Source organism: Embleya sp. NBC_00888, from assembly GCF_045207655.1.
In the GTDB taxonomy this organism is placed as follows: Bacteria; Actinomycetota; Actinomycetes; order Streptomycetales; family Streptomycetaceae; genus Embleya.
On record NZ_CP108784.1, the window covers coordinates 6838380 to 6896050 of the forward strand.

Genomic DNA, 57671 nt, shown 5'->3' on the forward strand with positions numbered 1-57671 from the left:
CGTCGCCCCTGGCCGCCGCCCTGAGCACTACCCGAGCCGCTGCCCGAGCCGCCGCCGCCCTGGCGCGCACCGCCCTGCCGCCCGTCGCCCTGTCGGCCACCGCTTTGTCGCCCGTCACCCTGAGGCCGACCCTCGCGAGCCCCGCGCTCCGGCCGAGGGCCGCGAGGGCCGCGCTCACCGCGGTCGGCCCGGTCGCCACGCGCCCCGCGTTGCTCCGGTTCGTCCTCCAGCCGCAGGGTCAGCGAGATCCGCTTGCGCGGGATGTCCACGTCGAGCACCTTGACCCGGACCACGTCGCCCGACTTGACCACGTCGTGCGGATCGCTCACGAACGTCTTCGACATCGCCGAGACGTGTACGAGGCCGTCCTGGTGCACGCCGACGTCCACGAACGCGCCGAACGCGGCCACGTTGGTGACCACACCCTCCAGGAGCATGCCGGGTTGCAGGTCGGACAGCTTCTCGACGCCTTCCTTGAAGGTCGCCGTCTTGAACGCCGGCCGCGGGTCACGCCCCGGCTTCTCCAACTCGCGCAGGATGTCGGTCACCGTCGGCAGGCCGAACTTCTCGTCCGTGAACGCCTTCGGGTCCAGCGCGCGCAGCCTCGGCGCCGCGCCGATCAGGGTCCGGACGTCGCCACCCGCCGCCGCGGCGATCTTGCGGACGACCGGGTACGCCTCCGGGTGTACCGAGGACGCGTCCAGCGGGTCGTCCCCGGCCGGGATCCGCAGGAAGCCCGCCGCCTGCTCGAACGCCTTCGGGCCCAGTCGCGCGACGTCCTTCAGGTCGCGCCGGGTCTTGAACGGGCCGTTCGCGTCCCGGTGTTGCACGATGTTGTCGGCCAGCGTCGCGCCGATCCCGGACACCCGGGTGAGCAGCGGCGCGGACGCGGTGTTGACGTCCACGCCGACCGCGTTCACGCAGTCCTCGACCACCGCGTCCAGCGAGCGGGACAACTTCAGCTCGGACAGGTCGTGCTGGTACTGGCCGACGCCGATCGACTTCGGGTCGATCTTGACCAACTCGGCCAGCGGGTCCTGGAGTCGGCGGGCGATGGAGACCGCGCCGCGCAACGACACGTCCAGGTCCGGGAGTTCCTGCGAGGCGAAGGCCGAGGCGCTGTACACCGACGCGCCCGCCTCGGAGACCATCACCTTAGTCAGGCCCAACTCGGGGTGCTTGGTGATCAGTTCGGCTGCCAGCTTGTCCGTCTCGCGGGAGGCGGTGCCGTTGCCGATCGCGATCAGGTCCACCCGGTGCGCGGCGGCCAGTGCGGCGAGGGTGGCGATCGACTCGTCCCAGCGGCGGCGCGGCTCGTGCGGGTAGATCGTCTCGGTGGCGACCACCTTGCCGGTGTCGTCGGTCACCGCGACCTTGACCCCGGTGCGCAGGCCCGGGTCGAGGCCCATCGTGGCGCGGGTGCCGGCCGGCGCGGCGAGCAGCAGGTCGCGCAGGTTGGCCGCGAACACCCGGACCGCCTCGTCCTCGGCCTCCTGCCGCAGCCGACCGCGCAGGTCGATGCCCAGGTGCACCAGGATTCGGGTACGCCAGGCCCAGCGCACGGTGTCCGCGAGCCACTTGTCGGCCGGGCGGTCGCGGTTGACGATGCCGAACGTGTGCGCGATCGAGCGCTCGTAGTCGGTCGGGCCGTCGACCTCCTCGTCCGTCGAGGGCGCCAGGGTCAGGTCGAGTACGTCCTCCTTCTCGCCCCGGAACATGGCCAGGATCCGGTGCGAGGGCAGCCGGGTGAACGGCTCGGCGAAGTCGAAGTAGTCGGCGAACTTGGCGCCGGCCTCCTCCTTGCCCTCGCGCACCTTGGCCACCACGCGCCCGCGCGTCCACATCCGCTCGCGCAGCGCGCCGATCAGGTCGGCGTCCTCGGCGAACCGCTCGACCAGGATCGAGCGCGCGCCGTCCAACGCCGCCTGCGCGTCCGCGACACCCTTGTCCGCGTCGACGAACGCCTCCGCCGCGGCGGCGGGGTCGCGCGAGGGGTCGGCCAGCAGGCCGAGCGCGAGCGGTTCCAGGCCGGCCTCGCGGGCGATCTGCGCCTTGGTCCGCCGCTTCGTCTTGTACGGGAGGTAGATGTCCTCCAGCCGGGCCTTGGAGTCCGCCGCCAGGATCTGCGCCCGCAGCGGGTCGTCCAACTTGCCCTGTGCCTCGATCGCGGCGAGCACGGCGGTACGGCGCTCATCCAGCTCCCGCAGGTAGCGCAGCCGTTCCTCCAGGTTGCGCAACTGCGTGTCGTCCAGGGTCCCGGTCACCTCCTTGCGGTACCGGGCGATGAACGGCACGGTTGCGCCGCCGTCGAGCAACTCGACCGCCGCTCTGACCTGCCCCTCCCGAACCCCGAGCTCCTCGGCGATCCGCCGATGCACATCCTGCTGCGCGCCCTGCTCCGAACCCTGCTGCCCCGACACCGACATCGTCACGTCCCGATCCACCTCATCACCAAGCCTGCCCCCGGCATTCTCTCGGGCCACACCCCCGGTTGTCGCCCTGCCCCACCGAGGGCGCCTCGCTTTCCCGCCCCGGGCCGCTCGCGCGCGGAGCGACAGGACGGGGTGGGGGACGGTGCGTCGGGCTGGGGGAGATGGCGGAGGGAATGATGGCGCCTGCCCGCTCGGGTTCCCGGCCACAGGCTGCTCGGGCGCCGGTTCGGGTCGCGGTGTCGTGCCGTGACCGCCGCGCTCTCACCACCGCGCCGTGCCGGCCCGCCCGCGCCGGCCCCGCCCGTGCCGCGCCGGCCCGACCGCCCCATTCGGTCAATCGGTCGGCGCCAGCCCCGGGCCGGTGTCCCGCAGGGACGGGACGCGGCTCGGGCGGCGGCGTTCCTGGGCTTCGAGGAGGGGGAGGGTGCGCATCGGGACTACCTCGGACAAGACGATGACGCTGGTGGAGCGGACCACCTCGGGGATGCGGTTGATGTCGATCAGGATCTGTTGCAGGTCCTGATTCGAGGTGGCGGCGATCCGGCAGTGCACGTCGCCGATGCCGGTCGTCCCGTACGCCTCCAGCACCTGCGGGACCGCGCTCAGCGCGGTGGCCACGCCGGACAGGCCGCCCTGGGCGATCTCCAGTGTGACGAAGGCCAGAACCGGGTACCCGGCGGCGACCAGATCGACCTCGGGGCCGTAGCCGGTGATCACCCCCGCCGCCTCCATCCGCTCCAGGCGGGCCTGGACCGTGGCGCGGGAGACACCGATCACCCGGGACAGTTCCAACATGCCCGCCCGCGGGTGTTGTCGGCCGGCCCGGATGAGACGCACGTCCAATTCGTCGAGCGTGCTGCGCGAATCCTGTAGATCATCCCGCATATGAGCCACCCATCTAGGCAAATTGCATAGCTCGCAGATCGAACCTTGTCAGATGTTGCATTCGGAAGTGTACTTCCGGCATCCGTTCCTTTCCGAGGGGATCGCGCGTCATGAGCACCTTCACCACCCTTGAAGACACCGACGCCCTCGTCGGCGCCGTCGAGCACGACCCGGCGGGGGACCCCTTCCCGGTCGTCGCGATGGACCACGTTCGTTTCTTCGTCGGCAACGCCAAGCAGGCCGCGCACTACTACTCGACGGCGTTCGGGATGACCTGCGTCGCCTATCGCGGTCCCGAGACCGGGAGCCGCGACGTCGCCGAGTACGTGCTCGTGTCCGGCAAGGCACGTTTCCGCATCACCGGCGAGGTTCACGCCGGCACCGAGGTCGGCGTCGCGACCGCCGCCCACGGTGACGGCGTGTCCGACATCGCCATCGAGGTTCCCGACGTCGACAAGGCCATCGCCTTCGCCCGGGAGAACGGCGCGACCGTGCTGGTCGAGCCGCACGACGACACCGACGAGCACGGCACGGTGCGTACCGCGGTGCTGGCCACGTACGGCGAGACGCGGCACACGCTGGTGGACCGGTCCGGTTACAAGGGCCCGTTCCTGCCCGGCTTCGTCGCCGCCGAGCCGCTGTTCCGCGGCAAGCCCGCCGCTCACCCCAAGCGCTACTTCCAGGCCATCGACCACTGCGTGGGCAATGTCGAGCTCGGCCGGATGGACGAGTGGGTCGCCTTCTACAACCGCGTCATGGGCTTCACCAACATGAAGGAGTTCATCGGCGACGACATCGCCACCGAGTACTCCGCGCTGATGTCCAAGGTGGTCACCAGCGGCAACCACCGGGTGAAGTTCCCGCTCAACGAGCCCGCCGTCAGCCGCAAGAAGTCGCAGATCGACGAGTACCTCGAGTTCTACGGCGGCCCCGGCGTCCAGCACATCGCGCTGGCCACCGGCGACATCGTGGCCTCGGTGCGCGCGATGGCCGAGATGGGCGTCGAGTTCCTGTCCACCCCGGACAGCTACTACGACACGCTCGGGGAATGGGCCGGCGAGACCCGGGTACCGGTCGAGACGTTGCGCGAACTGAAGATCCTGGTCGACCGCGACGAGGACGGCTACCTGCTCCAGATCTTCACCAAGCCCGTGCAGGACCGGCCGACGGTGTTCTTCGAGCTGATCGAGCGGCACGGTTCGCTCGGTTTCGGCAAGGGGAACTTCAAGGCGCTGTTCGAGGCGATCGAGCGCGAGCAGGAGCGCCGCGGCAACCTCTAGGCCGCGGGGCCGGCCGTCGCGTACGGCGGCGGCCGGCAGGACACGGGCCGACAGGGCAGCGGGAGCGGACGGAGGAGTCGGGCAGTCATGGCGTACTACCGCAGCGTGGGCGAGGTGCCGCCGAAGCGGCACACCCAGCACCGCCGCCCGGACGGCGGCCTGTACTACGAGGAGCTGATGGGCGAGGAGGGCTTCACCTCCGACTCCTCGCTGCTCTACCACCGCGCGATCCCGTCGGCGATCGCCGACGCGAGCGTGTGGGAGGTCCCCGACCAGAGCGTCACCGCCAACCACCCGCTCAAGCCGCGCCATCTCAAGCTGCACGAGCTGTTCGCGGACAACGAGTGGAAGGCCGTCGACGCGGTCACCGGTCGGCGACTGGTGCTGGGCAACGGCGACGTACGGATCTCCTACGTGGTCGCGGGCAGCCCCTCCCCGCTTTACCGCAACGCGCTCGGCGACGAGTGCGTGTACATCGAGTCCGGCTCCGGGACGGTGGAGACCGTGTTCGGCGCGCTCACCGTCGGCCCCGGCGACTACGTGATCCTGCCGCGTGCCACCACCCACCGGTGGGTGCCCGGCACCGAGGAGCCGCTGCGCGCGTACTGCATCGAGGCCAACTCGCACATCACGCCCGCCAAGCGCTACCTCTCCCGGTTCGGCCAACTGCTCGAGCACGCGCCGTTCTGCGAGCGCGACCTGTGCGGGCCGGTCCAACCGCTGCTCGCCGAGGGCACGGACGTCGAGGTGCTGGTCAAGCACCGCGGCCTGGGCGGCGAGATCACCGGCACCCGCTACGTCTACCCCACCCACCCGTTCGACGTGGTCGGCTGGGACGGGTGCCTGTACCCGTACGTGTTCAACATCTCCGACTTCGAGCCGATCACCGGCCGGATCCACCAACCACCGCCCGCGCACCAGGTGTTCGAGGGGCAGGGGTTCGTGATCTGCAACTTCGTGCCGCGCAAGGTGGACTACCACCCGCTGTCGATCCCGGTGCCGTACTACCACTCCAACGTGGACTCGGACGAGGTCATGTTCTACTGCGGCGGCAACTACGAGGCCCGCAAGGGGTCCGGGATCGGCCAGGGCTCGATCTCGCTGCACCCGGGCGGGCACGCGCACGGGCCGCAGCCCGGCGCCTACGAGCGCAGCATCGGCATCGAGTTCTTCGACGAGCTCGCGGTCATGGTGGACACCTTCAGCCCGCTGGGTCTCGGCGAGGGCGGCATCGCGAGCGAGGATCCGGGTTACGCGTGGACCTGGGCCGGGAAGGCGCCCGGAACATGAGCGCATCCACCGACGCCCCCGAGACCCTGCACCACGCGTTGTTCACCGGACTGTGGGACGACGCCGCGTTGTTCCCACCGGGCAACGCCCCGATGGCCGAGGCGGTGCCCGCGCACCGGGTGTACCGCGTCGAGTGGTTCGCGCCGTTCGTGCGCAACTTCCTGGTCGGTGCGGCACACGTGTCCGACCTGCTCGCGCTCGCCGATCCCGGCGAGCCGCTGCGCGTGGTGCTCGTGGCTCCCGGTGGCCCCGCCTCGGTGGGCCCCGCCGTACGCACCATCCTGAACACCCCCGGGTTGTTCCTGGAGGGCATCGAGGTCGCCGGCGACGGTGAGATCGGCAAGGCGGTCGCGGCGCTGCACGAACACCTGCCGGAGATGACGGCGGGCTACGTCGAGGTCCTCAAAGGCGCGGGCCTCGACGCAGACCTGGACAATCTCGCCGGCACGTACGGGCGGCCCAAGTTCCGCACCGGCGGTACCGCCGCGCACGCGTTCCCGGACGAGGCCGAGTTGGCCGCGTTCGTGTACGCGTGCCGGATCCGCGAACTGCCGTTCAAGGTCACGGCCGGGCTGCACAACGCCGTGCGGCACACCGACCCGACCACGGGTTTCGAGCACCACGGGTACCTCAACCTGATGCTCGCCACCCACCACGCCGTCGCCGGCGCCGAACCGGACGCGCTCGCCGACCTGCTCGCGATCCGCGACAGTGCCGAACTCACCCGGATGGCGCACGACCTGACCCTGACCGAGCGCACCCGCCTGCGCGGCTACCTGACCTCGTACGGCACCTGTAGCGTCGCCGAGCCGCTCCAGGACGCACTCACCCTGGGGCTGCTCGGCGAACCCCCGCACCAGCGCGACTGATCCGATCGAGGAGCCCGACGCTCATGCCCACCACCTGGGTCCCGCTGCCGACCGACACGGTGTACGGCATCGACAACCTGCCCTACGGCGTGTTCGCCACCGACCGCGAGCCGGACCGGCCGCGGGTCGGGGTGGCGATCGGCGACTTCGTGCTGGACGCCGGCGCGGCGGCGCACGCGGTCGGGGCGCCGGCCGACGTGCTGGACGCGCCGAGCCTGACCGAGTTGATGGCGGCCGGCCGGGCGACCTGGACCGCGGTACGCGCCTCGCTGACCACCTGGCTGACCGACCCCGAGCTGCGGGCGAGCATCGAACCGCACCTGATCCCGCGTCGGGAGGTGGTGCTGCGGCTGCCGTTCGAGGTCGCGGACTACGTCGACTTCTACGCCTCCGAGCACCACGCGAGCAACCTCGGTCGGATCTTCCGGCCCGGCTCCGAGCCGTTGACCCCGAACTGGAAGCACCTGCCCATCGGGTACCACGGCCGCGCGGGCACCGTGGTGGTCTCGCACACGCCGATCGTGCGCCCCAGCGGGCAACGCAAGGCGCCCACCGACGCGGTGCCCTCGTTCGGGCCCACCCGCCGGCTGGACATCGAGGCCGAGGTCGGCTTCGTGGTCGGTGCCGGCTCCGAACTCGGCACGCCGGTCGGGCTCGCCGACTTCGCCGACCACGTGTTCGGCGTGTGCCTGGTCAACGACTGGTCCGCCCGGGACATCCAGGCCTGGGAGTACGTCCCGCTCGGCCCGTTCCTGGGCAAGTCGTTCGCCACCTCGGTGTCGCCGTGGATCGTCCCCCTCGAAGCACTCGGCGTCGCACGCGTGGCACCCCCCGCGCGCGACGTCGAGCCACTGCCCTACCTGGACGACCGCACCGGCGAGCCGTGGGGCCTGGACCTGGCCCTGGAGGTCCGGCTCAACGGCCACCTGATCTCCCGGCCGCCGTTCGCGGCGATGTACTGGACGGCCGCGCAACAGCTCGCGCACATGACCGTCAACGGCGCGGCGCTGCGCCCGGGCGACCTGTTCGCCTCCGGCACGGTCAGCGGCCCCGAGGCCGACCAGCGCGGCGCGCTGATCGAGATCACCTGGAACGGCGAGAACCCCCTCAAACTCCCGGACGGGTCCACCCGGACCTATCTGGAGGACGGCGACGAGGTCACGATCACCGCTACCGCCCCCGGTCCGAACGGCACTCGTATCGGATTCGGCGAGGTAAGCGGGCGAATCCTGGCAGCGCGCTGACCTGATGCCGGCTCCCGCAGCTTGCGGGAGCCGGCATATCGCCGGGGGCGGACGGTCCGGGGCCGACGGTCTGCGGCGGACGCTTCGAGGCGATCGGTTCGAGGCGGACGGTTCGAGGCGCAGACCGGGGCGGACCCCAGGGGCGCCCGCGAGAGGCCGCCTTCCGACGCCCACGCCGACGGCATCGTGCCGCGCGTCGGCGAAGCCCTGCCGCTCGGTGATCGAGCGTGCCCCCCACATCCGCACGGCCGACGGACGGTACATCCGCGCCCACCGCGATCGCGGCGGGATACGCGTTGCACGGCGACCGGATCACCGGGCCGGCCGACCGTCCGAAATCGATCGCTCGCGGACTCGCGGACACTCGCGGACTCGGGTATTCCCAGGCACTCGGACTCCCGGGCACTCGCGCCTCCGGGACTCCCGGACGTCCACCGTCGCCGCGTGAGCGGTCTCCGGGCCATCCCCGCCGCGCAGGTCGCGCGTCCCGACGGCTCGCACGGCCCGCCACACGAGGCCGTGGCGGCCTCCTGGGCCTCGATCGCGACGCAAACCCCCGGCCGACCCTCCGGCCCGCACCCGACGCCGCGTCCGGCCCGCCGGCGAGGCGCCGAGCGATGGAATCCGGCCGGCCGTTCGACCCGTCGACGACGTCGTGGACCTCGCCGAGCCGAGCATGCCCTCGGCGGCGATCCACGACTGTCGGTCGTCGTCGACGTGCCACGACGCGGTCTCGCGTACCGAGACACCGGCCCCCGCCTCGACCCGGTCGCGATCCCTCCGGATTCCACCCGCTCGGCGAATGCCTCGTCGGACGAGCGGATCAGGTCACACACCCGGGCGGCCGGGCCGCCCGGTTCGGTTCATGGGGTACCGGTCATCCGATGTGGATCGCCCGGTGTTGCCCGCTTTTGTCGTAGTAGCCGGGACTGGCCACCAGAGCGGTGCGGAAGTACAGGCCCTCGCCCACGACGCCGTTGTTGTTGCCGTGTCCGGGCACGAACGGCTGCCACAGGGCCACCAGCAGGTCGGGGGCCACCAACGAGGCCCCCTCGGTCTCCACCCGGACGGGTGTCAGTTCACCGAGCAGTCGGGTGACGTCGACGGCCGGCGTGCCGAAGACGTCGACGCCCAGACACAACACCGTGTCCGCGAAGTCGTCCTCGGACCGGTGCACCTCGATCGCCTCGACCAGTCCGTCCTTGTCGCTCACCACATGAATCGAGAGGTCCGCACCGAAGTGGGCGAACCCACGAGTGCGTCCCGACAGATCTCCTCCGAGTTCGCGCAGAGCCGCCTCTGCCTCGTCCATGGACATGCCGATCTTGATCGGCCCTACGCCGTAAGGCGGATCCAACTCAAGCTGCACGTGATCTCCCTCGCCTCGAACAACCGAGTATGGCGCACCGTCATCGGGCGCCCTCGCACCCGGTTGCCGGTTCGGCGGGGGAGGGCGGCCGGGCGCCCGTACCCGGACGGCAACGCTCCCGTCGGGGCCGGCGTCGGCTTCGGCTTTGTACCCGTTCGGGCCAATCCGGGACGTGCCGACACCGGCTCCGGGAGCGCTATCGCGGGGTGCCGAAGACCTGGGTCCACGAGGTGCCGTAGGTGCCGCCGGTGACATACCCGACACCGATCTCGGTGAACTCCGGAGTGAGGATGTTCTTGCGATGGCCGGGACTGTCCATCCAGCCCTGCACCACCTCGGCCGGCGTGCGCTGCCCACACGCGATGTTCTCCCCTATCCGGCTGTAGAGGTAGCCCGCCGCGATCGCCCGGTCCCACGGCTCGCGGCCGTCCGGATCGGTGTGCGAGAAGAACGCGCGGCTGATCATGTCCGCGCTGAACGCCTGCGCGCACGCGGTCAGTTGTGGCTGAGGCGCGAGCGCGCGCAGGCCGTGCCGGGACCGCTCGAGATTGGTCAGCTCGACCACCCCGCGCTGGAACTCGGAGAGCCCCGAAGGGGTTTGGGTCTGCTCCTCGACCTCCACCCCGAAGTCCCGAGCGATCCCGGCCAGCCCGTCCGCGTAGCCCTGGCCCAGCGCACGCACCTTCCAGACCGCACCGCGCCGGTAGATCTCGGCCAGCAACAACACCGTCTCGGCGCGCGGCCGGGGCGGGGTGAACCGCGCCAGCAGCGTGCCGCTCGCACCGGTGAGCGTCATCGCAGGCGGCGGCAACTCGCCCAGCGTGTGCGTGGTGTCGGCGGGACTGATCACCACCGTCACGTGCGTGGCGCCCGCCCGCAGGCCGGTCGGGTCCACCGTGACGGTGTCCCCGCCCAGCCGTACCCCCGGCGCGGAGACCTGGTTGAAGAAGACGAAGTCCGCGTCGCCGGACACCCGTCGGTCCTCACCCGTGATCAGCGCGGAGATGTCGAAGGGGCCGGGCACGCGTACGCGCACGACGCCGCCCGGCAAGGATTGGTTCGCACCCGGCGGCAGTTCGTTCATGACCTCGGATTCTAACGACGGATCACAGCTCGGTGACCCGGCCGTCCGCGACTTCGATCCGCCGGGTGGTGCGCACCGCCTCCAGCATCCGCCGGTCGTGGGTGACCAGGAGCAGCGTGCCCTCGTAGGACTCCAACGCGGACTCCAACTGCTCGATCGCGGGCAGGTCCAGGTGGTTCGTCGGCTCGTCCAGTACCAGCAGGTTGACCCCCTCGGCCTGGAGCAGGGCCAGGGCGGCGCGGGTGCGCTCACCCGGGGACAGGGTCGCCGCCGGGCGCAGCACGTGCGCCGCCTTGAGCCCGAACTTGGCCAGCAGCGTACGCACATCGGCCGGGAGCAGGTCCGGGACCACCGCGCAGAACGCCTCCAGGAGCGGCAGATCGCCCAGGAACAACCCGCGCGCCTGATCCACCTCGCCGACCACGACACCCGAACCCAGTGAACCCCGACCGCCGGTCAACTCGGCCCGTCCGAGCAGCGCCGCCAGCAGCGTCGACTTGCCCGCGCCGTTCGCGCCGGTGATCGCGACCCGATCCGCCCAGTCGATCTGCAACGTCACCGGACCCAGCGTGAAGCCGCCGCGCTCGACCACCGCGCCGTGCAGCGCGGCCACCACCGCGCCCGCGCGCGGCGCCGCGGCGATCTCCATCCGCAGCTCCCACTCCTTGCGGGGCTCCTCGACCACCTCCAGGCGCTCGATCATCCGCTCGGTCTGGCGGGCCTTGGACGCCTGCTTCTCACTCGCCTCGGACCGGGTCTTGCGGCTGATCTTGTCGTTGTCGGTGGACTTGCGGCGCGCGTTGCGGGTGCCCTTGTCCATCCACCCGCGCTGCATCCGGGCCCGGGCCTCCAGATCGCCGCGCTTGTCCGCGTACTCGTCGAACTCCTCGCGCGCGTGCCGGCGGGCCACCTCGCGCTCGGCCAGGTACGCGTCGTAGCCGCCGCCGTAGCTGCGGATCTGCTGCTGGGCCAGATCCAGTTCGACCACCCGGTCCACCGTCCGGGCCAGGAACTCGCGGTCGTGGCTGATCACCACGGTGCCCGCGCGCAGCCCGGAGACGAACCGCTCCAACCGGTCCAGCCCGTCCAGGTCCAGATCGTTGGTCGGCTCGTCGAGCAGGAACACGTCGTACCGGCTCAGCAGCAGCGACATCAGCCCCGCGCGCGCGGCCTGGCCGCCGGACAGCGCGGTCATCTCGCGATCCAGGTCCACCGCCAGGCCCAGGTCCGCCGCGACCTCCTCGGCCCGCTCCTCCAGGTCCGCGCCGCCCAGGTCCAGCCAGCGATCCAGCGCGATGCCGTACTCGTCGTCGGCGCCCGCGCGGCCCTCGACCAGGCCCTCGGTCGCGGTGTCGAGCGCGGCCTGCGCGGCGGCGACCCCGGTGCGCCGGGCCAGGAACGCGCGCACGGTCTCGCCCGGGCGCCGCTCCGGCTCCTGCGGCAGATGGCCCACCGACGCGGTCGGCGGGCTCAGCTGGATCGCTCCCGCCTCCGGCTCGGCCAGCCCGGCGAGGAGCTTCAACAAGGTGGACTTGCCCGCGCCGTTCACCCCGACCAGACCCACGACGTCGCCGGGGGCGATCACCAGGTCCAATCCGGAGAACAGGACACGGTCACCGTGTCCGGCGGCAAGGTCTTTGACGACGATCGTGGCGCTCATGAGGATACGAATCCTATCGGCCGCTGAAAGGATGACGACGTCCGTGTAGCACCGGCCCGTGCGGCCACCTGGGAAGGACCACGCATGACCACCGAATCCCGGCCCGAACCGTACGAGGCGCTGCCCGAGGACTGGGAGCGCGCCGTCGCCATCGTCGCGCACCCCGACGACCTCGAATACGGTGCCGCCGCCGCGATCGCCCGCTGGACCCGGCAGGGCAAGCACATCACCTACGTCATGGTCACCAGCGGCGAAGCCGGCATCGACGGACTCGACCCGGACGAGTGTCGCCCGCTGCGCGAGGCCGAGCAGATCGAGTCGGCGCGCATCGTCGGCGTCGACACGGTCGAGTTCCTCGGCTACCCGGACGGCGTGATCGAGTACGGCCTGCCGCTGCGCCGCGACCTGTCCCGGGTGGTCCGCCGGCACAAGCCGGAGATCGTGATCACCGGCAACTTCCGCGATACGTGGGGCGGGGTCATGCTCAACCAGGCGGACCACATCGCGGTCGGCCGGGCGGTCGTGGACGCGGTGCGCGACGCGGGCAACCGGTGGGTGTTCCGCGAGCTGCTCGCCGAGGGCCACGAGCCGTGGGGCGGGGTGCGCGCGGTGTGGGCGAGCGGCTCGCCGCAGTCGGGGCACGCGGTGGACACCACCGAGGACTTCGCGCTCGGCGTCGCGTCGCTGGAGGCGCACGCGGCCTATCTGGCCGGGCTGGGCCAGGGGCAGATGGCGGACGCGGGGGAGTTCCTGGAGGGCATGGGCCGGGCGGCCGGCTCGCGGCTGGGCACCCGCTTCGCGGCCGCATTCGAAGTCTTTCCCATGGCATGACGATCACCTGACGAACGCTCAGTACGCTGCCCGAATGAGTCGTAGGCAGCATTCTCGTGGCCGGGTCCTCGCCGCATGCGCGGCGGGGGCGCTGGCCGTCACCGCGATCGGCGCGTGCAGCAGCGACGGGGACGACGTCCCGTCCCCGTCCTCGAAGCGGTTGAACATCGAGAAGTTCCGCCAGACGGTCCGGCCGATCGGCGAGAGGGGCCCGCGGTGCCCGCTGCCGTTCGACGTCGCCGCGGCCACCGCGCGGATCCACCTCGACGGAGCGGTCACCCCGGGCGATCCGGCCGCGGTGGACGTCGGCGAGGGCTGGTCCGACGACGAAGCCGCGGCACGCGACCTGTACTCGAATCTCACGCCGGTCCAGCGGGCCAACGGCGTCACGGCGACCTGTTCCTACCGGGTCGGCGCGGCCGAGCTGGACGTGGCCACGTTCGCCTCGCGGCGTGGACACCCGCTCGTCATGGGCCTGCCGGTGATCGCGCGCGACGCCGACGCGGCGTCGCCGGTCCTGGGCGCGTTCGCCGACAAGATGGCCACGATCGCGCCGCAGCAGGTGGTCCCGGTCGGCAACGGACACGTGGCCGCCGTCCGGCTGAACGTGAACGGCCCGGGCGAGGCCGCGCTGTATGTCTCCTCGGAGACGCTGACGCCCGCTCAGATAGCGGACCTGGCCGGCGAGTTCGCCCACCAACTCGACTGAACGACCGCGGGCGGCGCCGCCGGCCCTCGCGCGAACGAGGTCGGCGGCCACCACCACGACTCCCGCGACCACGCGCGGGGCGATCGGCCATTCGGCCTGCCGGCATCTCCCGACGGCGGCCCCGACGGGTGGCCTCGGCGCCGGCCGGGTCGAATGCGCACCGGCCGACGCTTCGGGCGAGGCCGCTCAGACGGAGGCGATCCGTACGTCGGCGGCGTGTTCGTGCAGCCGGATCACCGTGTCCGCGACCCGGCGTACCGTCGGCTCGTCCATGTGCGACCACAGCGGCAGGGTCAACACCCGGGAGGACACGTCGTCGGTGATCGGCAACGGCCGCGCGGGCAGGTGGGCGTACGCCTTCTGCCGGTTCACCGGCGGGTGGAAGTAGCGGCGCGAGTCGATCCCGTCCGCCTTCAGCGCCCGGGCCAGGGTCGGCGTGTCCAGGCCGAACGTGTCCGGGTCGACGATCAGGGTCAGGTCCTTCCAGGTGGACACGTCGCCGTCGGCGAGCATCGGCAGCCGCAGCCCCGGCACGTCGGCGATCGCGTCCGCGAACACACCCACCAGGTGCGAGCGGGTGGCCACCCGCTCCGGCAGGCCGCGCAGCGACACCAGCGCCAGCGCGGCGTGCAACTCGGACATCCGCGCGTTCAGTCCCGGGAACAGGCAGTCGTAGTCGCCCGGGTTGCCGTACCCCCGACCCAGTCGGCAGGCCTGCGCCAAGCCCTCGTCCCGGGTCGCGATCAACCCGCCCTCGCCCGCGGTCACCACCTTCGTCGGGCTCAGCGAGAACACCTCCGCCGCGCCGAAGCCGCCGATCGGCGTGCCCGCCCGCCGGCTGCCCAGCGCGTGCGCCGCGTCGTAGACGATCGGCACCCCCGCGTCGTCCGCGACCTTCGCCAACTCCTCGACCCGACACGGCGTCCCGTACACGTGCGTGGCCATCAACGCGGACGCGCCCGACTCGGCCAGCAGCGCGGCCGCGTCGGTCGCGTCCAGGGTCAGGCTGTCCGGGTCCACCTCGGCGAACACCGGGGTGGCCCCCGCCCAGTGCGCCGCGTGCGCGGTGGCCGCGAAGGTGAAGCCGGGCATCGCCACCGACCCGCTCACCCCCAGCGCCTGCAGCGCGAGCATCAGCCCGCTCGTGCAGTTCGACACCGCCACCACATACGGCACCTCCAGCCGCGCGGCCGCGTCCTCCTCCAACTCGCGCACCGTGGCACCGTCGGTCAACTGACCGCTGGTCAAAATCGTGTCCAGCCGCCGCGCCAACTCCTCCCGCTCGGGCACATGCACGCGCGTCAGCGGCAGGCCCTCCGCGAACGTCGCGTCCCCACCGAGCACCGCCGGCTTGCCGGTCACCGCCATATCGCATCCCCCCTGGACTCACCGGGATTCCCCGGACTGATCGAACTCGTCTCCCCACCACCGGAATCGGCCGCGAGGGGCGTCGCGTGCCGCCCCATCGTCCGCCGCCGCTTCCGCTCCGAACTACCGCCCTTCTCGGTCTCGGTGCGATCCGGCTTCGACACCGCGAGCAACACCAGGACGAACGGGAACACCTGGACCCGCTCGCGGGTGAGGATGCCGAAGTTGCGGATGTTCGCGAACGCGAGCGCGAACACCAGCGTGTAGACGATCACGAAGGCCACGTAGGGTCTTCGGATCAGCAGCCCCGGGATGCGTTTCAACCGGGGGAGCGCGACCACGAACAGGCCCATCAGCACGACGCCTTCCAGCGACGCGACCAGAGCCTGGATGTTGTGCGCCTCGAACGGGAACGGCCGAAAGAGCACGGTCACCAGCGACTGCGGCAACGCGGCCGGTGAGATGGACAGCGCCGCCGAATCGTCCACCGCCTGGGCCGAACCGCCCTGCGCGGTCTGGGTCTGGGTCTTGGCGATCACCTGATTGGCCTGCGCGGCGCCGATGCCCGGCGTGCCGAAGAAGGTGCCGACCTGCTGGAGCGCGAGCACACAACCCACCCCGAGCACCAGGATCCCGAAGCCGGCCCGCAACGGGCCCAGCGCGGAGGCCTGTTGCGGGCGATTGCGGAGCAGATAGCCGACACACAGCCCGCACAGCAGCAGCACCGTCACGTGCGGGCGCACCATCGTGGTGCCCACCGCCCCCAGGATCAGGAACACGAACGCACCGCGCCGGCGCACCAGGAGCAGCGCCACGCCGTAGGCCGCCAGGCCCAGCGTGAACATCATCCACGTGTCCTTGCCGATCCCGGACGGCCAGAACAGCAACGACGGCAGGAAGAACAGCAACTTGCCGTAGCGGCGCCGATCGCCGTCCGGATAGGCCACGTTGAACGCGCGCCAGAACAGGTACAGACCCCAGAACCCCAGCCACGAGTAGACCAGGTAGCCGGCCAGCAACGACTGCCCGACGATCGCGTACACGATCCCGGTGACGATCATGATGAAGCCGGTGCCGATCACCTTGCGGCCGATGTCCACGGTGAAGTCGCCGTCCCGGAAGTGCGGCGCGATGGCCCGCCCGACCAGGTCGTAGGTGGCCGCGTCCGCGCGCCCCTCGTAGAGCACGAAGGACATCCAGTACCGGGCGAAGCACGCGAGCAACTTGGCGACCAGCGCGCCGATCACCAACCGCCGTACCCACGGCGGCTCGTCGCGGGAGAACCGGGACAGCAGCGGCACGCTGATGGTGAGCAGCAGCGGGAAGACGATCAGCGCGCCCCACGTGTCGTACGGGCGATACTCCATCGCCCACGCGAACGCCGAGACGTAGAAGCCGACCGCGGTGAGCGCGAGCAGGGAACCCCATGGCAGCCGCGACGGAGGCACCCACCGGGCGTACGGCGCAAGACGGGACGACAACGGAGCTCCTTGCAGGGACGGCGAACCGGTGCGGCGTCGGGCGGCGGTGGCGCGGGGACCGGCTCGGACCGGTCCGGCGGCGGCCCGCCGGCTGGCTAGAAGACCTCCAAGTCCCCCAGGGAGAGCTGCCACGAGCGCAGGTCGTGGACGTCGATCGGGTGCGGGTGCACGGTGCGCGCGACCAGCAGCATGCCGGTGCGCGGCGGCGTGGCGTACCCGGCGTAGCGGGCGGCCCTGGCCGCTTCCGAGCCGCGCGCCAGATGCGTGGCGACGTGGTCGCAGCCGGACATGGCCACCCCGGAGAACAGCTTGCGCGCGGTGTCGCGGTCGCCGGGGCGCACCACCATCTGGGACAGCGTGAACTCGACCAGCGGGCCGCGCAGACGCGGGCGCCCGAACACCACGCCGGTCAACTCGCCGTTCTTGTACGAGGCCACCACCCGGTAGTCCAGTCCGGGCGCGTCGCCGTAGCGCCAGCGCAGGAAGTCGCCGGTGAGCGCGGTGCGCAGCTTGTCGTGGCCGATCGCCGCGTCGCCCGCGTCCGCCTCGGCGACCAACTCGTCGAAGCCCACCGCCGCCTTGGGGTCGGAGAAGAACTGACGAGCGGTCGGGAAGCGGCACCGGGCCGCGGGATCCACCGAGTTCCAGGTCTGCGAGGTGCCGGAGAGGTCCCCGGTGGCGCGCAGTTCCTTGAGCCCGCGCGCGAAGGCGATCGGCCGGATCGGATGGAGCGAGACCGGTACCTTCCCGACCTCGTGCCAGCCCATCCGCAGATAGCCCGGCAGGCTGTTGCCGTTCGGGGTGTTGAACACCAGCGAGGTGTCCACCTCGATCCGCTCCAGCAACTCGGTGGTCAACCGGCGGAACAGACCCCGGCCCTGGACGTCCGGGTGGGTCGCGGTGTCCACCGCGCGCACCGCCCGGACCACCTCGCCGCCGAGCACGAACTCCCAGCGCAGGAAAAGCCGTACCGCGACCACCCGGCCGTCCGCCTCGGCGACCAGACCGGGACTGGCACCGAACGGGTTGTCCCTGTGCTTCCACCGGAAGAACTCCGGAGTGCGCTCCCCGGTCGGCCCGCCGGACAGCGCGTCGCCCAACAGGGCCAACACCCGGGGTTCGTCGTGTTTGCCCAACTCCCGGACGGTGAAAGGCGAACTCCCGACCTCTTGCCCACTCACCGCGATCCCTCCAGCACTCTCGCGTACACGTCCTCGATCCGCCGCTGCGCTCCCGCGACGTCGAACTCGTCCGAGCGTTCGGCCGCGGCCTCGCCGCACGCGCGCCGACGCGCGGGTTCGGTGGCGAAGGCCACCAACGCGTCGGCGAACGCCGCCGGGTCACCGGCCGGCACCACCGCGCCCTCGACCCCGTCGGTGACGATCTCCGGCATCCCGCCCACCGCGGTCACCACCGACGGCAACCCGACCGTCATCGCCTCCATCAACGAGACCGGCAGCCCCTCCTGACGCGAACTCAGCGCGAACACGTCGAAGGCCGGCAACAACGCCGGCACGTCGCCGCGCGACCCGGCGAAGACCACCGAGCCCTTGAGGTCGGGCCGGCTCGCCCGCTCGCGCAGGGTCGCCTCCAACGGGCCGGACCCGATCAGCACCAGGACTGCCTCGGGATGCCGCTCCCGGACCAGCGCGTGCGCCGCGAGCAGGCCCAACTGGTCCTTCTTGGGCGTGAAGTTGGCCACCGAGCCGACCGTGAACGCGTCCTGGTCCAGGTCCAGCGCCTGCCGGGCCCGCTCGCGCGCGCCCGGACCGGCGAACGCGTCGCCCAGGTCCGGGCCGTGATGGATCACCGTCGGCACGGTGCCGCGCCGCAGTCGGGCCGGCTCGATGCTCTCCGCCACGGCCGCGGAGACCGCGATCACGCCGTTGTTGCGCCGGTACGTCCAGGCGTTGGCGATCCGGGTGGGCCGCCGGTAGCGCGGCCACATGTTGTGCTCGGTGTGCACGATCGGCACCTTGCCGGAGAACACCCGAGCGGCGACCGCCGGAACCGGCATGTGCGTGTGGATCAGGCCGTAGTCGCGCGCCCGCAACAGCGCGCGCAGCCGCACCGGCCAGACCCGCCCGCCACCCAGGCAGTGCACCGTGATGCCCAACTCGCGCAGGGCCGGAACCAGCGCGTCCTTCCACGGCAACACGTAGGCGACCTCGACCTCGTAGCGTTCGCCGTCCAGTCGGCGCGCGCAGTTGACCAGCAACTGCTCGGCGCCACCACGCCCCAGACCCTTGGCGAGCCACAGGACGCGAACGCGGTCACCCATCAGCGATCCTCCGAGCCGAGTTCGACGGTGGACCACGTGTCGAAGTGTGGTCCCAGGTGCGCGCCGTCGCCGGAGCCGTTGTGCAGTGCCCGCTCCGCCGCCGACTGGATCCGGAAGCCGGAGTCCGAGTCCTCGGCCGAGTCGATCGGATCGGCGCGATGCGCACCGCGACCACTCGCGGTCGACTCGGGTTCACCCTCGGTCAGTTCACCGCGCTTGGCCCAACTGGGCGCGGGACGCTCGGCGTCCTCGTCCGCGTCGGGGGTCGGCTCGGCCGAGCGGCCGCGCAGCACCAGGCTCGCGCCGGCGCCCATCCGGCCCACCGTGCCGGTGCGCGGACCGCGCTTGAGACCGCCGCCCATCGACCGGGTCGGGTCCACCCCCAGCAGCGTGACACCGGCGATCGGCACCCCGGTACGGGTCAACAGCTCGCCCACCCGGGAGGCCTGATCGGCCGTCAGGTTGCCGCTGCGGGCCACCACCAGCATCGCGTCCACGTGCTGCACCAGGTCGTTGGTGTCGTTCGCGTAGAGCAGCGGCGCGCTGTCCACCAGCACCACGTCCGCATGGTGCCGGGCCCGCTGGACCACCTCGCCCGCGCGCAACAGCAGTGCGGCCGGATAGGCGGCCGGGGCCCCTGCGGTGATCACCCGCACGTTCGGGATGTTCGTGCCGCGCACCACGTCCCCGAGGTCGATCTCCTGCTCGGCGAGCAGCACCTCGGACATGCCCTTGCCCGGCTTGGCGCCGAGATACAGGTGGGTGGCCGGGTTGCGGAAGTCGCAGTCCAGGACCAGCACCGAGCGGCCCGCCTCGGCCAGCGCCGCGGCCAGGTTGGCCACCGTGCTGGTGCGCCCGTCGCCCGGACGCGGCGACACCACCAGGATCACCGGCGCCGGGTCGCTGATCCGGCGCACGGGCATCGAGGTGCCCCGGGTCTGCCGGGGGTCGGTGCCGCCGAGCCGATAGGCGAGCCCGGGCGGGCCGGACAGCAACAACGCCGAGCGCAGTGTGCGATAGGCCTCCGCGACCGGACTGTCCGGTCGACCCGCGACCAGCACCGCGTGTCCCGCCCGCTGACGCCGGGTCGCCCGCGGCACCTCGGCGATCACCGGCAGGCCGAACGCGTCCTCCAACTGGATGCGCCCGCGCAGCCGGACGTCCATCCGGTCCACCATCAGCGCCGCGATCAGCCCGAGCGCGAGTCCGAGCGCCGCGGCGAGGGCGATCCGCAACGGCCGCGAGGTGGGCGCCAGGATGCTCGTGGTGGAGTCCGGCGTGCTCTTGAGGCCGTCCATCACCTCGACCTTGGGGTCGTTCAGCGGGTTCACCAGCTCCTGCTGTTGACCCACCAGCGTGGTGTATTGCCCCCGCTTGGCGTCGAACTCCGCCTGGAGCGTGGCCTTCTTGCCCACCGGCGCGTTGGTGGTGCTCTTCTCCAGACCGTCGATGTCGGTCTTGAGCTTGTCCAACTGGGCGGTCATGCTGTCCGCCTGACCCTGCCGGGTCCTGCGCTGCGAGTCGGCGAACGCGGACACGGTCTCCTGCGCCCATGCGGTGGCCAGGTCCTCGGCCGCCTTGCGGGTGGGCGCCTTGCCGGAGATCTGGACCAGGCCCAGGTCCGGGTTGAGCTGCGAGGTGACCTTGGACGCCAGCACGGCCGGATCGGGGTTGTTCAGCCGCTTCGCCACCCGGCGGGCCACCTCGCCGCCGTCCGTCATCAGTTGTACGGGCGCGAGGTTGAACTCCTTCGCCGAGTTCGGCGCCGGCACCACGTTGACCGAACTGGTCCACTGGTTCCCGGTGCCCTTGGGGTCCGACGGGGTCAGGATGAACCCGGCGAGCAGTCCGATCGCGAGACACGCGAGCACCAGCGGCCAACGGCGCTGGAGAACGGAGAAGTAGCTAGAGGTTTCCACCGGTCCCCCTCCGGTTCGAGTTGCCGCCCCGAGAACAGACCGCGGGGCAGGCCAAACGTAGAGCAAACGGGGTGCCGATCGACCCCAGGACTGTGCCGGAAGTGTGGAGATTCCGTCGAGATCCAACCGGATGTGTTCGCGTGGCCGTCACCGCACCGGACCTGACGACACGTCACGGCCGGCTCGCGGGTCGAGCGCCCGGGCATAGAACGCGACCATCCGGTCGCAAACGCTGTCGATCGTGTACTCCTCGCCGAAACGTCGATACGCCGCCTCCGTGCGTATCGCGGTCTTCTCCCGCTCCGTCAGGGCCGAGACCAGCGCCGCCGCCAGCGCCTCGGGCGAGTCCGGCGGCACCAGCGCCGCACAGTCGCCCGCCCCGGTGATCTCGCGCACCGGAGGCAGATCGCTGGTGACGATCGGCGTCCCCACACCCATCGCCTCGATCAGCACGCTGCCCAACCCCTCCCAGCGCGAGGGCAGCACGAACACATCGGCCGCGGCCATCAGATCGGGCACGTCGTCGCGGTGTCCCAAGAACCGTACGGGCTCCGCCGCGCCGGCGGAATCCCCGATTCCGCCGGTCTCGGCGGCCAGTCGGCGCAACGACTCGGTGCGACCGCCCGCCGGACCGGCCAGCAGCAGGACCGCGTCCGGCACCTCGGCGCGCACCCGGGCGAACGCGTTGATCAGTACGTCCAGGCCCTTCTGGTACTCCTGTCGGGCGGCCGTCACCAGGACCGGGACGTCCGGCCCCAGGCACAGCGCGGCCCGAGTGCGCTCGCGGCGCTCCCGGGCGGCGGCCAGCGGCCGAGGATCACGCCCGCGCGGCACCACGTCGATCCGCGACCGGCGCACCCCCAGCCGGCGGGACATCACGCCGGCCACGTGCTCGGTCAACGCGTGGAATCGCCGAACGCCGCGCGCGCTGGCCGCGTCCAGGCCCTGGGCGGCGCGCAGCTTCCACGGCCGAATCCCGGGCTGATCGCGCATCTCGGCACCGTAGGAGGTGTTCACCAGGCTGGAGACCACCGGAACACCGGTCGCCAGGGCGGCGATTCGCCCCGCGATGTCCGCCTCGTACAAGGTCGTGTGCACCAGGTCCGGTCGGCGATCGCGGATCACCCGCGCCAGCCCCCGCGCGGAACCCGCCCGCGAATTCCGGTGCACGCCGAACAGCGTCACCCCGACCTCGGCCAACTCCGGTTGGAATCCGTCCAGATCCAGGAGATACGCGATGTCCAGCGTGATCCCCCGACGAATCAGCTCCGGGGCCATCGCCACCGCCGCCCGCTCGGCCCCGCCGACCCGATCCACGCTGTCGATCACCTGGAGCACGTGCACTGCATCACCTCTGCCATCCCCCGCCAACTCCCCGAAAAGCGCCGACCACAGGGCGCCCCCACCCCTCACGGCTGAGCATGTCATCGATACGCCCCCGGCGGGGCGGGATTCGTGACAACCTGTCACCTCATGGGGACAACGACGGACCGGCGTGGGGTCCTGCACGTCGTGACCGACCCCCGACGCCGGGGCTCACAGGCGTTCGCCCACGACCTGGACGCGGCGCTGCGCGGCCGCGGCCGCGCGTCGTCGGTCGTCGCGCTCGCGGGCACGGGCGAGATGGCCATCCCGGTGCTCGGACCGGGCCGGCTGCACCCGCGCACGTTGCGCGAACTGCGGCGCCGGGCCGCGGGCGTGGGCTTGGTGATCGCGCACGGCTCGACCACGCTGGACGCCTGCGGGATCGCACTCGCCGGGACCGGGACGCCGTTCGTCTACGTCAACATCGGCGACCCCCGGCACTGGGCCCGGGACCCGCTGCGCCGGGCCCGGGTCGGGCTGATGCTGCGCCGGGCGGTGGCGATCGCCTCGGTGTCGCCGATGGGCCGGGACGTGCTGCTGCGCACCTACCGGTTGCGCCCGGATCGGGTCCGGGCGATCCCCAACGGACGGCGACCGGAACGCTTCCCGCCGCCGGAGGGTGACGACCGAGCCAAGGCCCGCGCCGAGTTGGGGCTGCCGGCGGACGCACTGGTGCTCGCGGTGGTCGGCGCGCTGGCCGCGGAGAAGCGGGTCGCGCTGGCGATCGAGGCGTTCGCGTTGCTCGAGGACGGCGAGCGGGACACCGCGTCGGGTGCCATCGCCGAGCCGGCCGCGACCGGGGCCGCCGAGCGCGAACGGCCTTCGTACCACCTGCTCGTGGCCGGGGAGGGCCCCGAGCGGTCGAGCCTGGAGGCGCTCGCGGAGCGGCGCTCGCCCGGGCGGGTCGCCTTCACCGGCAACCTGGCCGACCTCGGCCCGGTGTACCGGGCCGCCGACGCGCTGGTGCTGTCCAGTACCAGCGAGGGCGTCCCGGGCGTCCTGGTCGAGGCGGGCCTGAGCGCGGTCCCGGCCGCGGCCACCGATGTCGGCTTCGTGCGCGACGTGGTCGTGGACGGGGTCACCGGCGCACTCGCCGACGTCGGCCCGGGTCCCGGGGACCCGCGGGCACTGGTCGCCGCGATCCGCCGGGTGTTGGCCGGCCGGGACGCCATGGGCCGGGCGGTCAGGGAGCGTTGCCTGGAACGGCACGCGATGGACACCGTGGTGGACGCGTGGATCGCGCTGCTGGACGAGCGGAGCCGGTGACCGCCCGCAACCGCATGGTGGGGAAGAGGTAGGGCGGGAGCGCCGGTTCCCGAACGGCCGAATGCGACTCGTGGGGAGATCGCATGTGCCAAGGTTGTTGTCGAACCAGGGAGGGGGAGTCCGTGGGGGAGTATGTGGGGGGTGCCGTCGGCATGCCCGGCGACGGCTTGGGCCGGGTCGACGGTGTCGGCCGGGCGGGCCGGCACGCGCGGCCGGGCGGCAGTGTCGACGAACCCGCCGACCACCGAACACACGTCAACGGAGCGCCCGACGCGGGCCACGGGGGAGCGACCACGCCGACCATCGACAGTCGCACCGGAACCGGACGACACGCCGCCCCGCAAGCGGGCGTGGGCAGCGGCACGGGCCGGATCGCCGCAGCGCAGGCACCCGACCCCGAGATCAAGGGGCCACCACCGGAACTCAAGTTCAAACGCCGCACCAGCCTGATCCGAGGCGTCCGCGAACTGTGGCACTCGCGCGAACTCGTCCGCACCCTGGCCGAACGCGACCTCAAAGCCCGCTACAAACAAGCCGTTCTCGGCTTCGCGTGGGCGATCATCACGCCCGTCCTGCTGATGGTGGTGTTCACCGTCGTCTTCCAGCGGGTGGGCAACCTCAGCGACACCGCGCACAAGTACAACGTGCCCTACCCGCTGTTCAGTTACCTGGGACTCCTGCCGTGGACCTTCTTCATGTCCTCGGTGACCCAGGGTTCGTCGTCGCTGGTGTCCAACGGGCCGCTGCTGAACAAGGTCTACTGCCCGCGCGAGGTCTTCCCGTTCGCCACCGTGATCGTGGCCACCGTGGACATGCTGATCGCCTCCTCGGTGCTGGCCGTGCTCTTCGCGGCGTACACCACACCACCCGCGGCGACCAGTTGGGCGCTGCCGATCCTGCTGCTGATCCAATTCGAGGTCACCCTCGGCGTGGTGCTCGTGTTGTCCGCGGCGGTGGTCTACTTCCGCGACATCAGACACGTGCTGCCCCTGCTCATGCAGATGGGCATGTTCGCCACCCCGGTCGCCTACGGCATGGACCAGATCACCAAGGACTGGCTGCTCCCGTACGTGATCCTCAACCCGCTCGCCGCCGTGATCGACGGCTACCGGCGCGCGATCCTGTACGGACAACAACCCGACTGGGAACTCACCGGAGCCGCCGCCGCGTCGGCCACCGTGCTCCTGTTCGTCGGATACAAGATCTTCAAGAAGCTCGAGGCGGGGATCGCCGATGTCGCCTAGCCGCACCACGACCATGGCCGCGCCGGGCAAGCCGGAAACCCTCCCGCTGGGCACCATCCAGGCCCAGCACCTGTGGAAACGCTTTCGCGCGGACAGCCAGCGCATGCTGCTGCGGGACAACCTGGGCCGGATCGCGCGCAAGCTCTCCGGCCGAGACCAGGCCGACTGGCGCTGGGCGTTGCGCGACATCCACATCCACATCGACCCCGGCGAGGCGGTCGGCCTGATCGGCTCCAACGGTTCGGGCAAGTCCACGCTGCTCAAGATGCTCACCGGCGTGATGTACCCCTACGCCGGCCGACTCCAGGTGCGCGGCCGGGTCGGCGCGCTGATCGAGGTCAGGGCGGGCATCCACCCGGACCTGACCGGGCGTGAGAACGCCTTCCTGTACGGCTCGTTGCTGGGCCTGAAGCGGGCCGAGGTGGCCAAGCGGTTCGACGACATCGTGGACTTCGCCGAGTTGGGCACCGCGATCGACCGACAGGTCAAGTGGTACAGCTCCGGCATGCAGATGCGGCTCGGCTTCGCGGTCGCCGCGTTCCTGGAACCGGACGTGCTCCTGGTCGACGAGGTGCTCGCGGTCGGCGACGCGCTGTTCCAGCAGAAGTGTCTGGACCGGATGCGGGTGGTGCTGGAACAGGGCACCACGCTCGTCCTGGTCTCGCACGACCTCGCGTCGGTCGAGTCGATCTGCACGCGCGGAATCTGGCTGGAACAGGGCGAGATCCGCACCGACGGCCCGATCCGGCAGGCGCTGCGCGGATATCGCGACAGCGTCGAGGAGGAGACCGAGGCCCGCACCCGCACCGACGAGGCGATCCGGACCACGTACGTGGACGTACGCGGTGTGGAGACCGCCGGCCCCACCACGAACCGCTCGATGGTGGTCGAGGCGGACTTCGCGGGTGACTACCGCGGGCCCGCCACGGTCCACATCGGGGTCACCGAGGGCACCGCCAGTCCGGTCTTCACCACCCGCCGGGACGTGCAGTTCGGCTGGTCGGGCAACCGGGTCAAGTGCACGCTGGATCGACTGCCGCTGCCGCGCGGGCGTTACGCGCTGTGGATCGGGGTGTACGACCGGGACGGCCATCCGCTCACCGCGTGGCATCCCGCGAAGCAGTTCGACGTGGCCGGACCCGAGCTGGACACCCCGCCGCGCGCGGTCGTGCTGGCCGCGCCGGTGTACGTCGACCACACCTGGGAGGGGTGAACGAGCGTGCGCATCCTGGTGTGTCCGCACGACATGCAACTCGGCGGCAGCTCGATCAACGCCGTGGACCTGGCCCGCGCGGTACGCGACCTGGGCCACGAGGTGTGGGTGATGGGTCGTCAGGGCCCGTTGCGGCAACGGGTCGCCGCCGCCGGGCTGCCGTTGCTCGCACTGCCCGAGCGGGCGTACGTGCGGCCCTCGCCCGCGGTCTCCCGGACGATCGCGGCGGCGGTGCGCCGGCACCGGATCGACGTCGTGCACACCTACGAGTACTGGCCGCTGGTGGAGGCGTTCCTCGGCGCGTTCGTGCCGCGCGGCACGCCGGTGCTGGGCACCGTCATGTCGATGGGCAGCCTGCCGCCGTACTTCCCGCGTACGGGTGTTCCGCTCACCGTGGGCTACGGCGAGCTGTACGAGGAGACCGGCGAGTTGCGCGGCCTGGAGGGCGCGCGGGTGCACCTGCTCGAACCGCCCGTGGACACCGCGATCGACCACCCGGTCACCTCGGCGGTCAACGGCAGCGCGCCCGACGTCGACGTGGACGCGTTCGCCGCCGAGCACGGGCTGCTCAAACCCGCGCCCACGGTGGTGATCGTGTCGCGACTGGCCAAGCACCTCAAGCAGGAACACCTGGAGCGCACGATGGACGCCGTGGCCCGGCTGTCCCCGGAGGTGTCCGGACTGCGCCTGGTGATGGTCGGCGGCGGCTCCATCGAGCGCGAACTCCAGGCCAGGGCGGCCGGGCTGAACGCGGACCTGGGCCGGCGCGCGATCGTGCTCACCGGCGAGATGGCCGATCCGCGTCCGGCCTACGCGCTGGCCGACATCGTGGTGGGCATGGGCAGTTCGGTGCTGCGCGGGATGGCCTTCGGCAAGCCCACCGTCGTGGTCGGCGAACAGGGCTTCAGCAAGCCGGTGACCCCGGAGACGATCGGCGACTTCGACGCGCTCGGCTTCTACGGCCTGGGCGTGGGCCGGGAACCGGTCGAGCGGGATCCGCTGGTCGGCCAACTCACCGCGCTGCTGCGGGATCAGGCCGAACGCGAGCGGATCGGCACCTGGTCGCTGGACCTGGTGCACGAGCGATTCGCGCTGGAGCGCCAAGCCGAGCGCCTGGTCGAGTGGTACGAACAGGCCCGCACCGAACGGCCGGTCGTGCGCGGCCGGGTGGGCGAGGCGGTCCGGGTCGGCGGCCGACTGGTCGGCTTCAAGGCGACCCAGCGCGGCCAGGCCCTGCGCCGGCGGACCCGCGACCGACGCGGGACCGCGACCGGATGAGCGAGCCGACCGGCCTGACCATGCTGCACGTCGGGGCGTTCTCCGGCTCGGTGCCGGCGCTGCGCCGGGCGCTGGCGCAGCGCACGGCGGTACGGGCGCACGACCTGATGCCGCTGGCCCGCGCGCCGGGCCTGGCCGGCGCGCGGCTGCGGGCCGTGCGCGAGGCGCGCCGGGCAGGCACGGGGACGCCGTGGACCAAGACCGACGCCTGGACGGCGGCGCTGGACCGGCGGGTGCGGGCCCGGGGGCTGCTCGGTGCGCGCGACCCGGTGCTGATCGTGCAGACGCTGCCCGCGCTGGTACCGCCGGCGGGGGTGCGCTACGGCGTGTACACCGACCGGGTGGGCCTGGAGGGCGCGGCGGTCGGCGGTGTCCACCGATCCCGCTACACGGACGGGTGGTTGGCCCGGGAGCGACGGCTGCTCCTGGGCGCGCACCGGGTGTTCGTGATGGGCCCCAGCACCGCGGACGTGCTGGTCACCGAGTACGGCCTGGCGCCGGACCGGGTGCACGTGGTGGGCGCGGGCACCAACGTCGACCCGGCCGCGGCGGACCCCGGGCCGCGCACCGCGGATCCGCCCCGACTGTTGTTCGTGGGCACGCAGTGGGAGCTCAAGGGCGGCCCGATCCTGCTCGAGGCCTTCGCCCGGCTGTACGCGCGCGACCCGCGCCGGCGGCTGACCCTGGTCGGCAGCGGCCCGGACGGCCCACCACCGCCCGGCGTGCGCGTGTTGGGCCGGGTGCCGCACGCGGCGATGGGCGCGGCGTACGACGCGGCGGACGCGGTGGTGATCCCCACGCACATGGAGGCGTTCGGGATCGCCCTGGTCGAGGGTCTGACCCGGGGCCTGCCGTGCGTGGCCTCCACGGTCGGCAACCAGCCGTGGATCGTGGGCGACGCGGGAATCACCGTGCCGCCGGGAGATGTGGACGCGCTGGCGGACGCTCTGGTGCGGCTCGGCACCGACTACGCCGGCTTTCGCGAACGAGCCCTCGCGCGGGGCGCGGAACTGCGCGCGACGATGACGTGGCCCGCGGTCGCCGATCGCATCCTGGCCGAACTCCGCGGGTAGCGGGTGGTTGACAGCCGGCCCCGCGCTGTCTGGGATGAGTGGCCATGGAGACGCTTTTCGAGCACGCGGGCGGACACGAAGGTCTGCGCCGGTTCATCGACATCTTCTACGGCAGCGTCCTGGCCGACCCACTGCTCCAGCCCCTGTTCGGCGCGGGACGCCCGGAACACGTGGACCACCTGACCGCCTTCACCGCCGAAACCTTCGGCGGCCCGGAAGACTTCAGCCGGAACCTGGGCGGCTTCCCGCATCTGATCGAGGTCCATCGCGGCCTGCGGATCACCGAGGAACAGCGCCAACGCTTCGTCGACCTGTACCTGGCCGCCGCCGACGCGGCCGAACTCCCCGCCGACGCACCGTTTCGGGAGGCGCTGCGCTCACACGTGGAGTTCGGCACGCAGGTGGCCAAGCAGAACTCGCACGCCGAGACCGACGAACAACTGCACCCGCTCCGCGAAGTCCCGCACTGGGACTGGCCGGGTACGGACTGACCCGGCACCGACCGACCCGCGCGTCGACACGACCCGGTCCGAGCCGGTCCGGCTCGTGCCCGTTCGCGCCACCGGGCGCGTGGTCGGGCCGGCCGGGTCGCCCCGCGTCCCGGCCCGGCCCCGCCGTCCACCTACCCCCGGCGACGCCGCAGCGCCGCGCGCTCGTAGACCTGGGCGAAGCCGTCGAGCATGTGTTGCCGGGTGAAGCGCGCCAGCACCCGTTCCCGGCTCTCCGCGCCCATTCGAGCTCGCAGCGCGTCGTCGGTGAGGAGTTCGCGGCACGCCATCACCAACCCGCCCCGGTCGCCCGCGCGCAGCAGTCGGCCGGTGACCCCGTCCGCGACCACGTCGGTCACGCCGCCCACCGCGGTGCCGACCACCGGTACGCCCGCCATCATCGCCTCGGCGACCGCGAGCCCGAAGCCCTCGTAGTGCGACGTGGACAGGAACAGGTCGGCCGCGTCGAACGCGTCGCTCAGCCGCGCCAGCGGCGGCACCACCCGGACCTGCTTCGCGACGCCCAACTCCTCGATCAGCGCCGGGACCTGCGGCTCCTGACGGCCGATCACCAGGAACACCACGGGTGGACCGGCGTCGCCGAGCTTGCGCACCACGTCCGCGGCGACGCGCACCATCAACGGGATGTTCTTCTGCGGCGCCCGGCCGACACCGACCACCACCAGCGCCTCGGCCGGGATGCCCAACTCGGCGCGCAGCGCGACCCCGGCGGCCGGGTCGGGTCGATGAACCGGAACACCCAACGGCACCAACGGAATCCGCTCCGGGCGCCAGCCGACGATCGCCGCCGTGGCGTCCCGGACATGGGTCGAGTGCGCGAACGGGCGGAAGCCGGCGGCCTTGACCATGCCGACCTCGATGCCGTTGGTCAACCGCGAGTGCAGACCGTCCTTGAGCGGCTCGTGCACCTCCAACACTCGGGGGAGCCCGGGGGAGCCGAGGGCGGCGGGCAGCGAGAGCCGGGCCGTGCCGCTGTGCGCGTGCAGCACGTCGGGCCGCAACTCGCGGACGCGGCCCGCGATCCGCATCCCGAGCCGGATCTCGTCCGGCGGTCGGGTGGGACCCTCGTGGTCGAGCGAATGCACCGTCACATTCGGCCCCAGCTCGCCGAGTTCGTCCTCCTCCCAGGCCGGCCTGGCGATGATCGCGTGGCAGTCGAAGCGCTCCGGGTCGAGGCCGGCCAGCACCTGTCGGCTCACCTGCGGGATCCCGCCGCCGACGCTCAACCGCCACACCACGTGCACGAGCCTGATGCGATCCTTCACGCTTCCCCCCGAACCGGCTGAGACCGGCGATCCCGGACCCGGCGGGCCGCGGACTTGGCGCCCAGCAGCGCGCCGCCCGGCCCGCGGGCCACCAACCATGTCGTGTCGTAACGATCCGTCGCACCGAATCGGTGCTTGAATTCCTCGGCCCCGCGCAGGAAGTCGAAGGTGCGCACGTCGCCCGCGGCGAGTGCGGTGAGCGTCTCGTGGAAGAGCACCGTGCCCAGGCTCGCCTTCGCGTACGCCGGGTCCCAGCCCAACTGGTAGTAGGCGAAGGTGTCCTGCCACAGGAACCCGTACAGGATCCCCACCGGCCGGCCCGCCGGATCGCGCGCGACCAGCGCGCACGGCCCGCGACCGGCGTCCGCGCGCGCCGCGAGCGCCGCGTGCAGCGGGCGTCGGGTGGCGTCGAACGCGCTCGATCCGCCGATCGCGTCCCGCCGCGCCCGGTGCAGCCGCAGCAGGTCGTCGAAGAGTTCGGTGGTCATCGCCTCGGGCGTCACCCACGTGAACGTGACCCCGTCCTCGGCCAGCTTCCTGGCCTTGCGCCGCACACCCTGCCGGTGTCGCGCGGAGCCCAGCGCGGCCGGGTCGGCGGGCATCACCGGGCACGCGGTGCGCTCGATCTCGCGCGCGCCGGGCGGCAGGAACGGATCGCCGGTCGTGGCGTCCAGATGCGGGAAGACCATCGTGCGCCGCCGGGCGAGCGAGGCCAGCCACGCGCGTACGTCCTGATGCCGGCGCGGATCCACGGCGAACCCGCAGTGATCGGCGGCACCCGGCCCGGTGCCCAGCAGCGTCCAACTCGCCACGCCGCCGGGCAGCCGCGGGTGCAGCCGCTCACGCGTGCGCAGCAGCGGCACCACGGCCTCGGCGCCGCCGTCCTCGGCGCGCCACACCGCCACCACCACCCGCCCGGCCTGGTCCCGGCCCAACGACTCGGTCCAGCCCAACACCCAGTCCGGCGTGGTGAAGTACGACGTTCCGGGCGTCGCGGCGACCAGCGCGCGCCAGGACGGAACCAGTGCCGCCAACTCGCCGGGCGAGCGCAACAGCGTGGGCAGAGCAAGCACGGTGATCCCCCCGGATCTCTCCGTCGACCGGACCCGGCGTCCCGCCGGCCCGAACAACCCGCCGATTCAAGCAGGTCAACGCCCGCCGCGCAGCGCGTGTACGGCCGGATGCAGCCCGGACAGGATCGTCGCGAACCGGTCCGGACGGGTGTTGGACCCGACCCGCAGGCGAGAGATCCGCAGCGGATGGTCGGGCAGCCGGGGCCCGAGCCGATGATCGAAGAGGAACCCGGTGCGATAACCGAGTTCGGCCAGCAGTCGTTCGGCCCGCGCGTCCCAGTTCCCGTTCGGATACGCGAACGAGCTCGGCGCGCGACCGAGCAGCGTGGTCAACCGCTCGTGCGCGTCCACCACCTCGGCCCGCACGTCCGCGTCGGCGCAGCGGTCCAGCAGCGGATGCGTGAGCGAGTGGTTCTCCACCCGCACCCCGCCCGACTCCAGGGTGCGCAGGTCCGCGCCGGTCAACTGCGTTGTGTCCACCGCCTCGTGGCCCTCGCGCAGCTCGGCGAGCAGGCTCAGTCGCCGCTCCTGCGGCACCGTCTTGAGATACGCCACCCACCCGCTCGGCGAGCGCTCCGGCTCCCCGGCCACCCGTGCCCCGGCGGCGACCAACCGGTCCGCCTCGTGCCACCAGAACGGCGTACGCGAGTCGATCGCCGACGCCACCACGTAGGCCACGCCCGGGATGCCGCGCTCGCGCAGCAGCGGCAGGCCGTGCTCCAGGATGCTGCGCTCACCGTCGTCGAAGGTCAACAGCACGGCCTTGGCGGGCAACGCGCGCCGCTTCTCCAGGGCCGACTCCACCTCGTCCAGGGACACCGGCCGGGCGATTCGGCGCAACCGATCCAACTGCCCCGCGAACGTGGCCGGATCGGAGATCCCGTGATACCCGAGCACCGCCAGCCGCAGCCGGGCACGGCGAACGAACCACACCTGCGCCGGAGACCGCCGCAACAACGCGTCGCCCCCGGCCCGTACCGACCCCACCATCGAACCGCCCACCCCAGCCTCCCCAGCCACGCGGCTCCCGCTGCCGGAACCGTAACAGCGGGGTCACGTCCCGTCAGCCGGTCACCGAACGTCCGCCCGCCGGTCACATCCGGGCAAGACCACGGACCCCGGATATCGGGGAACATCACGCACGACTCGTGGACGGATTGCGAAACACCCTTCACGCGTGACCCATCCGGCCTAATCTGGTCGGCGGGCGACTCGTGTCCCAACCGTGTGGGGGCGGAGGGCGCCGGTCGGGCACAAACGTTCCGATGCTGCTCACATCGGGACCGCGAGGTGGGGGCCGGGCGATGGTCAATCGTGCATCGACTCTGCGCGCCGAGGAGATCGAGGTCGATCTCGCACGCGCGTGGGACGAATTGGTGGTCGGGCGGGGGGTCCAGGCAGACGTCTTCGACACCCACGCCTGGGCGTCGTCGTGGTTGGCGAGCCGTCCACATCGGACCGAACACGTGCGCATACCCGGTGTGTTCGACGGTGGCCGCCCGCTGGCCCTGCTGCCGCTGGAGTTGGACTCGGCCGGCCGCGCGCACGAACTCGGGCGCGGCCAACGCGAGCGGACACGTGTCGCCATCGGCACCACCGACCCGGAGCCCGCCGTACTCCACGAACTCGCGGCGGAATTGCGCCGCGGCGGCATTCGGGAACTGACGCTGTACCGGATGGCCGGCCGCGACCCCGCCACGCACGCCCTGCTGGACGCGCTGCGCGAGGCGGGCTACGCGGTGGACGTGCGCGAGCGGATGACCGACATGATCGAGACCACCACCGACGGTTGGTCCGCCTACCGGGCCCGCCACCGAGGCTTCGACAGCGCGGTCGGGCAGACCACCCGCCGAGCCGGACAACTGTGGAAGTTGCGGGTCGCCGCGTTCGGCGCACCGGGCACCCCGCCGCTCGCGGCCGGCCTGGCCGACCACGAGGAACTGTTCGACCTGAGCTGGAAGGGGCGGCTCGGCGCCTCGCCCGAACGCCGCCGACTGCTCACCCACGCGCTCGACGCGCGCGGCATGGCCCGGCTGTACGTGCTCTACGCCGACGACCGCGCGATCGCATCGTGCCTGGGCGTACGGATCGGCCCGGTCGTGCACTGGCACACCGTCGCCTACGATCCGGCCGCCGCGATGCTCTCACCGGGCAACGTGGTGCACTGGCGCGCCCAGGAACTCGCCTTCGCGGAAGGCGGATTGACCCTGATCGACCTGCTGCCCGGAGCCAGCCCGCTCAAGGACCGGATCAGCACCGAAAGGCCCCCGCTGCTGGACGTGTGCGCGGCCCGGGTACCGCGCCGGGTGTTGCCGCTGCTGCGCGGCGCCCGCGAGGTGCAGCGCGCGGTACCGATCGCCGCCCGGGCCCGGGTCCGCGGCCTGCGCGCCCGGGCGACCGCGAGCGAACCCGGCACATCCGGCATCCCCCGCCGGCTCGAGGCGAGACCCGCGACCGAGGTCCCGGCGCTGCCCAGTCCGGAACTGACCCTGGACCAGCCCACGCTGCGGCTGCTCACCGTGGCCTGCGCACGCAGGGGCCCGCAGGAGATGCGCGCCGAGTGGGGCCCGCACGATCGCTGGTACCGGATCGGCGCCGCTCCGCTGGCGGTGGCCCGGGTCGACACCGGCGAAGTCGTCCCCACCCTGCGCGAGGTCGTGCGCTACGACCCGACCTACACCCTGGAGGCGATCGCGCTGATGCTGGCCGACCTGCTCGCGTCGCCCGTCCGCTACCTGGACGCGGTGCCCGTGCGCGACCCGCGCCTGCGCTGGCCCCGCGCGTGGGGGCCGCCCACGATAGGGTCCGCCGCACCCTCGGCCGCCGCCGTGTCCGCCATCGCGAGCGCGCGCACGCGCGGCGCGCTGAGCCGTGCCGAGGGGGCCTGATGCGGGCCCGCCCGATGCACCCCCTGGAGATCGACACCGCGTTCGCCGCGTCCTGGGACCGGCTCGTGGCCGCGCGCGGCGTACACGCGGACCCGTTCGACACCCACGCGTGGTTCGCCTCCACGCTGCACGGCCACCAAGACCCGCTGGACGACATCCGCGTGGTGTCCGTGCTCGACGAGGCCGACCAGCCGCGCGCGCTGCTCCCGCTGGAGCGGATCGGCGCCGACCGCTGGGGCGTTTTCTCCGCACACCGCCGACCGCGCAGCCACGTGGTCGTACACCCCGACGAACCGCACGGCGCCGACTCGATCGCCGACGCGCTCGCCCGCACCGGCATCCGCGAACTGCGCCTGCACCGGATGCCCAGCCGGGACCCGGAGACCCACCGACTGATCGCCGGGCTGCGCGCGTGCGGCTACACCGTCTCCGCCCGGGAGAAGGCCTGCGACATGCTGGCCGGCGTCGAAGGCGGCTGGGCCGGCCACAAGGCCCGGTTCCGCAGCTTCGACCGCTACGCGCACCGCTTCGCCGCCCGGGTCCGCGCGCACTGGGACCTGACCGTCGACGAGATCGGCGGCGCCAAACGCGCGCACGAGCGCGACCTCGACGCCGGATTCGCGATCTACACCGACCTGTTCGCCCGCAGCTGGAAGGGCCCGCTCCAGCCCGCCGCGGCCGACGCGCGACGCGACCTGATCGCCCGCGCCGTGCGCCACGACTGGGCCCGGCTGTACATCCTGCGGGTGGACGGCGTGCCCGCCGCGATGCACCTGTGGTTCCGCCTGGGCGACGTGGCCACCTGGCACTCCACCGCCTACGACGAACGCTTCGCCGCCCTCGGCATCGGCACCGTCGTGCAATGGCAGGCCCAGGAACGGGTGTTGAGCGAGCCCTGGCCCGCCGGCAGCAGCCCGCGCCTGGTCGACCTGATGCCCACCCGAACCCCGCAGAAGTTGCGGCTGGCGCCCGAACGGCCGGCGTTGTGGGACATCGAGGCGGTCCGCGACCGGCCCCTGCTCGCCGCCACACTGCCCGCGCGCGGCTTCGCCCGGGCCACCCGGATGTCGGTCGAACAACATCTGCGGGTCCGTCGCGCCAGGTCCGCCGGTCCCGAACCGACCCTGGTCGCCGAGACGGTGATCGCGCCCGCGATCAACCCGCAGGGCGAGGCCGGCCACAAACTCGACCCGGTACACGAGGCCGGCATCGAGGACAACCGCCCGATCGCGCTCGCCTGCGGCTACCGGGGCACCGACGCGGTCGACGCCGGCCGGGCCCGCGGCGAGACATGGTGGCTGGTCGGCGAACAACCGCACACCCTGGTCCACCTCGGCGCCGACCGCACCGTGCACACGATCGCCGCACTGGGCACCGACCGCGAGCGACCGCACTCCCGACACCCCGACGAGACGGCCCGCAGCGTGGCCACCGCCCTGGGCGAGACCCTGCGCCTGTACCCGCTCGACCCCGCCGGCACCCCCGGCACCCCGCTCCGCCAGGAACCCGAACCGGTCCCGTGGCCGGTCGCCCGCACCGCTCCCACCCGGCTCACCTCGAAGGGCACCACCCGATGACCGCCATCAGCGGCGACCGCGTGCGCGCCACGCTCAAACGCGGCCTGGCCGCCACCGCCCTCGCCCGCGAGCCCGCACCCGGCGCGACGCTGCTCATCTACCACCGGGTCGGTGGCGGCACCCGCGACGAACTCGACCTGCCCGTCGAGGCGTTCCGCGCCCAGCTCGACCTGCTCCCGCGCGCGCACGTGGTCTCGTTGGACACCGCCGTGGACCGGCTGGCGGCCGGAGACCGCACGCCCTCGATCGTGCTCACCTTCGACGACGGCTTCGCCGACGTGTACGCCAACGCCTGGCCGGAACTTCGGCGCCGGGCCCTACCGTTCACCCTCTACCTCGCCACCGGCTGCATCGGCGAACGCATGCGCTGGGAGGGCTCCACCGGCACCAGCGGCGGATCCCCCGCGCTGAGCTGGGACCAGGTGGCCGAACTGGCCGACTCCGGCCTGGCCACGATCGGCAACCACACCCACAGCCACGCCCGCCCCGAGGCGCTGACCGCCACCGAACTCGACACCGCCTCGGACGACATCGAACGCCGACTCGGGCTGCGGCCCGCGCACTTCGCCTATCCGTGGGGCATCGCCGTCCCGGACATGGAACACGCGCTGCGCTGCCGATTCCGCAGCGCCGCCACCGGCGTGCTCGGCCGCAACCTCCCGGGCTGTGACGCGATCCGGCTGCGCCGGGTCCCGGTCCGGCGCACCGACCCACCCGCGTTCTTCCGCGCCAAACTCGGCGGCCGGCTCGCCCAGGAACGCGCCTACGCGGCCGTGGTCGGCCTGGGCAAGAAGGCCGGTGCGCATGCGTGAGCCGCGCGGTCCGGGCGGCCGACCCCTGCGGGTCGCGCACCTGACCACCATCGACATGAGCCTGGCCCTGCTCCTGCGCACCGAACTCGAGGAGGACGTCGCGGCCGGCTTCGAGACCTTCGGGATCAGCGCGGCCGGCCCCTATGTCCCCGAGGTCGAGGAACTGGGCGTCACCCACGTACCCCTGAACTCGCTCACCCGCGCCTGGAGTCCGCGCAGCGACGCCGCGGCCGGCGCCGAACTGGTGCGCACGCTGCGCCGACTGTGTCTGGACGTGCTGCACACGCACAACCCCAAAACCGGGGTGCTGGGCCGGATCCTGGGACGGGCCACCGGCGTTCCGGTGGTGGTCAACACCTGCCACGGCCTGTGGATCCGCCCCGGCGACCCGTGGGCCCGCCGCGCGTTCGTGCTGGGCACCGAGGGCATCGCCGCCCGCGCGTCACACGCCGAGCTGTACCAGAACGCCACCGACCACGCCACGCTGCGCCGGGCCGTGCCCGGATGGCGATCGCGCGTGGTCGGCAACGGCACCGACCTGGACCGCTTTCGACCCGATCCCGAGGCCCGCGCGGCCGTTCGGCGCGCACTGAACGTGGCCGAAGATGAACTACTGGTAGGCGGAGTCGGGCGGCAGGTCGCCGAGAAGGGCATCCTCGAGTACGTGGAAGCAGCCGGACTGCTGGCGGGCAAGGCCCGATTCGTGTGGATCGGACCCGAGGACCCGGACAAGGCCGACGCGGTGTCCCGCGCCGTGCACGGATCACAGGTCGAGTTCCCGGGCGCGCGCGCCGACATGCCCGCCGTGTACAACGCGCTGGACGTGTTCGTGCTGCCCTCGCACCGCGAGGGTTTCTCACGATCCGCCATGGAGGCCGCGTCCTGCGCGCTGCCCATGGTGCTCAGCGACATCCGAGGCTGCCGGGAGATCGGCACCCACGGCGAACACCTGCTCCTGGCACCACCCGGCGACCCTCGAGCACTGGCCGCCGCGATCGACCGTTTGATCACCGAACCGGACCTGCGCGCCGAACTCGGCGCCGCGGCCCGGCGCCGCGCGCTGGCCGAGTTCGACCAGCGCAAGGTCGCGGGCATCTCGATCGACACCTACCGGGCCGTGGCCAGACGCCGGGGCCTGGGCTGGACTTGACGCACACAGTGGGCGACGACCGGTGAGGGAGACACCGCCGACGCCCGGAAGACGCCACAACGAACGCCACACCAGGGGAGGGGCATGGCATGCGACGACTGTTCGACATCACCGTGGCCGTGCTGGCATTGGTCCTATTGGGGCCGGTCCTGCTCGCGATCCACGTGATGATCCGCGCGACCATGGGTGGGCCGGTCCTGTTCCGACAGACACGCAGCGGCCTGCACGGCCGAGACTTCGAGATCCTCAAGTTCCGCACCATGCACGACCCGCGATTTCCGGACGAACCCGACGCGACCCGCATCACCCGCACCGGACAGTTGCTGCGCACCACGAGCCTGGACGAACTCCCGCAACTGATCAACGTGTTGCGCGGGCACATGAGCATCATCGGGCCGCGTCCGACGCTGCCGAGTCAGGTGGTGCACTACACGCGGCGCCAGCGCGGCCGGCTCGACGTGCGGCCCGGACTGACCGGCTGGGCCCAGGTCCAAGGGCGTAACACGCTCAGTTGGCCGGTGCGGATCGAATACGACCTCTGGTACGTGCGCAACCGCAGCGCCCGGGTCGACCTGACCATCCTGTGGCGCACCATCGGAGTGTTGTTGCGCCCGACCGGGATCACCGCCGCCGGCGGGGTCAACCCGGGCTTCCCGGTGCCGGTGGCCACGCTGCCCGCGGAGGACCCGGGCCGGGAGGCCGCGGCCCGCCCCGGGGGCACCCGCTTCGACCGCGGCGAGACGTTCCCGCTGCCCAGACCCATCGTGTGGGCCGCGCCGATCACGCACTCCCCGGTCGACCCGACCCGGATGTTGCCTCCGCAGCGACCGGCGGGCGACTCGTTGGCGGAAGAGGTCTCCTGAGCCCGGAGCCGCCGTGCGCACGGATGTCCGTGCCCGATCGTGGGGATCGGGCACGGACATCGCCGTGTTCGGCCCGGGTCAGCCCGTGCAGCTCGCCTGCACCTGACCGGCCGCCAGATGGGCACCCGCGGTGCCACCCCAGTCCACGCCGCGGGTGACCAGCTTGACGGCGATCCTGCCGTTGCTCACCGGGAAGGTGCCGGCACTCACCCAACGACCCTTGTTCGAGACCTGGTCGATGGTGAACTTGTCGTACCAGGTACCGGTCTTGTCGTCCTCCTTGCCGCGCAGCACGTAGTACTGCGCGGGATTGCCGCCCACGTCCCGGCCGTTGCCGGCGGGCACGTACACGCCGATCTGACAGCGCCGGGTGGCCGAGCCGACGTCGAACCACCACAACACCCGGGCGCTCGTGTCGTCCTTGTTCTTGTCACCGGACATCGGCACCGCGTCGAATCTGCCGTTGCAGCCGTCCTTGTTCCAGCCACCGCTGCCCACGGTGTACCAGCCCTTGGAGCCGTCGCTGTAGCGGCCCACCTCGGCGAATCCGCTCGCGCCGGTGTTCGCGCAGCCGTGGCCCGAGACGCCGGTGAAGGTCTGCTTGGGCGCGAGCGAGCCGGGCTGCGCGGGCGGCGGGACGGCCGGCTTCGGGGTGGAACCACCCGGCGTACTTCCGGGGTTCGAAGCGGAGCCACCACCGGGCGAACCGGACAGCGGAGCGCGCGCGCCGGGCGTGGAGCCGCCGCCCCCGAAGGTGCCGGTCGAGCCGCCCGACGACGCGGAACCCCCCGAATTGCCGGTTCCGGACGAACCGTTGCCGCCGGTGGGGTAGTCGGGCGGGTACGCCGAGCCGCCGGCGGGGGTGCCCGCGCCGGGTGCGCTGCCACCCGGGCCGGGATCGCCGGGCGCAACGCCGGTGTCGCTCCCGGAGGTCGCGGTGTTCTGCGGCGGCGCCGAGGCGCTCGGCGGCGACACCTGGACCGGCCTGTCCTGCATCGGCGCCGCCTGCGCGACCGGCTTGCGATGACCGCCGTCGTCACCGCCGAACTCGATCGCCGAGGCGATGGTCACCACGGCCAGACCGGCCGCCGCGAGCACCGGCATGCCCAGGCTCACCGTCCACACCCGGCGGCCGGGTCGCAGCGGCCGCCGAGGCGTACGCACCGAGCGCGCGAAGGCGTGCCCGAAGTCGGGGTCGGGGTTGGGGGGTTCGGCCATGTCGTGCCTTTCGGGTCGGTTCGGCCGCTCACGCCTGATCGGGCGCGGCCGGAACGAGATCGGGAAGGTCGGGCGCGCGCAGCGAGACCAGGTCCGCCGCGGTCACCTCGGCCACCGCGGAGATCCGCCGGGCGTGCCGCTCGGTCATCTCCTGGAAGGCCTGCCGCGCGGAGCGCCCGTTGCCGAACCGCCGATCGCGCGGGACCGAGTCGAAGTAGGCCAACAGGCCCGCGCGGGCCGACTCGTCGAGGGTGTACTCGTACGCCGCGGCCTGGTGCTCGACGATCCTGACCAGGTCGGTGGAGGCGTAGTCCTCGAACACCACGGTGCGGTTGAAGCGCGAGTCCAGGCCGGGGTTGGAGTCGATGAAGCGGTGCATCTCGTCCGGGTAGCCCGCGACGATCACCACCACGTCGTCGCGGTGGTCCTCCATCAGCTTGACCAGCGTGGCGATGGCCTCCTGACCGAAGTCGCTCCCGCCCGCCGAGGTGAGCGAGTACGCCTCGTCGATGAACAGCACGCCGCCGAGCGCCTTGCGGAACACCGCCGTGGTGCGCGGCGCGGTGTGCCCGACGTACTCGCCGACCAACGCGCCGCGATCGGCCTCCACCAGATGACCGCGTGTCAACATCCCCAGCGCGGCCAGGATCCGGCCGTACAGCCGGGCCACCGTGGTCTTGCCGGTGCCCGGGTTGCCCGCGAACACCAGATGCCGGCTCAGCGGCGGCGGGGTCAGCCCGGCCTCCTCGCGGCGGCGTACCAGTTGCATGAGCTGCACCAGCGTGGCCACGTCGTGCTTGACCCGGGCCAGCCCGACCAGGTCGTCGAGCTCGGCGAGCAGCGTGGTCAGATCCGCCGGCGCGGGGACCGGGTCGCCCGGCTCGGGCGCCCGGCCGGCGAGCGGCGCGGTCGCGGGCGAACTCCGTCCGGAGACCGCGGTGTCCGCCACACCGCGCGCCACACAGTCGGTGAACACCGCGGACGTGTCGTCCGGGTCCTCGATCGTGGCGTCGCTCGGGCAGTCCCGGAAGGAGCAGTCGCGCAGCGCCGGTGCGGCCCCGGCGGCGACGTACACCGCCGGATAGGCCGAGCCGCCCAGCACGCAGTCGGTGAACTCGCCCTTGGCGCCGCCCTTGAGGAAGATGCCGTTCTTGCCCGCGCCGGTCAGCGAGCCGGCCCGGACCACCGGCGCCGCGTCGGTCCACACCACCATCGCCGAGCCCGCGCTGTCGGTCACCGCGCAGTCCTCGAACACGGGCGTCGCACCCTCGTGCACGACCACTCCGGCGGTCCCGGCCCGGGCCACCCGGACCCGGCGCAGCGTGGGCCGGGCCCGCGGACCCACCTCGATCCCGGCCCGCCCGGTGACGGTGAACGCGCAGTCCTCGACCCCGGCGTCGAGATCCTCCTCGAGCCGCAGCCCGGTGCCGCAGTGATGCGCCGCGCACCCGGTCAACCGGGCGGTGCCGATGCCGCCGAGGTGCATGCCGGTCATCTCGGCGGAGCGCACCAGTACCCCGTCCGCGCCGACACCGGCCGCGCCCGCGAGGCACAGGCCGTGTTCGGGGGTCGGGCCCAGGACGACCGCGGCGAGCTCGCCGTGCGCGTGCTCGTCCAGGTGCACGGCGGTGAACGTGGTGTCCGCGACGGCGACCCCGTCCAGGCCGACCCGGGCCCGGCCGCGCGCGAAGACGCCGTTGGCGCCGGTGGAGCGGATCAGTCCGCCGATCACGTCCAGGCGGGAATCCTCGTCGGCGACCGCGCCGCTGAGCGTGGAGGCGACGATCTGGCAGTCCAGCACGCTCGCGTGGGCCCGATCGATCGCGGCCAGCCCGGAAGCGCCCGCGCGCTCGATGACGGTGCCGCGCATGGTCAGTTCGGCGCCGCCGCGCACGAGCACCGCGTCCTCGCCGCTCTCGGCGCAGCGGCAGGCGTCCAGGCCGACCGCCGCCTGGTCCTCGGCGAGCACCGCGTTGCGCGCACAGCGCAGGAAGGCGCAGCCGCGCACCTGCACGCCGGCCTGGTCCCGCACCTCCAGTCCGATCACCGCCTCGACGATCACCGAGTCCGCGAGGGTCACGCCGGCCGAGCCGGCCGCGAGCACGCCCGCGCCGTCCACGGAGAGCACCCGGCAGCCGGTCATCGCCAGCCGGGCCCGGTCCGACACCGAGACGCCGGCCACGCCGGCGCCGGATATTCGGCAGCCGTTCAGCCGTACCCGGGCGTCGTCGATGATCTCCACCCGGCCGCCCATGACGCGGCACTCGTCGAAGGCCACCTCGGCGGTGCCGGTGACGTGTACGGCCGGCGCGTTTGCGTCGGCGGCGATCAGCACGACGCCCTCGACGCCCGCCCCGGATCCGCCGCGCACGGTCAGCGCGACGTGCTGAGCACCCGTCAGGCGTACGCTGCCGGGGCCCTGTTCGGCGACCAGGACGACGGCGCGGTCGAGTACGACGTGTTCGCGGTACTCGCCGGGCGCGAGCAGGACCCGGGCGCCGTCCGGGGCGGCCTCGATCAGGTCGGCGATGGTGCGGCGCGCTCCCGCGCCCCGGCCGGCGCGGTCGCCGCGATTGCCGCGGGCGCCGCCGCGGTTGCCGAACACACTCACGGCTTGGTTCCGTTCTCGGGTGTGCGGTGAGGAAGGTACTTGTCGTTCAACCCGAGCCACCCTTGGAAGAGCTTGTTGAGCTGCGCGTCGATCAGCTTCTCGCCGAGCTTGATGCCGATGTCCAGGATTCCGGACTTGCGCCAGAACCGGCCCGCCATGTAGGCGTCCACGCCGAACTTGAGGGCTCCGGGACCGAAGGCACCGCCGGCCAGCGAGCCGAGCGCCGCGACGCCGCCGTAGGCGAGCGCGTCCAGGCCGTAGTGCTTGACGCCGTTCTTGTCGCCGAACACCGCGGCGTTGAGCGAGCCGTTGACGAACGCGACGAGCGGGTTGACCGCCAGGCCCAGGCCGAACTTGTACAGGCCCGACCGCCAGCGCAGCGCGGTGTCGAAGTTGGCCCAGTCGGTCTTCCAGTTGTCGCCGAAGTAGGGGTTGGTGTTGAACGGCTTGCCGAAGTCATTCGCGGTGAGCCCGTCCTTGAACTGCTTGGGGGAGAACGAGCCGGGCCGGAACTTGAGTTCGTGCAGGCGTGCCATCAGCCCGGCGAAGCTCGCGGACACCGCGGAGTTCAGGAGGATTCTGCCCCAGTCGGTGCCCGAGACGTTCCCGTCGTTGATCAGCTCGGTGATGATGCCGGCCAGCACGGAGAGGCCGAAGTCCTGGGTGAACTCCATGCCGACCTTGGTCCACACCTTCTGCTCGAAGGTCCATTCCCTGGTGCCGCGCAGCGCGTCGGGCGCACCCCAGTGCCGTCGGTTGGTGTCCGCGAGGCCGCGGTTGTAGCCGCGGAACTCGTTCAACGCGCCGTGGTGGTCCACGGCGCGTCCGACCAGCTTGAACCGCGAGTCGACGCCCGTGGCACCGAGCTTGTCCGGGTGGGCCCAGGACTTGATCCGGTTGAGCACGCCCGGGTCGGCGGCCGGCATCTTCTCGAAGATCTTCGTGGAGAAGCCCTGGTGTACCACGACGTTGCCGTCGGCGTCGTACAACCGCTGCTGGAGGTAGGCGAGATCCTTCTCCAGGTAGCCGACCACGTTGCCCTGGTGGGTGATCGGCTCGAACGAGCGGATCTTCGCGCCGTTGCGGAGGTCGTCCCAGTGCCGGGTGTTCGGGATGCCGTCCGGGCCGATGCGGTATTCGCGGATCGCGTCGCCGCGACCCTCGCGGATGGTGTGGGTGGCGCCGCCCACCTCGATCTCGTCGCGCCAGTACCTGCCACCGGCGTCGACATGATTCACCCGGTGCCCGCCGGGATGTGCCTGGATCTCCCCGGTGCGGGTCCTGACCGTGGTCGTATACCGGTCCGCGGCTTCTCGTTCGATCACCGCGATCCGGCCGTCGCCGAGCGACTTGTGCTCGTACACCAGGACGTCCCGGTCACCGATCCTGCGGAAGTCCTTGAAGCCGTCGTCGAAGCCCTCGCCCCACATCTGCGCGCCGCCGCGGTTGGTCGTGCGGAAGCCGGTGTTCTCCGCGCCGGGCAGCGGTACACCGTGCTCGTCCAACCGCTGCCAGGTGAAGCGGCCGTCGGGCCTGCCGTCCATCCTCGCGTGCACGAAACCGCCGCCGTCGAGCGCGTCGCGGCGTTCGACGATCTGGCCGAATCGGTTGCGGTCCACCCAGGGCCCGGTCCGGCCCGGATCGCCCTGGTACTCGCGGACCGTACCCTTGCGGTCGACGACTTCGCGGACCAGGACGCGCTCATCGGTCCCCGGGACGGTCTTGTAGTCGACCCAGCGGCGATCCGCGCCGAATTCGCGCACCCCTGTCTCGGTGCCACCCACCTCGCGCCAGGTTCCGCCTCCGCCCGGAGTGTCGGCGGTGAACTCGATCTTGCGGCCGTCCAGCAGCACGCGACTCTCGCGCAGCAGTTCGCCGTTCAGGTTGAAGTCCTGCCACGTGCCGTCCAGGCGCTGGAAGCGCACCGCACGCTCGATCGTCCCGTCGGCGGCCGTCCAGGAGACCTCCCAGTGCCGGAAGAGTCGGTCGTCCCCGGTGAACAGGCCCCCGGGGAAGTCCGGTTTGCCGGGGAAGAACGGAACGTTGAAGCGCTGCTGCCAGATCCGGCGCGCCTTGAGCTCGAGGTCGCCGAACCTCGAGAAGGTCGCGGACTCCTCGTTGACGTAGTTTCGCTCGATGTAGTGCTTGAACTGCTCGGTCGGCTGCATGCTCGGTTCGAACGTGTACTGCCTGGTGCTTCGCGCCTTGTCGGGTGCGGAGAAGAACTTCTTCCCCAGCCCGCCGCGCATCGGCGCGAACCGTTCGAAGGCGACGAGCCCGCGGTCGGCCACATCCTGCATCGCGGCACCGGCATCGCCCTTGACGTGGGTGACCCGGGCCTTGAAGCCGAAGTTCGGGTCGAACCGGAAGCGCAGCTCGCCCCGGGCCTGAAGCGTGCCGTTCGCCTCCCACTTGTGCCAATTCCAGTCCCGGAAGCCGGTCTTCTCGGTGATCAGGATCCCGCCGTCGAGCTGCGGGAAGAAGTCGCGCACCTTTCCGCCGAGCAGGTGACGGGCGTTGAGCTCGAAGACACCGTCGATGACGTCATAGGCGGTGTTGTCCCAGCGGACGTAGCGCGTGCCGGAGGCGATCGGGCTGTGGCCTGCGGTCTTCTCGACCCACGTCCACTTGCCCGCGTGGTCGCGGAAGCCCTCGATCCAGTGACCCTCGTGGGCGCCGGAGGGATCGCGCGTGTAGACGGGCGTGCCGTCGCCGTCGACCAGTCGACGGATCCCGTTGTCCCTGCCGTCGGGGCCGGCGGGCCACTTCTCCACCGTGCCCTTGCGGAACGGCATGTGTTCCCAGCCCAGGTCGTGGCCGACCGCGCCGCCCGCGGGGCGCATGTCCTGCCAGGTGAGGGTGACGTGATCGATGCGGCGGGTGGCGCCGGCGATCGGACCGCCGAGCGGGTACTCGAGCAACCTGTGGTCGAACAGGTCGGGTCTGTCCCACTTCTCCCACGTGCCGCGCAGCCGGTCGGTCACCCTGAACTCGCCGGAGTCGGGCAGGTGCTCGCCGACATGGGTGACCTTTCGGCCGCGTACGGCATTGCCCTCGACCTTGAAGGCGTCGTTCGCCCACACCTCGAAGCTGCGACCCGCGACGCCGGCCGGACCGTCGAACACCTGGTATCGACCGTCGACCAGCCCGCGTGCGTCGGCCAGGACGACGTGCGTACCGTCGGCTCGGCGGGGTCCCCAGATCTGGAAGTCCCGGACCGTGTCGTCGACGCCGGAGACCCTGAAGAGGTTCTTGCCCGGGATGTGCGCGCCGTTCTTGAGCACGACCCCCTCGGCGTCCCAGATCTGGAAGCCCTGCGTCGGTCCGCTACGGGGGGCGTCGAACACCTGGTGGGTTCCGTCGCCGAGGGCGCGGGCCTCCCTGAGCACCGGGTGGGCGCCGCCGACGGTATGCGTTCCCCAGATCTCGAAGTCGGCGTTGTGCGGGTCGGTGACCTTGAAGTCTGTGGTGGCGGCCCGGTATTCGGCGCTTCTGAGCACGCTGCCGTCGCGGTGCCAGATCTGGAAGTCGGCGTTGTGCGGGTTGGTGACCTTGAAGTCATCGGTCGCGAGCCGGTATTCGGCGCTCCTGAGCACGCCGCCGTCGCGGTGCCAGATCTGGAAGTCGGCGTTGTGCGGGTTGGTGACCTTGAAGTCATCGGTCGCGAGCCGGTATTCGGCGCTCCCGAGCACGCCGCCGTCTCGGTCCCAGATCTGGAAGTCGCGGTCGGCCTCGTTGGTGACCTTGAAGTCGTCCGTGGCGGACCGGTATTCGCCGCGCTTGATGGTGGTGCCGTGTCCGTCCCAGACCTCGAAGCCCTGCGTCGGCCCGGTGCGGGGCACGTCGAACACCTGATACGTGCCGTCACCGAGGGCCCGGCCCTGCCTGAGAACCGGGTTCGTGCCGTCGACCGTGTGCTGCGTTCCCCAGATCTCGAAGTCGGCGTCGTGCGGGTTGGTGACCTTGAAGTCACCCGTCGCGGGCCGGTACTCCGCGCTCTTGAGCACGCCGCCCTGGTGGTCCCAGATCCGGAAGTTCCGCGTCGGGTCGGTGCGTGGTCCGTCGTAGACCCGGTATGTGCCGTCGGGGCGTGCGTAGGCGTCGTGGAGTACGGGATGTTCGCCGTCCGCGCCGCGTCGGCCCCAGATCTGGAAGTGCCCGCCCGATTCGCTCACGACCTTGAAGTCGTCGGTGGCGGGCCGGTATTCGCCCCGGGCGAGGACCGGATGGCTGTCGTCGGCGCCGCGCGGACCCCAGATCTGGAAGGGGTCGGTGTCCCCCTTGGGCATGCCGTGTACCTGGTAGGTGCCGTCGGGGAGTCGGCGGGCGTCCGCGATGAGCGGATAGGTGCCGTCCGGCTGACGCGGCCCCAGAATCCGGAAGTCCGACTCGCCGATCCTCGGGCCGTCGAAGACCTGGAAGGTACCGTCGCCCAACCTGCGGGCGGTCTCCCGCACGACGTGGTTGGACACGATGTCGCCCGTTCCCGACCCTTGTTCCCAAATGTGGAAGGTGTGCGCGGTGTCCATCGGTCCGTCGAAGACCCGGAATCTCCCGTTGCCGAGATGCTGTGCGTCGTCGACGACGGGATGGATGCCATCGGCGCCGCGCGGGGCCCAGACCTGGAAGTCCTCGGACCCCACCTCCGTGACCTTGAACCGGCCGCTCTCGGGGAGGTGTTGCCCCTGCTTGAGGACGGTGCCGTCGAGGTCCCCCCAGATCCGGAAGTCCGAGCGGGCACCGGCGGGTCCCGGGAAGACCTGATAGGTGCCGTCGGGGAGGAGATAACCGTCGTGGAGCAGCGGGCGGGTGCCGTTCGGGCCCATCGGGCCCAGAACCTCGAAGTGGTCCACGGCGTTCGGGCCGCCGAACCTGGTGATCGCGGGCTCGTGCGGCTCGGCGGCCCGATCCTGTTGTTGCCAGGCGTACGTCTCGCGGGGCCTGGTGTCGTTGACGTGCTCCACGGGCGGGAGGCCACCGCGCAGTCCCGGCAGCTTGGCCAGGGCATCGGCGACCTTGGGTGCCGCGACCGCCGGGTCCACGCCCCACGCCTTCAACGCCGCCGTGGCGTCCGCGAGTGCGAGCCCGGCGTTGGCCCGGGTCGCCGTGGCGATCATCAACTCGGCCCGCGCCACGCCGCCGCTGCCCTCGCCGGTGAACTGCCCGGCGCGCAGCGCCTGCTCGGTCGCGGCGGCCCGATCGAAGGCGTGTCGGGCCCGGGTGTAGTCGTGCCACGCCTCCAGCCGTGAACCGGGCAGCGGGAGCGTGGACTTGCCACCGGGCCCGGGCCCGGTGGCCACGTCGTCGAGCACCTTGGCGACCAGATTGTCCTGCGTGGCCCCCAGGTGGGCCAGCGCGTTCGGTGGGAGTGGCGCGCGCCCGCCGCCGAAGGTGTGCGAGGGCGTGGTGGGCGGCGGTACGGGCGCGGGAGCGGCCTGGGGCGGGTCGGCACGCAGCGGGATCCGCTCGCCGACGAGCGTCGACACGGTGTTCGTCGTGCCCTGACCACCCGCCAGGTCCGGGCGAACGCCGGCGCTGTTGCCGCCCGCGAGGTCGACCGGGGTGAACCGGGCCGAGGCGGCCGGGACGTGATCGGTGTTCCGGGGGCCGCCGGCCAACAGGTTGAACGCCGTGTCCTGGTGCAGTGCGGAGACCCCCGGGCCGCCGGGCCCCGCGGGCGGGACGGGTGGCGCCGCCGGTGTCGACCCGACCCTGCCCGGTGCGGTCGCCAGCAGGTCGAACACGTCCACCGTGGGCGCCGCCCCGCCGCCCGGCGCCGTGGACGCCGAGACGCTCGACGTGGAACGTACGTCGAGCGGGCGGGTGGTGGTGCCCTCGGTGAGTGCCGTCGGCGGATGCGTGGACGTGGGCGCGCCGGGCGAGGACACCGACTGCGACAGGCCCGGGGTGTGCGTGGTGGTCGTCGGCGCGGGGATCTTGTTCGCGAGCGGGTCGGGGGCCGTCGCCACGAAGCGGTCGGTGCCGACGGTGGTCAGTGTGGTGTCGCCGTGGGTGAGCCGGCGCATCTCCGGGAGCGGGGTCATCCGTACGTCGTCGCCCAACCCGATCGCGCTCTTCGCGAACGACTGGCTGCTCTCGACCGCGCCGCCGATCGTGTGCGGCGTCATGGCGCCGAGGTTCAGTCCGTGCGGTGCGGACATGCTTCCGGCCTGGTTCAGCACGTCGTGCAGCGAGTTCCACTGCACGTTCGGCGTTCCCACGTGGCCGACCGTGGCGCCCAGGGATTGCAGGCCCTCGTGCCCGAGCAGGGTGTGGTCGAAGGTGTACACGCCGAGCCCGTAGTGCGGGGTGTACAGGCCGCTCGCCGCCGGGACGAACACGGCGGTGTCGAACGAACTCCCCGCCCGCGCCACGCCACCCGGGTCGAACGCGCCGATGGACAGGTTCGGATGACCCTTGAACAGCGCCAGGTCCTTGCCCATCGGCCCGCCGGGCGGGGCCAGGGTGGGGGTGTGTCCGCCGAGCTTGCCCGCGCCGCCCGCCGCCGCCGGCGGTACGCCCAGCGACGCGCGGATGAAGTCCTTCCGGCTGCCCAGGACACCGCGCTCCCAGAAGCCGATCTTCAGTGCCCGGGACAGGCCCAGCTTGGCGATCTCGTCACCGGCCACCGGCAGGATGATGCCCAGCGAGCCCCAGCCCTTGAGTTCGCCGAAGCCCTTCTTGGCCACGGCCCAACCGGTCTTGCCCACCCACACGATCGCCTTGAAGGGCAGCACGAGCAGCTTGCCGACCAGCGCGCCGCCCTTGAAGAGCAACGTGCCGGTGAGCAGACCCGCGTAGGCCAGCGCGAACTTCCAGCCGGCCAGGTTGAATCCCTTGAGCCCGGTGCTCAGCAGCGACAGCAGGTCGCCGGCGCCCTTGAACAGGTTGACCGCGCCCTTGCCGAGCCCCACCAGCAGGTTCTTCAGGCCGCTGAGCAGCGCGGGCAGCAGCGCCTTGGTGGAGGGGAACAGCACGCCCAGGATGTTCAGGAACAACTCCAGGCCGGTGGCCTTGCCCCGGGCGAAGTCGGCGATGGTCTTGCCCAGCACGACCAGGTTGGCGCCGAACGCCAACAGACCCAACGGGCCGCCGAACAGCACGCCGAGCACGGTCAGCACGATCGTGAAGATCTTGAAGAAGTCCCAGAACTCCTCGGCCACGGTCTTGGGGCTGGTCTTGAGCGCGGTGGCCGAGGCCAGCGACTTGCGCGCCTTCTCGACCGCCTCCAGGTACATCGTGCGCGCCGTGGCCATGGTCGCCCGGGCCGCCGCCAGACCCGGGTCGTTCTCGGGCAGCGGGGCCGCGGCGTTCAGCGCCTCCTGGGCCTTCGCCTGGGCCGCGAGCAGGTCCGTCGAGTAGCCGGCCAGTGCGGTGCTCGCGAGTTGTGTGGCCTGGGCCAGCTTGTCCACGAACAGCTTGAGCTGGTCCTTGACGTGCGCGCGCAACTCGCCGGCCGCCTCGCCCATCAACGGCGCGCCCGCGCCCTCCCGGACCAGGCCGGCGAGTTTCGTGGAGGCGTCGCCGGCTTTCTTCGTCAACGCGGCCAGATATAGCGAGGCATCCGTGATCGAGGTCGGATCACCCGGCGTCGGGTCCGTCGTGTATCCCAGCTTTTTCAACGTCGTGGCATCGACATTGCGTGGCATGGGCCCTCCGGGCGGTTCGTACGCGTCGGATGTCGCTGCTCGCGTGATGGATGTCGCACTCGCGGCACGGATATCGGGACCGTTGTCGGTGCGGCTCTTTATTCTCCGGCAATCTTGTCCGATGATGAGACGCGGCGCCAGTGTTCGGGCCGCAGAGCTCGCCCAGAGCCGTCGAATGGAGCTCCCTTTGCCCGATATCTCCCTGGATTACACCGAGCTTCGCAAAATGGCGAGTGTGTTGACACTGCTCGCCAATACCTTCCGGGACGACGCGTCGAAGTTCCGTACCTATGGTTCCGGAGTACCCGGGCAGCACGGTACCGTTCCGGCGAAGGACATCGGTGGAGTGGCCGCTCCGCTCGGTTCCTTCTACACGGCCTGGTCGTTTCCGATGGGCAAGGCCGTGGACGGCCTGGAGGCGCTTTCCAAACTCCTCGGCTATGTCGCGGACGGCGCGGAGGCATGGGACGACGGCGTCGCGGCGCAATTCGCCGCGACACCGGGACGTAATCCGCTGAATCGCTGGCTGGAACAAAAGAAGACCTGGGAGGAATGGCTCAAGACCCACCCGGACGGAAAGCCCAAGGAAGGCGAGACGGCACCCCCGCAACCGAGCGCCGAACCGCCCCTGCACTACACCGGCACCGACAAGAACGGCGTCACGACCGAGGTCACGGTCAAGGTCGACGCGAACTACGACGTCACCGAGCAGACGGTGACCATCACCGACCACGGCAGCACCTACACCGAGCACACCACGTACGGCGCGGGTGGCGCCTACGACACCGTCACCACCGGCCGAGACGGCTCGGTGACCACGGAAAAGGTCACGGTCGACGGCTCGGGTCGGGGCACCAAGACGGTCACCGACAAGGACGGCACGACGGTCTACACCACCCCGAACGTCAACGACCCGAAGGCCGAATGGACCAAGGTCGTCAAGGACCCGCCGGCGCACCGTCCACCGATCGGTGGCGGGCGTCGCGAGATGTAGCGCCCGCGGATTGTTTCGAAAGCGTCACCACATGCCGGCGAAGGAGTTTCCATGCCCAGCGACTTCAAGATCACCTACGATCAGGTGCGGACCGCCCAGCTCGAAATGACACGGGTATCCGAGGCGGCCGTCCTGGAAATCCGCCGGCTCCAGGGAAAGGTCGACGGATTGCTCAAGCCCGGTTCCGGCCTGTGGCTCAAGCTCAGCAGCGAGGAACTCAACACCAAATACAAGACGCTGAGCACGGACCTGGAAAAGGCAATCTTTACGATCGGCACATTCTCCGGTCAATTCGACAAGATTGTCGAGGCGGCACGGAAGCTCGACGAATCGATGAAGGCTGCTCTCCAGAAGTCGGCCTGAGCATATCGATCATCCCGGATACATCACCCCTCCACCTCGGAACGGATTGACATGACCACTCCCTTGGGCACGGATGTCGACGTCAATATCGCGGAGGTCCAACTGGTCTCCGACGACATGGTGCAAAGCGCGGCCAACACGCAGACCGCATTGAAGAGTCTGCGAACCACCGTGACGGCGCTGCTGAACCCCGACGGTGGCCTTTATCTGCGGAAGACCAGCCCGCAGATGACCCAGTCCTATGACGAGCTGACCAACTCGCTCGACAAGGCGATGGTTTCGATCAAGCAGTTCAGCGACACCTTCCAGGTCGTCGTGAACAATTTGCGGAGCCTGGACGGCGAGGACGTCCCGCCGCCGGCTCCGCACAACGCCTGACCCGACCCGGGAATCCCGATTCCCCGCGGTGTCCCCGGGAACCGCGTGACCATCCGCACCGCGCCCCATCGCCATCACTCGGCGGTGGGGCGCAGGTGCGTCTCGGGCACGAGCACCGGAGCCAGGAAGCCCTTGCGGTCCCGGATCCAGGCATGCCCGATCCGCAGCGGCTGACGGACCCGCTCGGTGGGCAGCCGGGCGCCGATCAGATCACCCTCCCCACCCAACTGCGGCGACAGCAGGATGCCCTGCCGGTTGCGCCGGACATCGCCCAACCACCCGCTGAGCGACTGCAACAACGTCTCGGCGGTGGCCGCGTACGCCAACCCGACGCCCCGGTCGCGACCCGAACCGATCACCTCGCGCAGCGCGTACCCGACCATCGACCCCATGTCCGACAACAGATCCGCGTCGTCGATCAACACCACCGCCGGACCGGTCAGGTCCTCGACCGCGGCCGTGGTCCGCGAGCCGTCCGAGTCCGCGCCCTCGACCAGCGTGACCAACGGGTGCGCGCGCAACAGCCGCAGCGGCGAATCGCGCGGCGTGATCGCCACCACCCGGGTCCCGCTCGCCAACAGCGACACCGCCATCGTGGCGAGCGTGTTGCTGCGCCCACTGCCGGGCGGTCCGACCACCGCGAACGTGTGCTGCGCGTCCCCGAAATCCGCGCCCACCGCGCCCACCGCGTCCCCGCCGATCCCCAACAGCGCCCACAGCGGACGCCGTTGTGCCGGCGTCACCGCCTCGTACGCCTCGGCGAAGGTGATCGAGGTGGGCAACGCGGCCAGCTCGAACGGCCGGCGCACCGCGTCCACCGCCTTGTCCCGCTCGCGCGCGTCCGCCGCGATCCGACGCAGCGCCTCGACCTGCTCGCGCCCGCTCTCGCCCGGAGCCAACAGGCACACCTGCGCCTCGGTCCACGACCCCGACACCAGGATCCGCCCGGGCGGCATCGAACCGGGGATCGCGGTACGCGGCACGCCCGCCCCCGAGTACTCGGCCCGATCGGCCAACCGCAACAGCACCATGTCGTCGTTGACCGAGGACAACCGCCCGTTGATCAACGCCCGTTCCGAGGTCATCACCAGGTGGATGCCCGCCGCCGCGCCCTCGCGCAACAACCGCACCACCTCGTTCATCACCCGACCGTCGTCGTACTCGTACAACGTCGGCGCCAGTGGGTCCCACCCGTCGATCAACAGGAACACATGCGCCGGACACGCCTGCGCGTCGCCCGCCCGCAACTCGGTCAGACTCGCGCACGCGTGCCGGGACAACAGCTCCTGACGCACGCTCAGCTCCTCGCCGAGCCGCGAGATCAGCCGGTCGATCCGACTCAGGTCGTTGCGCGGCACCACCGTGCCGCAGTGCGGCAGGTCCGCCAGCGCGGCCAGTGCGCCACCACCCGCGTCGATCGCCTGGATGTGCACGACCCCGCAGGAGTGCCTCTCGGCCAGCGCCGCCGCCATCGTGCGCAACAGTTGGCTGCGTCCGGTACGCGGCGCGCCCACCACGAAAAGATGGCCGAACGTGCTCGGATCCAGCAACACCGCCTTGCGCGCCTGCAGATGCGGCACGTCCTCCATCGCCCACGCGACCGGCTCCAGCGCACCCGGCGCCCGATCGGCGGCGGGCGCGGGTTCGGGCAACTCGTCCGGCAACACCCGATGCGGCAGCGGGTCCAACCACGGACTCGGCGGCTTGGCGAAGTCCGGGAGCACCGCGGCCGCGGCCGAGATGGCGGTGACCAACTCCTTGAGGTCGGTGGTCGGTTCGGCGTCGCCCACCTGCGGCTGCGGGTCCACCTCCGGCTCGGCGGCGGGCGGACGCGGGCGACCCAACCGGCTCCAGGACAACACCGAGGTCTGCGGCCGGACCACCTCCGGTGCGACCGGGAGCGGGCGGACCGGCTCCGGGACGGCCTTGGTGTCCACCCGCTCGGTGCCCGCGTACGCGGTCTGGAACGGGATCACCGTGTGATGCGAGGTACGCGCCAACGCCCGGCCCGGGGTGGCCGACGAGATGGCCACCGCGTCCTTGGTGTCGATCACGTCCGAGCTCTCGCCGGCGTCGGTCACCCGCAACGCGATCCGCAGGTTGGTGTTGGCCCGGATGTCGGCCGTGATCACCCCGGCCGGACGCTGCGTGGCGAGCACCATGTGGATGCCCAGCGAACGCCCGCGCTGGGCGATGCCGACCAGACCCGGGATGAAGTCCGGCACCTCGCGCACCAGTGTCGCGAACTCGTCCACGATCAGCAGCAGTCGAGGCAGCGCGGGCAACTGCGCGTCGCGCAGCCGCTTGCCCCGGTACTCCGCGTGGTCCTTCGCGCCGACCATCGCCAACAACAACTCGCGACGCGTGAGTTCGGCACCGAGCGAGGCCATCGCACGGTGTACGAGCTGGGCGTCCAGGTCGGTGACCATGCCGAGCGTGTGCGGGAGTTCGACGCAGTCCTTGAACGCGCTGCCGCCCTTGTAGTCCACCAGCACGAAGGTCAACTCGTCCGGGCGGTTCGCCGCCGCCAGCGCGGCCACGAACGACTGCAACAGCTCCGACTTGCCGGACCCGGTGGTGCCCGCGATCAGCGCGTGCGGACCGTCCAGGACCAGGTCGAAGGAGACCGGCCCGTCGTAGCCGACGCCGAGCGCCACCCGGGTCGACGCGGGCCGGCGCCGCCACCGCTCGCCGATCACGGCCGGGTCCGGCGGATCCAGCGCCAACAACCGCGGCAACAACACCTGATCCGGCAACGCGCCCTCGTCCGGTGAGGTGACATCGCGCACCGGCGCCAGCGCCCGGGCGATCGCGTCGCACCACCCGACGGTCGGCAGGTCCGGCCGTACGTCGGTCACGGTCGGCGCGCCGTGCCGGCGCACCGTGGCCACCGGCCCGCGCGCCGCCGACGCGTCGTCCACACCGATCACCGCCGTGCACTCCTGGGGCAGGAAGCGCTCCTCGGAATCCACACAGATCGAGAACACCCGCACCTGCGGGCCCTCCTGCAACACCTGCGTCATGCCCGGGATCTCGCGCAACCGGCGCGCGCCGTCCACCACCAGCACCACATCCGGCTCGGCGAACACCGCGTTGCGCAACAACGTCTCGGCCGCGGCCTTGCGCGCGCGCACCACCTGAACCAACTCGGCGACACGAGCCGCGATCGTCTCCGGATCACTGCCGATCAACACCTCGGGCCCGCCGCGCACCGTGCCGCGCGCGTGCGGCAACCAGGCCAACCACCCCCACGCGTCGGCGCCGGCCGCCCCGGTCAACAGCCGTACCTGCACGTCCCGGGGGCTGTGCATGATCGCCGCCTGCGCGACCAGCCAACCCGCCATCCGCAGCGCGGGCCCGTTCGGCCCCGCCACCCCGAGCACACCCTGCTGAGGCAGATCCACCGCCGTGGGCACATCCGGCACGGTCCAATGCGCGCGCCGATCCAGCGACTCCGCATCGGAATCCTCGACCTCGTTGAGCGACGTGTGCGCCGACGTACCCACCCGCAACACGAGGTGGTCGGGGTCCACCCGCCGCCGCTCCCAAAGCCGTTGCCCCGGCCCGGTCGCGAACTGTCCGGTCACCGACGGATCCGGGATCGCGTCGACCCGCCCCTGCCGCTCCACCTCGGTGCTCGCCGCGACATCCGCGAGCACCTCGGCCTTGCGGATCCGGTACGCGGCCAAATCCTTGACGAACTGCTTGCGCCCGCTGCGCCGCGAGGAGATCCAGTTGGCCAACGCCATGATCGGGCTGAAGATCGCGAAGATCAGGAAGAAGTACGAATGGAAGATCTTGACCATGACCAGGCCGAGCAACATCGGCGCGAGTGTGATCAACATCGGGAACGGCTGCCTGAAGTTGCCGCGCGGCCGGGTCGGGATCCGGAACCGCCCGCCCTTGACCGGCTCGACGATTCGCGGCGGCCGGTTGAAGTCCAGCCCGGCGCCGTCCGCCGACGGCACGATGTCCGCGCCCGCGTCGAACGGCGCGGCGGTGCGCAGCAATGCCGGACCCACGGTCAGGCCCAGCCCGAGTTCCCACTCGACCTCGCCGACGATCGGCCGCTCGGGATGCGGCGGCGGCTCGTCGGCGAACTCCCGGTCCTTCGGGTCGATCGGCCGCGCGGGTGTGTCCTCCTTGGTCCGGTACACCCGCCCCAGCCGGATCTCGCTGCCGGGCGGCACCGCGACCCGGACCGCGCCGGACGGCCCGACGGTGACCCGGATCCCGTGCGCCGGCACGCCGGGCTCGTCGATCCGGATCGCACACCCGGGATCCGCGCCGATGTCGTAAGTGCCCATCGGCAACGGCCAGATCCGTCCCGCGCCCGGGCCCGCCGCGAGATGCACCTCGACGAGCGGCGGGTCGGGGTGTGCGTCCGTCGAGTCGGCGGAGACCGGGCCGAGGGTGAGTTCGCTGCCCTCACGGATGCCGCACACCGACAACACGGCGTCGTGGTCGAGCACGGTGTCGGCCAGACGACAGGGCACACCGGGCGCGCCCAGGTCGTGCGTGTCGGCGAGGTGTTCGAGGAGTTCGCCGACGGTGGTCCCGGAATCCGCCTCGATCACGATCGAGTCCCGCCGACTCCGCGCGGGCTCGGACACGGTGATGGTCAGTCGCATGCGATCGCCTCCAGGGGAACGCGGACGGCGGTCACAACCGCTCACCCAGGCCGGGAACGTGCTCCGGGTCGGGACGAGCGGGAACTGCGGGGTGGGGCGGGTCGGCGGGGTCGGTCGGGGTGGTCGAGATGGGCCGGGCGGCGGATGTGGCCGGGACGGTCGGGTCGGTCGGATCGGCTGTGTGGGTGGCATCGGCCGGGTCGCGTGGGGGAGCGGTGGCGGGTGGCTCGGTGCGGATGGGCGGGGTGGTGGGCGTGATGGGGTCGGCCGGTCCTGCCGGCCCCGCCGGGTCGGCGGGGCCGGCCGGGTCGGCGGGGCCGGCCGGGGTGCGCGGGAGTGTGGAGGTGGGCGCTTCGGTTGGTGGAGCCGGGTTGCCCGAGTGAGCCGCGCGCGCCGGGTCTGCGGGATCCGCCGCCGGGTGGGTCGGCGGAGCGGGGTCGGTCGGATCAGGCCCATCCGTCGGGTCGGCGATGTTCGCTGCGCCGGGCCGGCCTGCCGCGCCTGCCGTCTCCGCCTGGTGGCTGGTCGGGGCCGCCGGGGCGGCGGAGCCGGGCGGGGCGGTTCGGGGAGCGGGGATGTTGTCGGTCGGAGCCTGGGTGTGGCGTGCGGAGGCGAACGCCGGCGATCGGCGAGGAGGGGTGGCCGGAGCGGAGGGAGCGGATCCCGGGGATGCGGATCCCGGGGATGCGGATCCCGGGGATGCGGATCCCGGGGATGCGGCGGACTCCGAGGGTGTCGATGTGGGGCCGGTGGGCGCGGGAGCCGGTACGGCTGCCTGCCGGGTGGACTCGGGAGCGGGTGTGGTGGGCGAGGTCGCGGCATCGGACCGGGGCGGCCTCGGAACTCCGGTCCGGGACGCGGCGGATGCGGTTGCCGACGCCGACGCCGACGCCGACGCCGGCCCGGACCCGGATGCCGGTACAGGCCCCGACGCGGTGGCCGGAGATGAGTCGGGCCCGGTCACGGTGCCGGACGACCCGCCGGACCTGCCCGCCCCGGCGCTGCGCGGTCCGGACGCCGTGGCAGCCCCCGCCGAGGCGGATTCGCCGGCGACGCCCGGTCCGTGGGATACGGGAGGCCCACCCGCAGCCGAGCCGCTCGCGTTCGCCGGACCGCCGGCCGAGAGGTCCGCAGCAGATGCGTTCGCGGCCGAGTTCCCCCGGTTCGTGACGACCACGGGCGAGTCGCCCGTGCCCGCCGTGCCGCCCGCGCTCGGCGCGCGCGCGGGTGTGGCTCGCGCGCTCGCCCCGCCGGCAGCCGAAGCACGCGTGGCTGTCGTACTCGTAGCGGTAGCGGTAGCGGTAGCGGTAGCGGTAGCCGTAGTTGTACCGATCACTCCTGCGGCAGCCGAGGCTCGCGCGTTCGGCGCGCCGGCAGCCGACGCTCCTGCCGCCCGCGTACTCCCGGGCGAGCCGTGCGCATTCCCCACGCCGGCAGTCGCCGCTCCCGGCCTCGCGTCTGCCCCCGGGATCGAGGTCCGTGTGTTCGTCGCAGCGGCAGCCGACCCGTCCGCGCTCGCCCCGCCCGCGCCGGCCGCCCCCGGCAGGGT

38 protein-coding genes (1 of these 38 only partly in view) are annotated in these 57671 nt (G+C 71.9%); 20 read left to right on the forward strand and 18 right to left on the reverse strand.

The genetic code is table 11. The features are described 5' to 3' along the window. Together OG948_RS29050 and OG948_RS29055 are read right to left on the reverse strand one after the other, a co-directional pair. Nucleotides 1-2426: the 5' portion of a Tex family protein gene (locus OG948_RS29050; RefSeq protein WP_406300363.1), read on the reverse strand. 97 nt of this gene lie to the left of the window's left edge; only the first 2426 of its 2523 coding nucleotides appear in the window; its start codon is at nt 2424-2426; its stop codon lies off the left edge, out of view. A 339-nt stretch (nt 2427-2765) separates the two neighbouring features. Beyond that, the gene (locus OG948_RS29055) at nt 2766-3317 is read right to left on the reverse strand and encodes an Lrp/AsnC family transcriptional regulator (RefSeq protein WP_406299279.1); all 552 of its coding nucleotides are present in this window, start codon (nt 3315-3317) and stop codon (nt 2766-2768) included. Nucleotides 3318-3517: 200 nt separating this feature from the next. Between OG948_RS29055 and hppD the strand changes: the two genes are divergently transcribed. The 4 genes from hppD to fahA all read left to right on the forward strand — a co-directional run bounded on the left by hppD (nt 3518) and on the right by fahA (nt 8000). Further along, complete coding sequence (hppD, locus tag OG948_RS29060) at nt 3518-4597, forward strand: 4-hydroxyphenylpyruvate dioxygenase (RefSeq protein WP_406300364.1); 1080 nt, start codon at nt 3518-3520, stop codon at nt 4595-4597. Nucleotides 4598-4684: 87 nt separating this feature from the next. Continuing rightward, entirely contained in the window at nt 4685-5887 is a 1203-nt protein-coding gene (locus tag OG948_RS29065) for a homogentisate 1,2-dioxygenase (protein ID WP_406299280.1), read from the forward strand. Next, nucleotides 5884-6756: a hypothetical protein gene (locus OG948_RS29070; protein WP_406299281.1), complete on the forward strand. Its 873-nt coding sequence runs from the start codon at nt 5884-5886 to the stop codon at nt 6754-6756. The genes OG948_RS29065 and OG948_RS29070 overlap by 4 nt, the downstream gene beginning before the upstream one ends. Nucleotides 6757-6779: 23 nt before the next feature. Beyond that, a complete protein-coding gene (gene fahA / locus OG948_RS29075; protein WP_406299282.1) occupies nt 6780-8000 on the forward strand; it encodes a fumarylacetoacetase in 1221 nt (406 codons plus the stop codon). An 877-nt stretch (nt 8001-8877) separates the two neighbouring features. Here fahA and OG948_RS29080 read toward each other — a convergent pair. From OG948_RS29080 to OG948_RS29090, 3 genes are all read right to left on the reverse strand, one after another. Then, nucleotides 8878-9369, reverse strand: a complete 492-nt coding sequence (locus OG948_RS29080) for a hypothetical protein (RefSeq protein ID WP_406299283.1) — start codon at nt 9367-9369, stop codon at nt 8878-8880. A 196-nt stretch (nt 9370-9565) separates the two neighbouring features. Beyond that, nucleotides 9566-10453, reverse strand: a complete 888-nt coding sequence (locus OG948_RS29085) for a CAP domain-containing protein (RefSeq protein ID WP_406299284.1) — start codon at nt 10451-10453, stop codon at nt 9566-9568. A 22-nt stretch (nt 10454-10475) separates the two neighbouring features. Beyond that, on the reverse strand, nt 10476-12113 hold the full coding sequence (locus OG948_RS29090) for an ABC-F family ATP-binding cassette domain-containing protein (RefSeq protein ID WP_406299285.1): 1638 nt from the start codon (nt 12111-12113) through the stop codon (nt 10476-10478). Nucleotides 12114-12197: 84 nt separating this feature from the next. Between OG948_RS29090 and OG948_RS29095 the strand changes: the two genes are divergently transcribed. Next, nucleotides 12198-12944 (forward strand): PIG-L deacetylase family protein, encoded by a 747-nt coding sequence (locus OG948_RS29095; RefSeq protein WP_406299286.1) that lies wholly within the window; start codon nt 12198-12200, stop codon nt 12942-12944. A 34-nt stretch (nt 12945-12978) separates the two neighbouring features. Continuing rightward, nucleotides 12979-13653, forward strand: coding sequence for a hypothetical protein (locus OG948_RS29100; RefSeq protein WP_406299287.1), 675 nt, complete (start codon nt 12979-12981; stop codon nt 13651-13653). A 186-nt stretch (nt 13654-13839) separates the two neighbouring features. Here OG948_RS29100 and OG948_RS29105 read toward each other — a convergent pair whose 3' ends face one another. From OG948_RS29105 to OG948_RS29130, 6 genes are all read right to left on the reverse strand, one after another. Further along, on the reverse strand, nt 13840-15021 hold the full coding sequence (locus OG948_RS29105) for a DegT/DnrJ/EryC1/StrS family aminotransferase (protein ID WP_406299288.1): 1182 nt from the start codon (nt 15019-15021) through the stop codon (nt 13840-13842). Further along, nucleotides 15012-16502, reverse strand: a complete 1491-nt coding sequence (locus OG948_RS29110) for a hypothetical protein (protein ID WP_406299289.1) — start codon at nt 16500-16502, stop codon at nt 15012-15014. The genes OG948_RS29105 and OG948_RS29110 overlap by 10 nt, the downstream gene beginning before the upstream one ends. A 95-nt stretch (nt 16503-16597) precedes the next feature. Next, nucleotides 16598-17683, reverse strand: a complete 1086-nt coding sequence (locus OG948_RS29115; RefSeq protein WP_406299290.1) for a GNAT family N-acetyltransferase — start codon at nt 17681-17683, stop codon at nt 16598-16600. Then, the gene (locus OG948_RS29120) at nt 17680-18783 is read right to left on the reverse strand and encodes a glycosyltransferase (protein WP_406299291.1); all 1104 of its coding nucleotides are present in this window, start codon (nt 18781-18783) and stop codon (nt 17680-17682) included. Before OG948_RS29120 ends, OG948_RS29115 begins: the two co-directional genes overlap by 4 nt. Further along, nucleotides 18783-20702 carry an AAA family ATPase gene (locus tag OG948_RS29125; RefSeq protein ID WP_406299292.1) on the reverse strand — a complete coding sequence of 640 codons (1920 nt, stop codon included), beginning with the start codon at nt 20700-20702 and terminating at the stop codon, nt 18783-18785. The genes OG948_RS29120 and OG948_RS29125 overlap by 1 nt, the downstream gene beginning before the upstream one ends. Nucleotides 20703-20849: 147 nt before the next feature. Further along, on the reverse strand, nt 20850-22046 hold the full coding sequence (locus tag OG948_RS29130; protein WP_406299293.1) for a glycosyltransferase: 1197 nt from the start codon (nt 22044-22046) through the stop codon (nt 20850-20852). A 129-nt stretch (nt 22047-22175) separates the two neighbouring features. On the opposite strand from OG948_RS29130, the gene OG948_RS29135 reads away from it, so the two are divergent. The 6 genes from OG948_RS29135 to OG948_RS29160 all read left to right on the forward strand — a co-directional run bounded on the left by OG948_RS29135 (nt 22176) and on the right by OG948_RS29160 (nt 28632). Beyond that, on the forward strand, nt 22176-23333 hold the full coding sequence (locus OG948_RS29135; RefSeq protein WP_406299294.1) for a glycosyltransferase family 4 protein: 1158 nt from the start codon (nt 22176-22178) through the stop codon (nt 23331-23333). Between the two features lie 122 nt (nt 23334-23455). Next, a complete protein-coding gene (locus OG948_RS29140) occupies nt 23456-24577 on the forward strand; it encodes an ABC transporter permease (RefSeq protein ID WP_406299295.1) in 1122 nt (373 codons plus the stop codon). Next, a complete protein-coding gene (locus OG948_RS29145) occupies nt 24567-25790 on the forward strand; it encodes an ABC transporter ATP-binding protein (RefSeq protein ID WP_406299296.1) in 1224 nt (407 codons plus the stop codon). The genes OG948_RS29140 and OG948_RS29145 overlap by 11 nt, the downstream gene beginning before the upstream one ends. A 6-nt stretch (nt 25791-25796) precedes the next feature. Continuing rightward, on the forward strand, nt 25797-27068 hold the full coding sequence (locus tag OG948_RS29150) for a glycosyltransferase family 4 protein (RefSeq protein ID WP_406299297.1): 1272 nt from the start codon (nt 25797-25799) through the stop codon (nt 27066-27068). Continuing rightward, on the forward strand, nt 27065-28141 hold the full coding sequence (locus OG948_RS29155; RefSeq protein ID WP_406299298.1) for a glycosyltransferase family 4 protein: 1077 nt from the start codon (nt 27065-27067) through the stop codon (nt 28139-28141). Before OG948_RS29150 ends, OG948_RS29155 begins: the two co-directional genes overlap by 4 nt. Before the next feature lie 44 nt (nt 28142-28185). Beyond that, entirely contained in the window at nt 28186-28632 is a 447-nt protein-coding gene (locus OG948_RS29160) for a group II truncated hemoglobin (RefSeq protein ID WP_406299299.1), read from the forward strand. A gap of 131 nt (nt 28633-28763) precedes the next feature. Here the strand turns inward: OG948_RS29160 and OG948_RS29165 are convergent, their stop codons facing one another. The 3 genes from OG948_RS29165 to OG948_RS29175 form a co-directional block, all read right to left on the reverse strand. Then, the gene (locus OG948_RS29165) at nt 28764-29915 is read right to left on the reverse strand and encodes a glycosyltransferase family 4 protein (RefSeq protein ID WP_406299300.1); all 1152 of its coding nucleotides are present in this window, start codon (nt 29913-29915) and stop codon (nt 28764-28766) included. Beyond that, complete coding sequence (locus tag OG948_RS29170; protein WP_406299301.1) at nt 29912-30988, reverse strand: GNAT family N-acetyltransferase; 1077 nt, start codon at nt 30986-30988, stop codon at nt 29912-29914. Before OG948_RS29170 ends, OG948_RS29165 begins: the two co-directional genes overlap by 4 nt. Nucleotides 30989-31063: 75 nt before the next feature. After that, the gene (locus OG948_RS29175; RefSeq protein WP_406299302.1) at nt 31064-31990 is read right to left on the reverse strand and encodes a polysaccharide deacetylase family protein; all 927 of its coding nucleotides are present in this window, start codon (nt 31988-31990) and stop codon (nt 31064-31066) included. 302 nt (nt 31991-32292) lie between these two features. Here OG948_RS29175 and OG948_RS29180 point away from each other — a divergent pair, with 302 nt between their 5' ends. From OG948_RS29180 to OG948_RS29200, 5 genes are all read left to right on the forward strand, one after another. Beyond that, nucleotides 32293-33876 carry a GNAT family N-acetyltransferase gene (locus tag OG948_RS29180; protein WP_406299303.1) on the forward strand — a complete coding sequence of 528 codons (1584 nt, stop codon included), beginning with the start codon at nt 32293-32295 and terminating at the stop codon, nt 33874-33876. Then, a complete protein-coding gene (locus tag OG948_RS29185; RefSeq protein ID WP_406299304.1) occupies nt 33876-35453 on the forward strand; it encodes a GNAT family N-acetyltransferase in 1578 nt (525 codons plus the stop codon). Before OG948_RS29180 ends, OG948_RS29185 begins: the two co-directional genes overlap by 1 nt. Next, nucleotides 35450-36265 (forward strand): polysaccharide deacetylase family protein, encoded by an 816-nt coding sequence (locus OG948_RS29190; protein WP_406299305.1) that lies wholly within the window; start codon nt 35450-35452, stop codon nt 36263-36265. Before OG948_RS29185 ends, OG948_RS29190 begins: the two co-directional genes overlap by 4 nt. Further along, complete coding sequence (locus OG948_RS29195) at nt 36258-37415, forward strand: glycosyltransferase (protein ID WP_406299307.1); 1158 nt, start codon at nt 36258-36260, stop codon at nt 37413-37415. Before OG948_RS29190 ends, OG948_RS29195 begins: the two co-directional genes overlap by 8 nt. 89 nt (nt 37416-37504) lie before the next feature. Further along, nucleotides 37505-38278 carry a sugar transferase gene (locus OG948_RS29200; protein WP_406299308.1) on the forward strand — a complete coding sequence of 258 codons (774 nt, stop codon included), beginning with the start codon at nt 37505-37507 and terminating at the stop codon, nt 38276-38278. A 78-nt stretch (nt 38279-38356) separates the two neighbouring features. On the opposite strand, the gene OG948_RS29205 is transcribed toward OG948_RS29200, so the two are convergent. From OG948_RS29205 to OG948_RS29215, 3 genes are read right to left on the reverse strand one after another with little or no spacing between them, the layout of a single operon-like run. Further along, nucleotides 38357-39496 (reverse strand): hypothetical protein, encoded by a 1140-nt coding sequence (locus OG948_RS29205; RefSeq protein ID WP_406299309.1) that lies wholly within the window; start codon nt 39494-39496, stop codon nt 38357-38359. 28 nt (nt 39497-39524) lie between these two features. Further along, on the reverse strand, nt 39525-42107 hold the full coding sequence (locus tag OG948_RS29210) for a right-handed parallel beta-helix repeat-containing protein (protein WP_406299310.1): 2583 nt from the start codon (nt 42105-42107) through the stop codon (nt 39525-39527). Further along, nucleotides 42104-49648 carry a hypothetical protein gene (locus OG948_RS29215; RefSeq protein WP_406299311.1) on the reverse strand — a complete coding sequence of 2515 codons (7545 nt, stop codon included), beginning with the start codon at nt 49646-49648 and terminating at the stop codon, nt 42104-42106. Before OG948_RS29215 ends, OG948_RS29210 begins: the two co-directional genes overlap by 4 nt. Nucleotides 49649-49673: 25 nt before the next feature. Here OG948_RS29215 and OG948_RS29220 point away from each other — a divergent pair, with 25 nt between their 5' ends. The 3 genes from OG948_RS29220 to OG948_RS29230 are packed head-to-tail and all read left to right on the forward strand — an operon-like array spanning nt 49674 to nt 51491. Further along, nucleotides 49674-50750: a hypothetical protein gene (locus OG948_RS29220; protein WP_406299313.1), complete on the forward strand. Its 1077-nt coding sequence runs from the start codon at nt 49674-49676 to the stop codon at nt 50748-50750. Between the two features lie 51 nt (nt 50751-50801). Then, nucleotides 50802-51113: a hypothetical protein gene (locus OG948_RS29225; protein ID WP_395859348.1), complete on the forward strand. Its 312-nt coding sequence runs from the start codon at nt 50802-50804 to the stop codon at nt 51111-51113. 51 nt (nt 51114-51164) lie between these two features. Next, nucleotides 51165-51491 carry a hypothetical protein gene (locus OG948_RS29230; protein ID WP_406299314.1) on the forward strand — a complete coding sequence of 109 codons (327 nt, stop codon included), beginning with the start codon at nt 51165-51167 and terminating at the stop codon, nt 51489-51491. A gap of 74 nt (nt 51492-51565) precedes the next feature. Here OG948_RS29230 and OG948_RS29235 read toward each other — a convergent pair whose 3' ends face one another. Continuing rightward, nucleotides 51566-56122, reverse strand: coding sequence for an FtsK/SpoIIIE domain-containing protein (locus tag OG948_RS29235; RefSeq protein WP_406299315.1), 4557 nt, complete (start codon nt 56120-56122; stop codon nt 51566-51568). Between the last annotated feature and the right edge of the window lie 1549 nt (nt 56123-57671).

Excerpts from the sequence above, each read along its gene's own strand:
- OG948_RS29065 (WP_406299280.1), top strand. The coding sequence starts at position 4,685 with ATGGCGTACTACCGCAGCGTGGGCGAGGTGCCGCCGAAGCGGCACACC.
- OG948_RS29120 (WP_406299291.1), bottom strand. The coding sequence starts at position 18,783 with ATGGGTGACCGCGTTCGCGTCCTGTGGCTCGCCAAGGGTCTGGGGCGT.
- OG948_RS29205 (WP_406299309.1), bottom strand. The coding sequence starts at position 39,496 with ATGGCCGAACCCCCCAACCCCGACCCCGACTTCGGGCACGCCTTCGCG.
- OG948_RS29090 (WP_406299285.1), bottom strand. The coding sequence starts at position 12,113 with ATGAGCGCCACGATCGTCGTCAAAGACCTTGCCGCCGGACACGGTGAC.
- OG948_RS29195 (WP_406299307.1), top strand. The coding sequence starts at position 36,258 with ATGCGTGAGCCGCGCGGTCCGGGCGGCCGACCCCTGCGGGTCGCGCAC.
- OG948_RS29155 (WP_406299298.1), top strand. The coding sequence starts at position 27,065 with ATGAGCGAGCCGACCGGCCTGACCATGCTGCACGTCGGGGCGTTCTCC.
- hppD (WP_406300364.1), top strand. The coding sequence starts at position 3,518 with ATGGACCACGTTCGTTTCTTCGTCGGCAACGCCAAGCAGGCCGCGCAC.
- OG948_RS29200 (WP_406299308.1), top strand. The coding sequence starts at position 37,505 with ATGCGACGACTGTTCGACATCACCGTGGCCGTGCTGGCATTGGTCCTA.
- OG948_RS29230 (WP_406299314.1), top strand. The coding sequence starts at position 51,165 with ATGACCACTCCCTTGGGCACGGATGTCGACGTCAATATCGCGGAGGTC.
- OG948_RS29095 (WP_406299286.1), top strand. The coding sequence starts at position 12,198 with ATGACCACCGAATCCCGGCCCGAACCGTACGAGGCGCTGCCCGAGGAC.
- OG948_RS29225 (WP_395859348.1), top strand. The coding sequence starts at position 50,802 with ATGCCCAGCGACTTCAAGATCACCTACGATCAGGTGCGGACCGCCCAG.
- OG948_RS29190 (WP_406299305.1), top strand. The coding sequence starts at position 35,450 with ATGACCGCCATCAGCGGCGACCGCGTGCGCGCCACGCTCAAACGCGGC.
- OG948_RS29100 (WP_406299287.1), top strand. The coding sequence starts at position 12,979 with ATGAGTCGTAGGCAGCATTCTCGTGGCCGGGTCCTCGCCGCATGCGCG.
- OG948_RS29135 (WP_406299294.1), top strand. The coding sequence starts at position 22,176 with ATGGGGACAACGACGGACCGGCGTGGGGTCCTGCACGTCGTGACCGAC.
- OG948_RS29085 (WP_406299284.1), bottom strand. The coding sequence starts at position 10,453 with ATGAACGAACTGCCGCCGGGTGCGAACCAATCCTTGCCGGGCGGCGTC.
- fahA (WP_406299282.1), top strand. The coding sequence starts at position 6,780 with ATGCCCACCACCTGGGTCCCGCTGCCGACCGACACGGTGTACGGCATC.
- OG948_RS29180 (WP_406299303.1), top strand. The coding sequence starts at position 32,293 with ATGGTCAATCGTGCATCGACTCTGCGCGCCGAGGAGATCGAGGTCGAT.
- OG948_RS29235 (WP_406299315.1), bottom strand. The coding sequence starts at position 56,122 with ATGCGACTGACCATCACCGTGTCCGAGCCCGCGCGGAGTCGGCGGGAC.
- OG948_RS29105 (WP_406299288.1), bottom strand. The coding sequence starts at position 15,021 with ATGGCGGTGACCGGCAAGCCGGCGGTGCTCGGTGGGGACGCGACGTTC.
- OG948_RS29055 (WP_406299279.1), bottom strand. The coding sequence starts at position 3,317 with ATGCGGGATGATCTACAGGATTCGCGCAGCACGCTCGACGAATTGGAC.
- OG948_RS29185 (WP_406299304.1), top strand. The coding sequence starts at position 33,876 with ATGCGGGCCCGCCCGATGCACCCCCTGGAGATCGACACCGCGTTCGCC.
- OG948_RS29160 (WP_406299299.1), top strand. The coding sequence starts at position 28,186 with ATGGAGACGCTTTTCGAGCACGCGGGCGGACACGAAGGTCTGCGCCGG.
- OG948_RS29070 (WP_406299281.1), top strand. The coding sequence starts at position 5,884 with ATGAGCGCATCCACCGACGCCCCCGAGACCCTGCACCACGCGTTGTTC.
- OG948_RS29145 (WP_406299296.1), top strand. The coding sequence starts at position 24,567 with ATGTCGCCTAGCCGCACCACGACCATGGCCGCGCCGGGCAAGCCGGAA.